Annotated in this window: 49 protein-coding genes (2 of these 49 only partly in view); 19 read left to right on the forward strand and 30 right to left on the reverse strand. The window is 68.0% G+C overall.

The window, feature by feature from the left end:
- Nucleotides 1-418 carry the 5' portion of a CBS domain-containing protein gene (locus DIE13_RS03755; protein WP_124825878.1) on the reverse strand. The gene continues 44 nt to the left of window position 1, outside the view, so 418 of the gene's 462 nt are visible here — the first part of the coding sequence; the start codon lies at nt 416-418; its stop codon lies off the left edge, out of view.
- Between the two features lie 157 nt (nt 419-575).
- On the opposite strand from DIE13_RS03755, the gene DIE13_RS03760 reads away from it, so the two are divergent.
- Nucleotides 576-893 (forward strand): Mpo1-like protein, encoded by a 318-nt coding sequence (locus DIE13_RS03760; protein ID WP_124825879.1) that lies wholly within the window; start codon nt 576-578, stop codon nt 891-893.
- Between the two features lie 20 nt (nt 894-913).
- On the opposite strand, the gene DIE13_RS03765 is transcribed toward DIE13_RS03760, so the two are convergent.
- Nucleotides 914-2245, reverse strand: coding sequence for a YihY family inner membrane protein (locus DIE13_RS03765; protein ID WP_124825880.1), 1332 nt, complete (start codon nt 2243-2245; stop codon nt 914-916).
- Between the two features lie 144 nt (nt 2246-2389).
- Between DIE13_RS03765 and wrbA the strand changes: the two genes are divergently transcribed.
- From wrbA to DIE13_RS03785, 4 genes are read left to right on the forward strand one after another with little or no spacing between them, the layout of a single operon-like run.
- Nucleotides 2390-3010 carry an NAD(P)H:quinone oxidoreductase gene (gene wrbA / locus DIE13_RS03770; protein ID WP_124825881.1) on the forward strand — a complete coding sequence of 207 codons (621 nt, stop codon included), beginning with the start codon at nt 2390-2392 and terminating at the stop codon, nt 3008-3010.
- Nucleotides 3007-3396, forward strand: a complete 390-nt coding sequence (locus DIE13_RS03775) for a DUF2069 domain-containing protein (protein ID WP_124825882.1) — start codon at nt 3007-3009, stop codon at nt 3394-3396. Before wrbA ends, DIE13_RS03775 begins: the two co-directional genes overlap by 4 nt.
- A 20-nt stretch (nt 3397-3416) precedes the next feature.
- Nucleotides 3417-4838, forward strand: a complete 1422-nt coding sequence (locus DIE13_RS03780) for an FAD-binding oxidoreductase (protein WP_124825987.1) — start codon at nt 3417-3419, stop codon at nt 4836-4838.
- 25 nt (nt 4839-4863) lie between these two features.
- Nucleotides 4864-5691: a metallophosphoesterase gene (locus DIE13_RS03785; RefSeq protein WP_124825883.1), complete on the forward strand. Its 828-nt coding sequence runs from the start codon at nt 4864-4866 to the stop codon at nt 5689-5691.
- Nucleotides 5692-5741: 50 nt separating this feature from the next.
- Here DIE13_RS03785 and DIE13_RS32780 read toward each other — a convergent pair whose 3' ends face one another.
- Together DIE13_RS32780 and DIE13_RS03790 are read right to left on the reverse strand one after the other, a co-directional pair.
- The gene (locus tag DIE13_RS32780) at nt 5742-5894 is read right to left on the reverse strand and encodes a hypothetical protein (RefSeq protein WP_175751165.1); all 153 of its coding nucleotides are present in this window, start codon (nt 5892-5894) and stop codon (nt 5742-5744) included.
- 120 nt (nt 5895-6014) lie between these two features.
- Nucleotides 6015-6956, reverse strand: coding sequence for a LysR family transcriptional regulator (locus tag DIE13_RS03790; protein ID WP_124825884.1), 942 nt, complete (start codon nt 6954-6956; stop codon nt 6015-6017).
- A 157-nt stretch (nt 6957-7113) separates the two neighbouring features.
- Here DIE13_RS03790 and DIE13_RS03800 point away from each other — a divergent pair, with 157 nt between their 5' ends.
- The 4 genes from DIE13_RS03800 to DIE13_RS03815 are packed head-to-tail and all read left to right on the forward strand — an operon-like array spanning nt 7114 to nt 11986.
- Complete coding sequence (locus tag DIE13_RS03800) at nt 7114-8682, forward strand: efflux transporter outer membrane subunit (RefSeq protein WP_124825885.1); 1569 nt, start codon at nt 7114-7116, stop codon at nt 8680-8682.
- Nucleotides 8683-8699: 17 nt separating this feature from the next.
- Nucleotides 8700-10898: an FUSC family protein gene (locus tag DIE13_RS03805; protein ID WP_124825886.1), complete on the forward strand. Its 2199-nt coding sequence runs from the start codon at nt 8700-8702 to the stop codon at nt 10896-10898.
- Nucleotides 10895-11098: a DUF1656 domain-containing protein gene (locus DIE13_RS03810; RefSeq protein WP_011351756.1), complete on the forward strand. Its 204-nt coding sequence runs from the start codon at nt 10895-10897 to the stop codon at nt 11096-11098. The genes DIE13_RS03805 and DIE13_RS03810 overlap by 4 nt, the downstream gene beginning before the upstream one ends.
- 12 nt (nt 11099-11110) lie before the next feature.
- Nucleotides 11111-11986 carry an HlyD family secretion protein gene (locus tag DIE13_RS03815; RefSeq protein WP_124825887.1) on the forward strand — a complete coding sequence of 292 codons (876 nt, stop codon included), beginning with the start codon at nt 11111-11113 and terminating at the stop codon, nt 11984-11986.
- A 37-nt stretch (nt 11987-12023) separates the two neighbouring features.
- On the opposite strand, the gene DIE13_RS03820 is transcribed toward DIE13_RS03815, so the two are convergent.
- Together DIE13_RS03820 and DIE13_RS03825 are read right to left on the reverse strand one after the other, a co-directional pair.
- On the reverse strand, nt 12024-13052 hold the full coding sequence (locus DIE13_RS03820; RefSeq protein WP_124825888.1) for an EpsG family protein: 1029 nt from the start codon (nt 13050-13052) through the stop codon (nt 12024-12026).
- Between the two features lie 175 nt (nt 13053-13227).
- On the reverse strand, nt 13228-14901 hold the full coding sequence (locus tag DIE13_RS03825) for a methyl-accepting chemotaxis protein (RefSeq protein ID WP_124825889.1): 1674 nt from the start codon (nt 14899-14901) through the stop codon (nt 13228-13230).
- A 385-nt stretch (nt 14902-15286) separates the two neighbouring features.
- On the opposite strand from DIE13_RS03825, the gene DIE13_RS03830 reads away from it, so the two are divergent.
- The gene (locus DIE13_RS03830) at nt 15287-16528 is read left to right on the forward strand and encodes an MFS transporter (RefSeq protein WP_124825890.1); all 1242 of its coding nucleotides are present in this window, start codon (nt 15287-15289) and stop codon (nt 16526-16528) included.
- 66 nt (nt 16529-16594) lie between these two features.
- Here the strand turns inward: DIE13_RS03830 and DIE13_RS03835 are convergent, their stop codons facing one another.
- Nucleotides 16595-17392, reverse strand: coding sequence for a 5'-methylthioadenosine/adenosylhomocysteine nucleosidase (locus DIE13_RS03835; protein ID WP_124825891.1), 798 nt, complete (start codon nt 17390-17392; stop codon nt 16595-16597).
- Entirely contained in the window at nt 17389-19752 is a 2364-nt protein-coding gene (locus DIE13_RS03840; RefSeq protein WP_124825892.1) for a UvrD-helicase domain-containing protein, read from the reverse strand. The genes DIE13_RS03835 and DIE13_RS03840 overlap by 4 nt, the downstream gene beginning before the upstream one ends.
- A 225-nt stretch (nt 19753-19977) precedes the next feature.
- On the opposite strand from DIE13_RS03840, the gene DIE13_RS03850 reads away from it, so the two are divergent.
- Complete coding sequence (locus DIE13_RS03850; protein WP_124825988.1) at nt 19978-22845, forward strand: valine--tRNA ligase; 2868 nt, start codon at nt 19978-19980, stop codon at nt 22843-22845.
- Between the two features lie 87 nt (nt 22846-22932).
- The gene (gene galU, locus DIE13_RS03855) at nt 22933-23817 is read left to right on the forward strand and encodes a UTP--glucose-1-phosphate uridylyltransferase GalU (RefSeq protein WP_124825893.1); all 885 of its coding nucleotides are present in this window, start codon (nt 22933-22935) and stop codon (nt 23815-23817) included.
- Nucleotides 23818-23882: 65 nt separating this feature from the next.
- Here the strand turns inward: galU and DIE13_RS03860 are convergent, their stop codons facing one another.
- From DIE13_RS03860 to DIE13_RS03925, 14 genes are all read right to left on the reverse strand, one after another.
- The gene (locus DIE13_RS03860) at nt 23883-24497 is read right to left on the reverse strand and encodes a DUF4136 domain-containing protein (RefSeq protein WP_124825894.1); all 615 of its coding nucleotides are present in this window, start codon (nt 24495-24497) and stop codon (nt 23883-23885) included.
- A 36-nt stretch (nt 24498-24533) separates the two neighbouring features.
- Complete coding sequence (locus DIE13_RS03865) at nt 24534-26921, reverse strand: CHASE2 domain-containing protein (RefSeq protein ID WP_124825895.1); 2388 nt, start codon at nt 26919-26921, stop codon at nt 24534-24536.
- 10 nt (nt 26922-26931) lie between these two features.
- Nucleotides 26932-28290: a FecR domain-containing protein gene (locus tag DIE13_RS03870; RefSeq protein WP_124825896.1), complete on the reverse strand. Its 1359-nt coding sequence runs from the start codon at nt 28288-28290 to the stop codon at nt 26932-26934.
- A complete protein-coding gene (locus DIE13_RS03875) occupies nt 28287-28991 on the reverse strand; it encodes a response regulator transcription factor (RefSeq protein ID WP_006402120.1) in 705 nt (234 codons plus the stop codon). Before DIE13_RS03875 ends, DIE13_RS03870 begins: the two co-directional genes overlap by 4 nt.
- A 265-nt stretch (nt 28992-29256) precedes the next feature.
- Nucleotides 29257-29694 (reverse strand): peptidase, encoded by a 438-nt coding sequence (locus tag DIE13_RS03880; RefSeq protein ID WP_124825897.1) that lies wholly within the window; start codon nt 29692-29694, stop codon nt 29257-29259.
- Nucleotides 29695-29920: 226 nt separating this feature from the next.
- Entirely contained in the window at nt 29921-30148 is a 228-nt protein-coding gene (locus DIE13_RS03885) for a sulfurtransferase TusA family protein (RefSeq protein ID WP_006753156.1), read from the reverse strand.
- Between the two features lie 331 nt (nt 30149-30479).
- Nucleotides 30480-31364, reverse strand: coding sequence for a MurR/RpiR family transcriptional regulator (locus tag DIE13_RS03890; RefSeq protein WP_124825898.1), 885 nt, complete (start codon nt 31362-31364; stop codon nt 30480-30482).
- Nucleotides 31365-31634: 270 nt separating this feature from the next.
- Nucleotides 31635-32807, reverse strand: a complete 1173-nt coding sequence (locus DIE13_RS03895; protein WP_124825899.1) for a Gfo/Idh/MocA family protein — start codon at nt 32805-32807, stop codon at nt 31635-31637.
- 97 nt (nt 32808-32904) lie between these two features.
- Nucleotides 32905-33831, reverse strand: a complete 927-nt coding sequence (locus DIE13_RS03900) for a TIM barrel protein (protein WP_124825900.1) — start codon at nt 33829-33831, stop codon at nt 32905-32907.
- Between the two features lie 59 nt (nt 33832-33890).
- Nucleotides 33891-34904, reverse strand: coding sequence for a Gfo/Idh/MocA family protein (locus DIE13_RS03905; protein WP_124825901.1), 1014 nt, complete (start codon nt 34902-34904; stop codon nt 33891-33893).
- Between the two features lie 74 nt (nt 34905-34978).
- The gene (locus tag DIE13_RS03910; RefSeq protein ID WP_124825902.1) at nt 34979-35890 is read right to left on the reverse strand and encodes a sugar phosphate isomerase/epimerase family protein; all 912 of its coding nucleotides are present in this window, start codon (nt 35888-35890) and stop codon (nt 34979-34981) included.
- Nucleotides 35891-35935: 45 nt separating this feature from the next.
- Nucleotides 35936-36961: an ABC transporter permease gene (locus tag DIE13_RS03915; RefSeq protein WP_124825903.1), complete on the reverse strand. Its 1026-nt coding sequence runs from the start codon at nt 36959-36961 to the stop codon at nt 35936-35938.
- A 27-nt stretch (nt 36962-36988) separates the two neighbouring features.
- Nucleotides 36989-38563 (reverse strand): sugar ABC transporter ATP-binding protein, encoded by a 1575-nt coding sequence (locus DIE13_RS03920; protein WP_124825904.1) that lies wholly within the window; start codon nt 38561-38563, stop codon nt 36989-36991.
- Nucleotides 38564-38630: 67 nt separating this feature from the next.
- Complete coding sequence (locus tag DIE13_RS03925; protein WP_124825905.1) at nt 38631-39557, reverse strand: sugar ABC transporter substrate-binding protein; 927 nt, start codon at nt 39555-39557, stop codon at nt 38631-38633.
- Between the two features lie 308 nt (nt 39558-39865).
- On the opposite strand from DIE13_RS03925, the gene iolC reads away from it, so the two are divergent.
- The 5 genes from iolC to DIE13_RS03950 all read left to right on the forward strand — a co-directional run bounded on the left by iolC (nt 39866) and on the right by DIE13_RS03950 (nt 46189).
- Nucleotides 39866-41824, forward strand: a complete 1959-nt coding sequence (iolC, locus tag DIE13_RS03930) for a bifunctional 5-dehydro-2-deoxygluconokinase/5-dehydro-2-deoxyphosphogluconate aldolase (RefSeq protein WP_124825906.1) — start codon at nt 39866-39868, stop codon at nt 41822-41824.
- A 46-nt stretch (nt 41825-41870) separates the two neighbouring features.
- Nucleotides 41871-43754 carry a 3D-(3,5/4)-trihydroxycyclohexane-1,2-dione acylhydrolase (decyclizing) gene (gene iolD / locus DIE13_RS03935; RefSeq protein ID WP_124825907.1) on the forward strand — a complete coding sequence of 628 codons (1884 nt, stop codon included), beginning with the start codon at nt 41871-41873 and terminating at the stop codon, nt 43752-43754.
- A gap of 60 nt (nt 43755-43814) precedes the next feature.
- Nucleotides 43815-44744, forward strand: coding sequence for a myo-inosose-2 dehydratase (iolE, locus tag DIE13_RS03940; protein WP_124825908.1), 930 nt, complete (start codon nt 43815-43817; stop codon nt 44742-44744).
- A 39-nt stretch (nt 44745-44783) separates the two neighbouring features.
- A complete protein-coding gene (gene iolB, locus DIE13_RS03945; RefSeq protein WP_124825909.1) occupies nt 44784-45602 on the forward strand; it encodes a 5-deoxy-glucuronate isomerase in 819 nt (272 codons plus the stop codon).
- Nucleotides 45603-45694: 92 nt separating this feature from the next.
- On the forward strand, nt 45695-46189 hold the full coding sequence (locus DIE13_RS03950; RefSeq protein ID WP_124825910.1) for a heme-degrading domain-containing protein: 495 nt from the start codon (nt 45695-45697) through the stop codon (nt 46187-46189).
- A 269-nt stretch (nt 46190-46458) separates the two neighbouring features.
- On the opposite strand, the gene DIE13_RS03955 is transcribed toward DIE13_RS03950, so the two are convergent.
- The 7 genes from DIE13_RS03955 to DIE13_RS03985 form a co-directional block, all read right to left on the reverse strand.
- Nucleotides 46459-47163 carry an ABC transporter ATP-binding protein gene (locus tag DIE13_RS03955; protein WP_124825911.1) on the reverse strand — a complete coding sequence of 235 codons (705 nt, stop codon included), beginning with the start codon at nt 47161-47163 and terminating at the stop codon, nt 46459-46461.
- Nucleotides 47160-47909: an ABC transporter ATP-binding protein gene (locus DIE13_RS03960; protein ID WP_124825912.1), complete on the reverse strand. Its 750-nt coding sequence runs from the start codon at nt 47907-47909 to the stop codon at nt 47160-47162. Before DIE13_RS03960 ends, DIE13_RS03955 begins: the two co-directional genes overlap by 4 nt.
- Complete coding sequence (locus DIE13_RS03965; RefSeq protein ID WP_124825913.1) at nt 47906-49147, reverse strand: branched-chain amino acid ABC transporter permease; 1242 nt, start codon at nt 49145-49147, stop codon at nt 47906-47908. Before DIE13_RS03965 ends, DIE13_RS03960 begins: the two co-directional genes overlap by 4 nt.
- Nucleotides 49140-50075, reverse strand: coding sequence for a branched-chain amino acid ABC transporter permease (locus DIE13_RS03970; protein ID WP_124825914.1), 936 nt, complete (start codon nt 50073-50075; stop codon nt 49140-49142). Before DIE13_RS03970 ends, DIE13_RS03965 begins: the two co-directional genes overlap by 8 nt.
- Before the next feature lie 13 nt (nt 50076-50088).
- Nucleotides 50089-50526, reverse strand: coding sequence for a thioesterase family protein (locus DIE13_RS03975; protein ID WP_124825915.1), 438 nt, complete (start codon nt 50524-50526; stop codon nt 50089-50091).
- Nucleotides 50527-50620: 94 nt separating this feature from the next.
- A complete protein-coding gene (locus DIE13_RS03980) occupies nt 50621-51157 on the reverse strand; it encodes an NUDIX domain-containing protein (RefSeq protein ID WP_124825916.1) in 537 nt (178 codons plus the stop codon).
- 121 nt (nt 51158-51278) lie between these two features.
- On the reverse strand, nt 51279-52517 hold the full coding sequence (locus DIE13_RS03985) for a YbfB/YjiJ family MFS transporter (protein ID WP_124825917.1): 1239 nt from the start codon (nt 52515-52517) through the stop codon (nt 51279-51281).
- A gap of 124 nt (nt 52518-52641) precedes the next feature.
- On the opposite strand from DIE13_RS03985, the gene DIE13_RS03990 reads away from it, so the two are divergent.
- Nucleotides 52642-53565 carry a LysR family transcriptional regulator gene (locus DIE13_RS03990; protein WP_124825918.1) on the forward strand — a complete coding sequence of 308 codons (924 nt, stop codon included), beginning with the start codon at nt 52642-52644 and terminating at the stop codon, nt 53563-53565.
- A 156-nt stretch (nt 53566-53721) separates the two neighbouring features.
- Here the strand turns inward: DIE13_RS03990 and alaS are convergent, their stop codons facing one another.
- A complete protein-coding gene (gene alaS / locus DIE13_RS03995) occupies nt 53722-56346 on the reverse strand; it encodes an alanine--tRNA ligase (protein ID WP_124825919.1) in 2625 nt (874 codons plus the stop codon).
- A gap of 238 nt (nt 56347-56584) precedes the next feature.
- Between alaS and DIE13_RS04005 the strand changes: the two genes are divergently transcribed.
- A protein-coding gene (locus DIE13_RS04005; protein WP_124825920.1) for a CaiB/BaiF CoA-transferase family protein crosses the window boundary here: on the forward strand, nt 56585-57671 show its 5' portion. Its footprint extends 134 nt past the window's final position; the window shows 1087 of its 1221 coding nt (coding positions 1-1087); it begins with the start codon at nt 56585-56587; its stop codon lies beyond the right edge, outside the window.

The following is a 57671-nucleotide window of genomic DNA, read 5'->3' on the forward strand; positions in this document are numbered from 1 at the left end:
CGCGGATGTACGCCTTCAGCATCCGGTTCTCGAAGCTTTGCGCTTCGACGACCGTCTTCGCAACGTCGTAGAACGAAATGACGCCCATCAGCACCTTCTTGTCGAGCACCGGCATGTAGCGGGCGTGGCGCTCGAGCATCATCCGGCGTACTTCGTTGACGTCGGTTTCCGGCGTGCAGGTGAGCGGCTCGTCCATCACCTTGCGCACCTGGACGTCGCCGATCGCGCCGCCGTTCACGTGCAGGCGCAGGATGATCTCGCGGAATGTCAGCATCCCGACTAGATCGCCGTACTCCATCACGACGAGCGAACCGATGTCGTGCTCGGCCATCGTGTCGACCGCTTCGCGCAGCGGCTTATCGGGCGTCACTGTAAACAGCGTGTTGCCCTTCACTTTCAGAATATCGCTGACGCGCATCGTAGTCCCCTCATGCTTGAATGCAAATCCGCTTTCGATCCTATCGGAAAGCCTGTCAAAAGGAAAGCGCAGGCCGGCGGCCCACGGCCGCCGCGCTTGCGGACGCGGGCCGCCGGCCGCACAATGAACGCATGGACGGCGGCCCGAGGAGACGGCCATGGCGCATACGCATTCGGAACATTTCGCCAGCTTCGCTGATTTCTACCCGTACTACCTGAACGAACATCAGAACCTGACGTCGCGGCGGCTGCACTTCATCGGCTCGCTCGGCGTGATCGGCTGCATCGCGATGGCGATCGCCACAGGCTATTGGCTGTGGCTGCCGGCGGCCGTCGTATGCGGTTACGGCTTCGCGTGGGTCGGACACTTCTTCTTCGAGAAGAACCGCCCCGCCACGTTCCGGCATCCGGTCTACAGCCTGATGGGTGACTGGGTGATGTTCAAGGACATCTGCACCGGCAAGATTCCGCTGTAATACCCACCCCGGGCACCGCGTCACGCCGTTTTCGGCGGCCGCGCGTGCGGGTCGGGCGCGCCGTCGGCCGCCTGCCCCGGCGCGAACGCCTCCGGCGGCACCCCTGCCAGCCGGTGCGCGGCGATCAGCGACGCAAGCGACACGTCGAACCGGTCGTTCGACAGCACCTCGAGCAACGCCGCGCCGTCGACGTGGCTGCGGCGCCGCTGCAGTTGATAGGTCAGCTCGCCACGGTCGATCACAAGCACGTCGAACAACTGCGCCAGGGTCAGGTGCTCCGGGTCCGCCAGCAGGATATAGCGCGGCGCGAGCTCGCCGCCATCCAGCCGCGCGATCCATTCCCGCTCCTCCATCGTCAGCAACAGCCGCTGCGCGGTTTCCATGTCGCAGCGCAGCATGGTCGCGAGCCGCATCGCCGTATAGCCGGCCTTGCCGACCGCGCGCGCCTCGGCCAGCCGCGCGAGCAATTCGAGCGCATCGAGCAGGTCGCTGCCCGGATAGTGGATGCGATGAAACTGGCCGACCCGGATCGCGGGCAGCGCGGATGCGACCATCGCGCCGAGCAGCGCGATGAACCAGCTCAGGTACACCCACAGCAGAAACACCGGCAGCGCCGCAAACGCGCCATAGACGGCCGTATAGGTCGGAATGCGCCGCACGTAATAACCGAAACCGCGCTTCGCGAGTTCGAACGCGATGGCCGCGAACAGCCCGCCGATCACTGCGTCGCGCCATGCGACCGTGCAGTTCGGCAGGTACACGTAGAGCAGCGTGAACGCGAGCACGGTCAGCGGCAGCGATGCGAGCGTGAGCAGCCATTCGATGAGCGTCGTCGACGGTGCTGCGCCCGTGAACGCCAGCGACTGCGTAAACAGGTACGACGAGATCGACAGGCTCACGCCGAACAACAGCGGGCCGAGCGTGATCAACGCCCAGTACGCGAGCACGCGCTGCGCGAACGGCCGCGGCTTGCGCACGCGCCAGATCAGGTTGAACGCGGATTCGATCGTCATCATCGTCATTACCGACGTGACGACGAGCACGATCAGGCCGGCCGTCGTCAGCCCCTTGGCCTTCGACGCGAACTGGTTCAGGTACTTGAAGATCTGGACGTTGAACTGCGCGGGCATCAGGTGGTCCGCGAGGAACCCCTGCAGCGAGATCTGGAACGACGCGAACATCGGGAACGCGGTGAACAACGCAAACGCAACCGTCACGAGCGGCACGAGGGCCAGCATCGTCGTGAACGTGAGGCTGCCCGCTACCTGCGGGATTCGATCCTCGGCGCTGCGCCGGGCCGCGAACTGCGCGAGGCGCTTGATGGTGTCGAGATCGACGCTCAACTTCGGCAAACGGCTTCTCCTTCTTGATGCAGCGCGCCCGACGGCGCGCGGCCGCCGCGCTGCGCGACGACTTCAGCCCCTATAATAGCCGCTCGATCCAGCAGGGGCCGACTGCACCGGGCATGCGCGCGGCCGCACGCGGCCCCGTCGCCCATGAAAGACATCCTCGTCCTCTATTACAGCCGTCACGGCGCCACGCGCGACCTCGCGCTCGCGATCGCGAACGGCATCGACAGCGTGCCGGACATGCAGGCGCGCATCCGCACCGTGCCACCCGTGTCGGCGGTCTGCGAAGCCACCGCCCCCGACATCCCGGCCGACGGTCCGCCGTATGCGGAGTTGCGCGATCTGGAAGAATGCGCGGGCCTCGCGCTCGGCTCGCCGACCCGCTTCGGCAACATGGCCGCATCGCTCAAGTATTTCCTCGACGGCACGACGCCGCAATGGCTGTCCGGCGCGCTGACCGGCAAGCCGGCCTGCGTGTTCACGTCGACCGGCAGCCTGCACGGCGGCCAGGAATCGACGCTGCTGTCGATGATGCTGCCGCTGCTGCATCACGGGATGATGATCGTCGGAATCCCGTACACGGAATCGGCGCTCAGCACGACGCGCACCGGCGGCACGCCTTACGGCGCGTCGCACGTGTCGCAGCACGCTCGCAGCGCGCCCGAAGGGCTGTCGGCGGACGAAAAGGCGCTCGCGGTCGCGCTCGGCGTGCGGCTCGCGCGCGCAGCGGCCGCCCTCGCCGCCGCCCAGGCCGCCGAAGCCGCATGAACGCGCCCGCCCGCCCCGTCGCCGCCCGGCCGCACTACGCGCTGGCCGCCGCCGCGTGCCTGCTCGCGCTGATCGCGCTGTCGCTCGCGTGGGAGCTGTGGCTCGCGCCGCTGCGCCCGGGCGGCTCGGCGCTGATGCTCAAGGCCGTGCCGCTCGCGCTCGCGCTGCCCGGCGTCTGGCGGCGTAACATCTATACGATGCAGTGGGCGAGCATGCTGATCCTCGCCTATTTCGCCGAAGGCGTCGTGCGCGGCATGTCCGACCGCGGGCTGTCCGCGACGCTCGGCTGGTGCGAGACCGCGCTCGCCGTCGGCTTCTTCGTGGCGGCGCTTGCCTACGTCGCGCCGTTCAAGCGCGCGGCGAAGAAGCAGCGCGCTGCGTCCTGACCCTTACGCGACCGACCGTGATGAATTCTCCTGAAGCCTTCGTTTCCGCCTGCCGCGACGCGATCGGCGCCGCATACGTGCTGACCGATCCGCACGACACCGAACCGTTCCTGACCGACTGGCGCCGCCGCTACAAGGGCGCCGCGTGCGCCGTGCTGAAACCGGCCGATACGGCCGAAGTGGCCGCGCTCGTGACACTCGCGAACACGCATGGCGTCGCGCTCGTGCCGCAGGGCGGCAACACGGGCCTCGCCGGCGGCGCGACGCCCGACGCGAGCGGCAGCCAGGCCGTGCTGAACCTGTCCCGGCTGAACCGCGTGCGCGCGCTCGATCCGCACAACAACACGATCACCGTCGAGGCCGGCGTGATCCTCGCCGACGCACAGGTGCGCGCCCGCGAAAGCGGCCGGCTGTTCGCACTGAGCCTCGCAGCCGAAGGCAGTTGCACGATCGGCGGCAACCTGTCGACCAACGCGGGCGGCACCGCGGTGCTGCGCTACGGCAATGCACGCGAGCTGTGCCTCGGGCTCGAGGTCGTGACGCCGCAGGGCGAAATCTGGGACGGGCTGCGCGGTCTGCGCAAGGACAACACGGGCTACGACCTGCGCGACCTGTTCATTGGCGCGGAAGGCACGCTCGGGATCATCACGGCCGCCGTGATGAAGCTGCATCCGCTGCCGGCCGCGCAGGTCACGGCGCTGGCCGCGCTCGAGTCGCCGCACGCGGCGCTCGATTTCCTCTCGCTCGCGCAGCGCGCGGCCGGGCCGCTGCTGACGGGCTTCGAGCTGATGTCGGATTTCTGCATGCAGCTCGTCGGCAAGCACTATCCGCAACTGCGCTACCCGTTCGACCGCACGCATGCGCAGACGGTGCTGCTCGAACTGTCGGACAACGAAAGCGAAACGCATGCGCGCGCGCTGTTCGAGAAACTGATGGAAGAAGCGTTCGAGGCGGGGCTCGTGGTCGACGCGGTGGTCGCGGAAAACCTCGCGCAGTCGCGCGCGTTCTGGGACCTGCGCGAGCACATCCCGCTCGCGCAGGCCGACGAAGGGCTCAACATCAAGCACGACATCGCGGTGCCGATCTCGTCGATTGCGCGCTTCATCGACGAAACCGACGCAGCGATCCAGCAGGCCGCGCCGGGCGCGCGAATGGTCACGTTCGGCCACCTCGGCGACGGCAACCTGCACTACAACGTGCAGACGCCCGAGGGCGGCGACCCGAAGGCGTTCCTCGCCGAGTTCCAGGTGCCGATCAACCGTGTCGTGTACGACAACGTGCACCGTCACCACGGCACGATCAGCGCGGAGCACGGGATCGGCCAGTTGAAGATCGACGATGCGCAGCGCTACAAGTCGCCGGTCGAAACGACACTCATGCGCACGCTGAAGACCGCGCTCGATCCGCGCGGCCTGATGAATCCCGGCAAGGTCCTGCGCTGAAGCCACTCACCCCGGAGCGATGCCCGTGAAAGTCCGCGTCCTGTCCGACCTGCATCTCGAAAACAACCAGCCCGACACGATCGCGCATGCCGACGCGGATCTCGTCGTGCTGGCCGGCGACATCCACAATCACGCGGAAGGCCTGCGCTGGGCCGCCGAGACGTTCGACCCCGGCGTGCCGGTGGTGTACGTGCCGGGCAACCACGAGTACTACGACGGGGAATTCGGCGCGCTCGAAACGGCGATGCGCGACGCCGCGCACACGATCGACCACGTGCATTACCTGAACAACGGCGTGTACGTCGATCCGCAGGAGCGTTTTCGCGTGCTCGGCACGACGCTGTGGACCGATTTTTCGCTGTTCGGCGCCGATGCCGCGAGCGTCGCGCGATCGATCGAGGCCGGCGAGCGCGTCATGCTCGATTTCAAGGGATTGATTCAGGTGACCTGGCCGCACGACGCGGCGCTGCATGCGGAGGACGAACCCGAGCGGGATTTCACACCGGCCGACGCGATCGCGCTGCACCGGCAAAGCCGCGCGTGGCTGGAAGCGCGGCTCGCGACGCCGTTCGCGGGCAGGACGATCGTCGTCACCCATCACGCGCCGCATCTGCGCTCGCTGGCGGAACGCTATGCGGAAGACCTGGCGTCGGCGGGATTCGTCACGGACATGGCAGAACTCGTGCGGCCGCCCGTGGACCTGTGGATCCACGGCCACACGCATACTTCATTCGATTACGTGACCGACAGCGGCACGCACGTGGTGTGCAACCCGCGCGGCTACATCCACCGGCGCACCGGCGAACTGGAAAACCCCGCGTTCGCGTGGGACAAAGTAGTCGAACTCGGCTGAGGGCCGGCCCGCGCGGCTGCGCGATACGGCCCCTCTCCACCCGAGCCGGATCAGCGATCGGCGCGACGCGATGCGTCCGACGACGCGCGCACCGGGACCGGCTTCATCCGTGCCTTCATCGCGCGCAGCAAATCGCGCGTCGCCGCGGCGGCAGCAGCCGCACCAAGCAAAACGCCAAGGCCGATCATCAGTTGCGTATCCATTACGACTCCGGGGGTAGGACAGATCTCGATAATTGAAACAGTATCAAACTGTCAGCGAACCGTTGGTAAAAAAGTGTTGCGTGAACGACAAATCCCGTCAGATTGCGCGCGAGCGCGCTGTCATGTCGCAGCCGTGAACTGTGTGAGCGCGGCTTCGTCGGCTTCCAGCGTCGCCGGCAGTTCGTCGCGCAGGAAATCGACCCAGGTGCGAATTTTCGCGTCGAGGTACTGGCGCGACGGATACAGCGCATAGATGTTCATCACGTGCGACCGGTATTCCGGCATCACGCGCACGATCTGCCCGCTGCGCAGCCCGCCGATCGCGGAATAAAGCGGCAGCCCGCCGATCCCCATCCCTTCGCGCACGGCCACCGCGAGCGCCTCGGCAACGTTGACGCGGAACGGCGGCGCCGTGATCGGAATCACCTCGTCGCCGCGCGGTCCGGACAGCGACCACTCGTCGAAGTGAAAGCCCGGCGCGACCATCCCGAGACACACGTGCTGTTCGAGATCGGCCGGCGTGTGCGGCGCGCCGTGGGCGTCGACATAGCCGGGCGACGCGCACACGACGCTGTAGCTCTCGCCGAGCCGCTGCGACACGAGCCCGGAATCGGGCAGGTCGCGGCCGACGACGATCGCGACGTCGTAACCCTCGTCGAGGAGATCCGGCATCCGCTGCGCGAGCGTCAGTTCGACGTGCACCTCGGGATAGCGCTGCCGGTAGCGCGCGATGGCCGGCACCAGATAGTGCTGCCCCAGGCTCGTGAAGCAATGGACCTTCAGCTTGCCCGACGGGCGCGCGTGCGCGTCGCCCGCTTCGGCTTCGGCCTGGTCGACATAAGCAAGGATCTGCTCGCAGCGCTGCAGATAGCGCTCTCCCGCTTCGGTCAGCGCGATCCGGCGTGTCGTCCGGTTGAGCAGGCGCGTGCGCAGGTGCGCTTCGAGGTCCGACACGGCGCGCGACGCGTAGGCGGTGGTCGAATTCATCTGCTGGGCCGCCGCGGTAAAGCTTCCCGCGTCGACCACGCGGACGAATACCCGCATGTTTTGTAACGTATCCATCCGATTACCCATTTGAATCCGGAGGGATTGTTGCACACGGGCCAAGCAATATTATCTCAGGATTCGTAAAAATGACTTGCACCGTTGTCCATTTATTCAGGAATCGCTGAAAAATATAATCGCATCCGACTCATCTATATCCGAAAGGGAGAAAATCGTGCAGTTTCCGGCAACAAAAGGGACGCTGGCACTGGCGGTTCTTGCAGTCTCATTAATAATGGCCGGATGCGCGAGCATGGGCGACAACAAACCGCAATCCACGCGTATCGAAGCGAACACGCTCGACGCCGGCGCTGCGATCCGTGCCGCCAACCGCGATGCAGGCTGGCCCGCGTCGGACTGGTGGCGCGCGTACAACGATCCGCAGCTCGACACGTGGATCGCCGCCGCGCAGGCCGGCAACCCGACGCTCGCGGCCGCCGAGGCCCGCGTGCGCGAGGCGCAGGCGATGGCACGCGTGGCACGTTCGGCCGAACTGCCGCAAATCAACGGCAACCTGTCGCTGATGCGCCAGCATTGGCCCGACAACATCTACTACGGTCCCGGCTCGCTCGCCGACACCGATACCTGGAACAACACCGGCTCGCTCGGCCTGTCGTACCACCTCGACCTGTGGGGCAAGGACAAGAACGCGACCGAGCGCGCGCTCGACACCGCGCACGCGAGCGCCGCCGACGCACGGGCCGCGAAGCTCGAGCTCGAGGTCAACGTCGTGCGCGCGTATGTCGGCATGTCGATGAACTACGCGCTGCTCGACCTCGCCCACGAAACGTACGAACGCCAGCACGCGCTGGCCGATCTGGCGCGCAAGCGCCTGCAGGCCGGACTCGGCACGCAGCTCGAAGTCAGCCAGGCGGAATCGACGCTGCCCGACTACGAGCGCCAGATCGACAGTTATGAAGAAGCGATCCAGCTCGCGCGCCACCAGCTCGCCGCTCTCGCGGGCAAGGGCCCGGGCGCCGGCGACGCGATCAAGCGGCCGAGCCTGTCGCTCGACGCGCCGGCCGGCCTGCCGTCCTCGATGCCGGCCGACCTGCTCGGCCGCCGCCCCGACGTGGTCGCGGCCCGCTGGACGGTCGACGCGCAGGCACGCGGCATCGACGTTGCGAAAGCCGCGTTCTACCCGAACATCGACCTGCTCGCGACGGTCGGCGGCTTCGGCGTGACCGCGCCGTTCACCGACTTCCTGCGCGCGATGAACGGCGGCTGGACGGCCGGCCCGGCGCTGTCGCTGCCGATCTTCGACGGCGGCCGCCTGCGCGCGCAACTCGGCGCGGCCGACGCCGGCTACGACCAGGCGGTCGAGCGCTACAACCAGACGGTCGTCGGCGCGCTCAAGGACATCGCCGACCAGGTCGTGCGGATCCGCTCGCTCGATACGCAGAAGAAGGACGCCGCGCGCTCGGTGGCCGCCAACGACCGCAGCTACCAGTTGTCGCGCGAAGGCTTCCGCCGTGGCCTGACCGATTACGTGAACGTGCTGATCGCGCAACAGCAACTGCTGCGCGCGCAGGAGACGGCCGCCCGCATCGATGCGGAACGCCTCGCCGCGCACGCTCAGTTGATGGCTGCGCTCGGCGGCGGTGTCGAAACGGGCACCGACATGCCGCACGACGCATCCGCAGCGGCGCCGGCTGCCGCGTCGGGAGCCAAACCCGTCGCGGCCATCGCCCGGCCCGCACAGGTCGCGACGGCCGGTGCGGCCGGCACGCCGGCCGCACGGTAACGCGGAGCGACCGCCATATGTCTGCCTCCTCCCCCGCTTCCACGCACGCCGGCGGCCTCGCAGCCTGGTACGCCGCGTTCGACGACTGGGCCCGCACCGACGGCGCCGCATGGCTCTATCTGTTCAAGGCGCTGCTCGCCGCGTTCATCTCGATCGGCGTGTCGATGCGGCTCGACCTGCCGGCGCCCAAGACGGCGATGACCACGGTATTCATCGTGATGCAGCCGCAAAGCGGCGCCGTGCTCGCGAAGAGCTTCTACCGGGTCGCCGGCACGATCTTCGGGCTCATCGCGACCCTGACGTTCGTCGGCCTGTTTCCGCAACAGCCGCAGCTGTTCCTGCTCGCGGTCGCGCTGTGGGTCGCACTCTGCACGGCCGGCGCCGCGCGCAACCGCAACTTCCGCAGCTACGGCTTCCTGCTCGCGGGCTACACGACCGCGCTGATCGGCCTGCCGGCGTCTCAGCATCCGGATGGCGCATTCATGAGCGCGATGACGCGGGTCGCCGAAATCATGGTCGGGATCGTGTCAGCGGGCGTGGTCAGCGCGCTGGTGTTTCCGCAGTACACCGGCGAGCAGATGCGCACGACGGTGCGCAAGCGCTTCGTCAGCTTCGTCGACTACGTCGCGGCGGCACTGTCGGGCAAGCTCGACCGCGCGCACATCGAAACCATCCACACGCGCTTCGTCGCGGACGTGGTCGGCTTCGAAGCGGCGCGCAGCATGGCCGTGTTCGAGGATCCGGACACGCGCATGCGCGGTGGCCGTCTCGCGCGGCTGAACAGCGAGTTCATGAGCGTATCGAGCCGCTTCCATGCGCTGCACCAGTTGATGAACCGGTTGCGCGCGGCCGGCGCCCAGGCCGCGATCGACGCGATCGAACCGTATTTCCGCGAGATTGCGCCACTGCTCACGCGCCACGGCGAACCCGTGCGTACGTCGGCCGACGCGGCGCTCGCGGCCGAGCAACTGCTCGCCTGGCGCGACGAACTGCCGCGCCGCATCCGTGCGACGCGCGCAACGCTCGAAACGCAGCCGGATTTCCCGCTGCTCGATTTCGACACGGCGTCGGAGCTGCTGTACCGCTTCATCACCGACCTGCACGAATACGCGGCGACCTACGCATCGCTGTCGACCGCGACGCATGAGCGCGAACGCTGGATCGAGCGCTACGAGCCGCGCACCAACGTGACGGCGATGGTGATCGCGGCGATTCGCACCGCGACCGTGATCCTCGTGCTCGGCTGGTTCTGGATCGAGACCGCGTGGCCGAGCGGCGTGACGCTGACGCTGACAGCGGCGGCCACCTGCGCGCTCGCGTCGTCGACGCCGCGCCCGACCGCGATGTCCGCGCAGATGGGCATGGGTACGGCACTGGCGGTCTGCACGGGCTTCTTGCTGACGTTCGGCATCTACCCGCACATCGACGGCTTCCCGCTGCTGTGCGTGGCCCTGGCACCGCTGCTCGCGATCGGCATCTTCATGACGCTGAAGCCGAAGCTCGCGGGCTACGGAATGGGCTACCTGATCTTCTTCTGTTTCCTCGCAGGCCCGGACAGCATCACGCACTACGATCCAACGAGCTTCATGAACGATGCGCTCGCGCTGGTGCTGTCGATGCTGGTGTCGGCGATCGCGTTCGCGGTGCTGTTCCCGCCGACCGCGCCGTGGCTGAAGAAGCGCCTGTTCGCCGACCTGCGTCACCAGGTGGTCGCGGCCTGCCACGTGCGGCTGGCCGGTTTGCGTACGCGCTTCGAGAGCGGCGCGCGCGACCTGATGTATCAGGCGCACACGCTGTCAGCCGACCAGCCCGACGTACAGCGCGACGCGCTGCGCTGGATGTTCGCGGTGCTCGAAACGGGCAACGCGGCACTCGACCTGCGTCACGAACTGGCGACGCTGCCGTCCGACCCGCGCTATGCGCCGGCGACGCCGTGGCGACGCGCGATCGAGACGCTGCGCACCGCGCTGTCCGCGCTGTTCAGCAAGCCGAACGCCGAGCGTTTCGACGCAACGCTCGCCGCGGTCAATGCCGCGATCGATGCAACCCGGCAGACGCTCGACGCGTTCAAGCCGGCGCGCGAGGAGCGCCACCGGCTGCAGCGCATCCTGAGCAATCTGCATTTCGTGCGCACGGCGCTGCTCGATCCGGAATCGCCGCTCGAGCCGCTCAACCGCAACCGCCCCGTGCGTCCCCAACAAGGAGCCTCGTCATGATGCCGCGTGAAATCGCCATTCTCGATGCCTACATGCCCACGGTGGTACTGATGTTCGTCCTGGGCGCGCTCGCGACCTGGGCCGTCGACCGCCTGCTCGCCTATACGGGCCTCTATCGTCTCGTCTGGCACCCGTCGCTGTTTCGCGCGTGCCTTCTCGTCTGCATTTGCGGCGGACTGAGTCTTGCCGTTTACCGTTGATTCCGAACCACCATGATTCTCAGAAAACTCTTCGGCTTCGTCGCGACCGCCGTCATCCTTCTCGTCGCGATCCTGATCGGGCGCTCGCTGTGGGTGCACTACATGGACGATCCGTGGACGCGCGACGGGCGCGTCCGTGCCGAGATCGTCAACGTCGCGCCGGACGTGTCAGGCGCGATAGTCGATCTGCCCGTGCATGACAACCAGCTTGTTAAAAAGGGCGACCTGATCATGCAGATCGACCCGTCGCACTATCAGATCGCGGTCGAGCAGGCGCAGGCGGCGGTTGCCGCCCGCCGTGCGGAACTGCAGATGCGCCGCGACGACGCCGCCCGTCGCGCGGACCTCGATGCGCTCGTCGTGTCGAAGGAAAACCGCGAGAACGCGGCGCACAGCGCATCGAGCGCGGATGCGCAGTACCAGCAGGCCATCGCCGCGCTCGACGCCGCGAAGCTCAATCTCGAACGCACGCGCGTGGTCGCGCCGGTCGACGGCTACATCACGAACCTGCAGACGTTCAAGGGCAACTACGCGGTGGCCGGCCAGGCGAAACTCGCGATCGTCGACAGCCATTCGTTCTGGGTCTACGGCTACTTCGAGGAAACCAAGCTGCCGCGCGTGAAGGTCGGCGCACCGGCCGAAATGCGGCTGATGAGCGGCGGCGTGATGAAGGGCCACGTCGAAAGCATCTCGCGCGGCATCTACGATCGCGACAACCCGCAAAGCCGCGATCTCGTCGCCGACGTGAACCCGACCTTCAACTGGGTGCGCCTCGCGCAGCGGGTGCCGGTGCGCATCAAGATCGACGAAGTGCCGGCCGACGTGGTGCTGTCGGCGGGCACGACCTGCACGGTCATCATCGATCCGGACAAGCAGAAGAAATTGTAATGACGTTTCGCGCCGGGCGGCGCCCCGCCCGGCTGCATCATTCCCAGAAGAACCGGTAAGGCAGGAACGGCGACGGGCCGAGCCCGTATTCGCCGAGCATGTTGCGCAGTCGCATCGCGAAGCCGATTGCGCCGATCACGACCAGCGAGACGATCACGTGGCCGCGCCGCACGCCCGGCGCGCGCTGCAGCGGCACGAACTGGCAGCCCATCGCGAACAGCACGAGCCACTGGAAACGCAGCCCCGCGTAGCTCATGCGCGCGAGCGCGAAGCTCGCGATCTCGCAGACGAACAGGAACACCAGGGTGCGCGGCATGCGCGCGAGCAGCATCCAGCCGGTCGCGAGCGTCAGCAACGCCAGCACGAACGGTGCACTGCCCGACATCTGCGCGGGCGGCGTGAACGCCGCGTAGAGACCGACCTTCGCGAGCAGCGCGTCGTGATGCATCGCGAACAACACACCGCCGATCGCAACGGCCAGCCCCGCATAGCGCAGCAGGCGCAGTCGTCCGATCTGCAGCAGCACGACCAGCAGCGCCGCCGACACATGCATGCCGGCCGCCGCCACCGCGAACGCGATCGATTGGCCGCGCCACCGGCGCGACCACGCGTCCGACGCGAGCTTCGCCGCGCAGAACGCGAACCCGTAGCGCAGGCCGCTCATCGCCATGTCGTAGAAGAACAGCGGAAAGATCAGCGTGGCGAATACGCACGCGTCCTCGGTGCTGCGGCCGAACGCGGCGACGCACGCGATTACGATCAGCAGCGACAGGATCGCCGTCGCGACGCGCGGATCGTGACCGAGCCATTCGAGTGCGCGTACGAGCCAGACGAAGCCCGGTTCGAGCGTGCGCGGCACGACCTTCAGGTTGCCGCTCCAGATGCCGGCGATGATGTCCTGGTAGATCGCGGTGTCGGTCCCGGTGCGGCCGCGCAGCACGGCAAACGTGGCAGCCGGTGCAATGCCGGCCGCGAGCCATCGCCAGGCGGCGACGCGCGCGCGCATGCCGATCGCGGCGCACGCGAGCATGCCGAGATACCCGATGAAGTAAATCGTCGTTGTCATTGTTATGACCCGCTCGACGTGCCGGTGCGCGCGCACGGCGGGTTCTGGCCCCCTACTCGTATGGAGGCGAATTGTAAGGGATAGCGCGTGGAGCGGCAGCCGGGTTTGTCACCAATCGACAACAACCCGACAGCCTGCGCGGGTCGCAGCCGGCCCGGCCGCGACGGGGTGAAACTCAGGCCGCGACGTGAAAACGCCCGACCAGCGACTTGAGCGCCTGCGCCTGCTCGTCGAGCGCGTTCGCGGCGGCAGCAGCCTGTTCGACGAGTGCCGCGTTCTGCTGCGTGCCGGCGTCCATCTGCGTGACCGCGCGGCCGATCTCTTCGATCCCGGCGCTCTGCTCGTCCGACGCCGCGGAAATCTCGCCGATGATGTCGGTCACGCGCTTCACGGCGCGCACCACGTCGCCCATCGTGCGGCCCGCATCGTGCGCGAGCGTCGCACCGTTTGCGACGCGCTCGACCGACGCGCCGATCAGCGAGCGAATCTCCTTCGCCGCGGTCGCCGCTCGCTGCGCGAGCAGCCGCACCTCGCCCGCGACCACCGAGAACCCGCGCCCCTGTTCGCCCGCCCGCGCCGCCTCGACCGCCGCGTTCAACGCGAGAATGTTGGTCTGGAACGCAATGCCTTCGATCGTGCCGATGATGTCGCGAATGTTCTTCGCGCTGTCGTCGATCTCGCTCATCGTCGCGACCACGCGCCCGACGACCGCGCCGCCCGCCTCCGCGACGGCCGACGCATTGGCCGCGAGCGCACTCGCCTGCCGCGCGTTCTCGGCATTCTGACGCACGGTGGACGTGAGTTCCTCCATGCTGGCCGCGGTGCGCTCAAGCGCGACGGCCTGCTGCTCGGTGCGTCGCGACAGGTCGAGGTTGCCGGTCGAAATCTCGCCGGACGCAGCCGCGATCGCCTCGGCGCTGACGGCGATCTCGCGCACGGTCGCGGCCAGCCCGGTCTGCATGTCGGCCAGCGCGCGCACCATGCTGTCGCGGTCGTGCCGGTCGAGCGCGATCGACCGCGTGAGGTCGCCGCGCGCGATGTCGGCGGCAATCGCCTTCGCGTACGCGGGCTCGCCGCCGAGCTGCGACGCGAGGCGGCGCACGACCCGTTCGGCGATCGCGATCGCGAGCACGATCAGCGCGGCCGTCATTGCCGCGATCATCGCGAACGACGACGAGAAGATCGTCGCGGACGCATCGAGCGTCGCCTTCGACTTGGCGCCGCGCGTCTTCACGAGCTCGGCGACGAGCTTTTCGAGCTTGCCGGTCTCGACCAGCAGCGACACGTCCTGCGTGCCGACCTGCCAGTTCATCTGCGACAGGTCGAGCGGCTGCGCCTGCACGAGCGCGACGAAGTCGCGCAGATGACCGCTCCACGTGCCGACCGCCGTCGAGAATGCGCGCAAGCGCGTGGAATCGCCCGCGTCGGCCGGATCGGCATAACGCTGCAGCGTGCCGAGCGCCTTGCCGATCGACGTCAGTCCCGCGCCGACCTCGGCGCCCAGTTCGTCGCGCTCCCGCGCGGTCGTCGCGGTCAGCAGCATCTTCTGCGCACGACTCGCGCGCAGCACCTCGGCACGCACCTCCTCCGCCGCGCGGCTCGCGACATGCCCCTGCTCGTAGACCGACGCGATCGATGCGTTCAGCCGGCTGATCTGCCACAGCGAAAACACGCCGATCGCGAGCGTGCCGGCCAGCAGGATCGCGAACGCGGCGCGCAACGTCGCCTTGACGGTCCACGGCCGGCGTTCGCGCCGCGCCGCGCGCGCACGCCGTGCGGCGGGCTTCGCGGTTGCGTCGGCGGCAACGCCGGCCGCACCTGGCTGTGGATGCAATGATGCTGCTTTCATCGATATGTCCCCGTATTGATCACGCCGCCGGAAAGGTCGGTTCCGGCGGCCGGCGGTCCGGCTCGTGGCCGATCCCGGCGCGGCGCGCCCGTGTTGCCGTTGTCCCGTTCTACGGCCGCCGTCGGTGTTCCTTGAGTCCGGGCAAACACCCATCCGCCCGTGGTGGCGCCCTGCTGCCGGCAGGACGCGCCCCAGCGTTATATCCGGACAAAAAAGGGAACGATGGCCGATCGGCATGCTTCTGCCCGCAGGCGATGTCCGAATTGCGATAAAAGTTGGCCTGACATTCTCGATGCGCCACATTACACTTCTTTGACGCAACAACGATTCAAACGCGCCGATCCCCATCAGAGCGCGTCCCGCCACCTCAACTCGCTCAGCTCACATGGAAACCAGCCTCGATACGGGCACCGTCGGCGCTCCCGCCGCGGCCCAGCCGTCTGCTCCACCCGCCCCGCGCACCGTTTATCCGGTGCTCGGCGCGATCAGCTTCTCGCACATGCTCAACGACATGATCCAGTCGTTGATCCTCGCGATCTATCCGATGCTCAAGAGCCAGTTCGCGCTGTCGTTCGCGCAGATCGGCCTGATCACGCTGACCTACCAGATCACCGCGTCGCTGCTGCAGCCGCTCATCGGCCTCTATACCGACAAGCGCCCGAAGCCGTATTCGCTGCCGGTCGGGATGGGCTTCACGCTCGCGGGGCTGCTGCTGATGTCGGCCGCGCAGAACTTCCCGACGCTGCTGGTGGCGGCGGCGCTCGTCGGCTGCGGCTCGTCGGTGTTCCACCCGGAATCGTCACGGGTCGCGCGGATGGCGTCGGGCGGCCAGCACGGGCTCGCGCAGTCGCTGTTCCAGGTCGGCGGCAACGCCGGCTCCGCGCTCGGGCCGCTGCTCGCCGCGCTGGTGATCATTCCGCACGGCCAGCACAGCATCGCGTGGTTCTCGGCGGCCGCGCTGGTCGCGATGGTCGTGCTCACGCAGATCGGCCACTGGTACAAGAAGCATCCGTCGATGAAGAAGAAGGCCGCGCCGGCCGGCCACCCGACGCTGTCGCAGGGCCGCGTGCTCGCCGCGATCGGCGTGCTGGTGCTGCTGGTGTTCTCGAAGTACTTCTACCTCGCGAGCATCAACAGCTATTTCACGTTCTATCTGATCGACAAGTTCCACCTGTCGGTGCAGGCTGCGCAAATCCACCTGTTCGTGTTCCTCGCGGCCGTGGCGGCAGGCACGCTGATCGGCGGCCCGGTCGGCGACCGGATCGGCCGCAAGTACGTGATCTGGGTGTCGATCCTCGGTGTCGCGCCGTTCACGATGCTGCTGCCGTACGCGAACCTGTTCTGGACGAGCGTGCTCTCCGTGATCATCGGCGTCGTGCTGGCGTCGGCGTTCGCCGCGATCCTCGTCTATGCGACGGAGCTGATGCCCGGCAAGGTCGGGATGGTCGCGGGCCTGTTCTTCGGCTTCGCGTTCGGGCTGGGCGGCGTTGGTGCGGCCGTGCTCGGCCAGCTCGCGGACGCGACGAGCATCACGTTCGTCTACAAGGTGTGCTCGTTCCTGCCGCTGATCGGCGTGCTGACGGTGTTCCTGCCGAACCTCGAAAGCAGCCGGCGCAAGAAGGCATGACGAAGCGGCCGCGGCGTGCGCGCCGCGGCCGGTCGATCGGCTCGAAGAGAAAGTACGACGGCGGCTTCAGGCCGCCGTCGTCGCATGCAGCGTCAGGAACCGCTTGAGGATGCCGGACGAATAGCTGCTCGCGATCGCCGACAGGAAGTGCGAGAACGACTGCGTCGCATGATCGTCGGCCGTATCGGAAATCGTGCGCACCAGCGCGAACGGCACGTCGTGCTCGGCGCACACCTGTGCGATTGCCGCGCCTTCCATCTCGACCGCGAGCGCATCCGGCAGCGCCTCGCGCAGCGTGACGACTTCGTGCTCGCTCGACACGAAGCGGTCGCCGCTGATGATCAGCCCGCCATGCAGCGTCGCGCCGGCCAGACCGAAACGCTCGGCGAACTGCTCGCCCTCTTCCGCGACGAACAGCGTGCACGCGGCCTTCAGGCGAGCCGTGAGTGCCGCGTCGGTCGCGAACCGCGTGATGCCGAGCAGCGGCACTTCGTAGCGCGGAAACAGCGGCGACGCGTCGAGATCGTGCTGCAGCAGCATATCGGCCACGACGACGTCGCCGACCCGCACCGTGCGCGACACGCCGCCGGCAACGCCGGTGAACACGACGCCCGACACGCCGAATACGTGGATCAGCGCGCTGACCGTCGCGGCGGCCGCGACCTTGCCGACCCGTGCGAGCGTGACGACGCAGGCCGCGCCGTGCACGGTGCCGACGTGGTAATCGCGGCGACCGAGCGTGACGGTCTGCATCGCGCCCTCGGCGCGCATCGCGGCGATCAGGTCGCCGAGTTCCTCGGGCAGCGCGGCCAGGATACCGAGCGGGTGCGTCGAAACCGTTTCAACCATGTCGAGGCCCGTCATTCCACCGCCTGCAGTTTCGCGACTGCGAGCGCGAGCCACTTCTCGCCGTGCCGCTTGAACTTCACCTGCGCCTTCGCATCGGCGCCGTTGCCTTCGAGCGCGGTGACGGTGCCTTCGCCGAACTTGGTATGGAACACCTGCTGGCCGACCCGGAAACCGGTGTCGGCCGCACGCTGCTTGTTCGCGAACGCCGGCAGCGGCGCGGACACCGCCGCGTCGACGATCTGCTCGCGATTGCCGCCGCCCGGCCGCGAGAACCAGTCGCGCCCCCAGCCGGCGTTGTCCGAGCGGCCGCCCCAGCGCGAGCCGGCCTCGACCTTCGGCGTCAGCCACTTCAGCACGTGCTCCGGCAACTCGTCGAAAAAGCGCGAGCGCACGTTGTAGCGCGTCTGGCCGTGCAGCATCCGGCTCTGTGCGAACGACAGGTAGAGCCGCTCCTTCGCGCGCGTGATCGCGACGTACATCAGCCGGCGCTCTTCCTCCAGGCCGTCCGATTCGAGCACGCTGTTCTCGTGCGGGAACAATCCCTCTTCGAGGCCGGTGATGAACACGGCGGAGAATTCGAGACCCTTCGCCGCGTGCACCGTCATCAGCTGCACGGCGTCCTGGCCGGCCTGCGCCTGGTTGTCGCCGGCTTCCAGCGACGCGTGCGACAGGAAGCCCGCGAGCGGCGTCATCGTGTCGGGGTTCTGGGCGGGATCGCCGAGCGGTGCCGGGTCGAGCACGTCGACCGACGGATCGCTCGCGTCCGTGCCGAGCTCCGGCGCCGCGATCGCGCCCGCGCGCAGCGGAATCGAGCGGGCCGGCACGTCGAGCCCGTAACCTTGCTCGCTGACGAACGCGGTGGCCGCATTCACGAGTTCCTGCAAGTTCTCGAGGCGGTCCTGGCCTTCGCGCTCGCCCTGGTAGAAATCGGCGAGGCCGCTTGCGCGCACCACGTATTCGACGGTCTCCGGCAGGCTCATCTGCTGCGTCTCGGCGCGCATCTTCGCGATCAGCGTCGCGAACGCGCCGAGGCTCGAGCCGGCCTTGCCCGTCACGTACGGAATCGCGGCGGCCATCGCGCAGTCGTACAGGCGCGCGGCGTCCGCGAGCTGCTCGATCGAGCGCGCACCGATCCCGCGCGTCGGGAAGTTCACGACGCGCACGAACGCGGTGTCGTCGTTCGGGTTGTCGATCAGGCGCAGGTACGCGAGCGCATGCTTGACTTCCTGGCGCTCGAAGAAGCGCAGGCCGCCGTACACGCGGTACGGAATGCCCGACGTCATCAGCGTGTGCTCGATCGCGCGCGACTGCGCGTTGCTGCGATACAGAACGGCGACTTCGCTGCGCGACATTCCGGTGTTGATCAGCGAGCGGATCTCCTCGACGATCCAGCCCGCTTCCTGCGAATCGGTGCTCGCCTCGTACACGCGCACGGGCTCGCCGTGGCCCGCGTCGGTGCGCAGGTTCTTGCCGAGGCGGTGCGAGTTGTTCGAGATCAACTGGTTCGCCGCGTCGAGGATGTTGCCGTGCGACCGGTAATTCTGCTCGAGCTTGATCAGGTTGCGCACGCGGAATTCGTCTTCGAAGTCGCGCATGTTGCCGACGTTCGCACCACGGAACGCGTAGATCGACTGGTCGTCGTCGCCGACCGCGAAGATCGCGTTCTGGCCGCCCGCGAGCATCTTGAGCCACGCGTACTGCAGCTTGTTGGTGTCCTGAAACTCGTCGACGAGGATGTGCTTGAAGCGCGCCTGGTAGTGCGCGCGCAGCGGCGCGTTGTACGCGAGCAGCTCGTAGCAGCGCAGCAGCAGCTCGGGAAAGTCGACGACGCCCTCGCGCTGGCACTGCTGATCGTACGCCTGGTACAGCTCGACGAACTTGCGGTTGAAGTTGTCGGAAGCGTCGACCTTGTCGGGACGCAGCCCCTGCTCCTTCGCGTTGTTGATGAAGTACTGGACGTTCTTCGGCGGATACTTCTCGTCGTCGACGTTCGCCGCCTTCATCAGCCGCTTGATCGCGGACAACTGATCGGCCGTGTCGAGGATCTGGAAGGTTTGCGGCAGGCCGGCGTCGCGGTAGTGCGCGCGCAGCATCCGGTTGCACAGCCCGTGGAACGTGCCGATCCACATCCCGCGCGTGTCGATCGGCATCATCGCCGACAGGCGCGCCATCATCTCGCGCGCGGCCTTGTTCGTGAAGGTGACGGCGAGCACGGTGGGCGGCGACGCATAGCCCTGCTGGATCAGCCACGCGATGCGCGTGATCAGCACGCGGGTCTTGCCGCTGCCCGCCCCCGCAAGGATCAGCGCCGGTTCGTTCGGCAACGTGACGGCAGCGTATTGTTCAGGGTTCAGATTGGCGAGCAGATCGGGCATGGAGCGGCAGCGGACGTGCGAGAAAAAATGCGGACCCGCCATTATAAGTCGGCCGCGCGCCGCCGTTTCCGATCCGTTCGGCCGGCGCCGCAGCCGTGCGGCCGTCGCGGTCGAACCGCATCGCGACGGGCCCGCTCGGGCCGGGCGATGGCTGGCCGATGTGCATCCATTTATAATCGTCGGATTCGGCATCCAATTCACGCATTTTTCGGCAGATTTCCAACCATGAGCGACAGCACGCTTGCGAAGAGTTTCGAACCCCACACCATCGAGTCCCAATGGGGGCCGGAGTGGGAAAAACGCGGCTACACCGCCCCGGCATTCGACCCGGCGCGCCCCGATTTCGCGATCCAGCTGCCGCCGCCGAACGTCACCGGCACGCTGCACATGGGCCACGCGTTCAACCAGACGATCATGGACGGCCTCGCCCGCTACCACCGGATGCTCGGCGAGAACACGCTGTGGGTGCCCGGCACCGACCACGCGGGGATCGCGACGCAGATCGTCGTCGAGCGCCAGCTCGATGCGCAGGGCGTGTCGCGCCACGACCTCGGCCGCGAGAAGTTCGTCGAGCGCGTCTGGGAGTGGAAGCAGAAGTCCGGCTCGACGATCACCGGCCAGGTGCGCCGTCTCGGCGCGTCGACCGACTGGTCGCGCGAATATTTCACGATGGACGACAAGATGTCGGCCGCCGTGCGCGACGTGTTCGTCACGCTCCATGAACAGGGCCTGATCTACCGCGGCAAGCGCCTCGTGAACTGGGATCCGGTGCTGCTCACCGCGGTGTCGGACCTCGAAGTGGTGAGCGAAGAGGAAAACGGCCACCTGTGGCACATCCGCTATCCGCTCGTCGACGGTTCGGGCTCGCTGACGGTTGCGACGACGCGTCCGGAGACGATGCTCGGCGACGTCGCGCTGATGGTCCACCCGGAGGACGAACGCTACGCGCACCTGATCGGCAAGCTGGTCACACTGCCGCTGACGGGCCGCGAGATCCCGGTGATCGCCGACGACTACGTCGACCGCGAATTCGGCACGGGCGTCGTGAAGGTCACGCCCGCGCACGACTTCAACGACTACCAGGTCGGCCTGCGCCACAAGCTCGTGCCGATCGAGATCCTGACGCTCGACGCGAAGATCAACGACAACGGCCCCGAGCAGTACCGCGGCCTCGACCGCTTCGACGCGCGCAAGGCGATCGTCGCCGACCTCGATGCGCAGGGCTTCCTCGACTCCGTGAAGCCGCACAAGCTGATGGTGCCGCGCGGCGACCGCACGGGCGTCGTGATCGAGCCGCTGCTGACCGACCAGTGGTTCGTCGCGATGACGAAGCCGGCACCGGAAGGCACGTTCCATCCGGGCAAGTCGATCACCGAGGTATCGCTCGACGTCGTGCGCGACGGCCAGATCAGGTTCGTGCCGGAAAACTGGACGACCACCTACTACCAGTGGCTCGAGAACATCCAGGACTGGTGCATCTCGCGCCAGCTGTGGTGGGGCCACCAGATTCCCGCGTGGTACGGCGAGAACGGCGAGGTGTTCGTCGCGCGCAGCGAAGAAGACGCCCGTGCGAAGGCCGACGCGCAAGGCTACGCGGGCGCGCTCAAGCGTGACGAAGACGTGCTCGACACGTGGTTCTCGTCGGCGCTCGTGCCGTTTTCGTCGCTCGGCTGGCCGAACGAGACGCCCGAACTGAAGCACTTCCTGCCGTCGTCGGTGCTCGTCACCGGCTTCGACATCATCTTCTTCTGGGTCGCCCGGATGGTGATGATGACGACGCACTTCACGGGCAAGGTGCCGTTCCACACCGTGTACATGCACGGCCTCGTGCGCGACGCCGAAGGCCAGAAGATGTCGAAGAGCAAGGGCAACACGCTCGATCCGATCGACATCGTTGACGGTGTCGACCTCGAGACGCTGGTCGCGAAGCGCACCACCGGCCTGATGAACCCGAAGCAGGCGGCGACGATCGAGAAGAAGACGCGCAAGGAATTCCCGGACGGCATTCCCGCGTTCGGCGCCGATGCGCTGCGCTTCACGATGGCGTCGATGGCGACGCTCGGCCGCAACGTGAACTTCGACCTCGCGCGCTGCGAAGGCTATCGCAACTTCTGCAACAAGCTGTGGAACGCGACGCGCTTCGTGCTGATGAACTGCGAAGGCCACGACTGCGGCAGCGACAAGCCGGAGGTGTGCGGCGCGGGCGACTGCGGCCCGGGCGGCTACCTCGACTTCTCGGCGGCCGATCGCTGGATCGTGTCGCTGCTGCAGCGCACGGAAGCCGACATCGCGAAGGGCTTCGCCGATTACCGCTTCGACAACATCGCGACCAGCATCTACAAGTTCGTGTGGGACGAGTACTGCGACTGGTACCTCGAACTCGCGAAGGTGCAGATCCAGAACGGCACGCCGGAACAGCAGCGCGCCACGCGCCGCACGCTGCTGCGCGTGCTGGAAACGGTGCTGCGCCTCGCGCACCCGATCATCCCGTTCATCACCGAAGCGCTCTGGCAGAAGGTCGCGCCGCTCGCCGGCCGTTATCCGCAAGGCAAGGCGGAAGGCGAAGCGTCGCTGATGACGCAGGCGTACCCGGTCGCGAACCTGCAGAAGATCGACGAGGCGTCCGAGCAGTGGGCGGCCGACCTGAAGGCGATCGTCGACGCATGCCGCAACCTGCGCGGCGAGATGAACCTGTCGCCGGCAACCAAGGTGCCGCTGCTCGCGGCCGGCGATGCCGAGCGCCTGCGCTCGTTCGCGCCGTACGTTCAGGCCCTCGCCCGCCTGTCGGAAGTGCAGATCCTCGCGGACGAAGCGACGCTCGACAAGGAAGCGCACGGCGCACCGATCGCGATCGTCGGCCCGAACAAGCTGGTGCTGAAGGTCGAGATCGACGTCGCGGCCGAACGCGAGCGCCTGTCGAAGGAAATCGCGCGCCTCACCGGCGAGATCGCGAAGTGCAATGCGAAGCTCGGCAACGAGGCTTTCGTCGCGAAAGCGCCGCCGGCCGTGGTCGAACAGGAGCAAAAGCGCGTCGCCGACTTCCAGAGCACGCTCGACAAGCTGCGCGCGCAACTCGATCGGTTGCCTGCGTAACAAACGGTAAGGTCGTTTGCGTTCACTATAATGCGGACGTGAACATGGACTGTCTGACAAGCCGATTACAGGAATAAAGGTTCGATCATGTTGAAAGTCACCAAGGCGGTATTCCCCGTTGCCGGCCTCGGCACGCGGTTCCTGCCGGCAACGAAGGCGAGCCCGAAGGAAATGCTGCCGGTCGTCGATAAACCGCTGATCCAGTATGCGGTCGAGGAAGCGATCGCCGCGGGCATCACCGAGATGATCTTCGTGACCGGGCGCAGCAAGCGCGCGATCGAGGATCACTTCGACAAGTCGTACGAGGTCGAGGCCGAACTCGAGGCGCGCGGCAAGGAGAAGCTGCTCGAGCTCGTGCGCAGCATCAAGCCGAGCCACGTCGACTGCTTCTACGTGCGTCAGCCCGAAGCGCTGGGCCTCGGCCATGCGGTGCTGTGCGCGGAAAAGCTCGTGGCCGACAACCCGTTCGCGGTGATCCTCGCCGACGACCTGCTCGACGGCAATCCGCCCGTGATGAAGCAGATGGTCGACGTGTTCGACCACTATCACAGCTCGGTGATCGGCGTGGAAGAGATTCCGCCGTCGGAAACGAAGTCGTACGGGATCGTCGACGGCAAGGAGTGGGAAGAGTCGATCGTCAAGATGTCGGCGATCGTCGAGAAACCCGCGCCGGAAGTCGCGCCGTCGAACCTCGGCGTGGTCGGCCGTTACGTGCTCAAGCCGCGGATCTTCGAACACCTGCGCGCGCTGAAGCCGGGTGCGGGCGGCGAGCTGCAGCTCACCGACGCGATCCAGGCGCTGCTCGCCGACGAACAGGTGCTGGCCTACAAGTATCAAGGCACGCGCTACGACTGCGGCAGCAAGCTCGGCTATCTGAAGGCGACGGTCGAATTCGCGCTGCGCCATCCGGAAGTCGGCACCGAGTTCGACACGTACCTGCGCACGCGCGGCAACGGGCATCCGGCCGCCTGAACGCGGTACGGGCCGGCCTCGCCCGCGCGGCGAGCGTGCCCTTCCTTCCTGCTACGGTCGCCGCGTCAGTGCGCGACGGCAGGCTTCACCGAGACGACGCCCGGCATTGCGCCCGCGTCGTCTTTTTTCGTCTTGACCAGCCAGCCGTTGCCCGGCTCGAACGGCACCTTCGCGAGCGCGCTCTTCACGAGCGTTGGCGCGGCCTCCTGCGTGCCCGGGTCGCGGTCGCGCAGCGACGCCGACACGCGGTAGACGTCAGCGCCCGACTTCGCATCGACGAAGCGCAGCGTCAGCACGTGGCGATACACCTTGCCCGCGAACGGCAATGCGAACGGCGCCGGCCCGTCGACGGTCACGCACGCACTGCTCGCGGCACCGCAGCGCTCGGCGGTGGCCGCGACCGACGCCGGTTGCGTGGCATAGGCGATCGACAGCCGGTAGCGCGCGTCCTTCGTCGACTGCGCGTCGAAGCCGCGGCGCGCGAGTTCATCGCGCACGAGCGTCTCGATCCGCCCGTATTCGGGATCGCCGGCCTGAGCAGCCGTGCGGACGAAATCGTAACCGTGCGCACCGGATGCGAACGCATTCGGCTGCCCGAGCGCGCTCACGCCGGTCGTGACGCCAGCGCAACCCGTCAACAGCGACGCCGCCAGCGCGGTCGCTGCCCATTCCTTTCTCATGACTTTCCCCAAATGCTGCCGTCGTGCCCGGCCCTGTCAGGCGGACGGCTCGTCGATCGCGGGCAGCGACACCGTCACCGCGGTGCCCACCCCCACTTCGCTGTCGACCGTCACGCTGCCGCCGTGGCGCGTAACGACCGTCTTCACGAACGCCATGCCGAGGCCGGAACCCGAAATCTCGGGCCGCTCGCCGGCATGGAATCGCTTGAAACGCTCGAACAGATGCCGCTGATCTTCCGGCGCGATGCCGTACCCCTGATCGCGAATCGTACAGAACATCCGCTTCGATGCGTGCTCAACCGTCAGCGTACACGTGATCACGGTGTCGGACGGGCTGTATTTGACCGCATTGTTCAACACGTTGACGAACGCGCGCGTGATCAGCGAGCGGTCGGCGCGCATCCAGCACATGTCGGCGCCGACATCGGTATCGATACGGATGCGCTTGGCCTGCGCCTGCGGCCAGACCTCGTCGCTCGCATCGATCAGCACGTCCACGAGGCTCGTCGCTTCGAGCTGGTACGCCTGCGACTCCGCACGCGCCAGCTGCACGAACTCGTCGGCGAGCGACAGCGCGCGATGCGCATAACGCTCGATCCGCGCGAGCAGCCCGCGCATCTCGTCCGATTCGACGCGATCGCGCTCGATCTCGACCAGCGCAAGGATCGACGACTGCGGCGAGCGCATGTCGTGCGACAGCAGGTTCAGCGCCTCCTCGCGCTGGCGCTCGGCCGCGTGCAGCTCCGTCACGTCGACGAGGCCGGCAATCCAGCCCGTCACGCGGCCCTGCGCGTTCGTACATGCGGCGTAGCGTAACAGATGGTCGAGCCCGTCGCGATCGCGCACCTCGATGCCGCGCGCCATCGCATCGTGTTCCGCCTCGAGAGTCGGGTCGAGCGCGGCCGGCCAGTGCTCGCGGATCGCGGCGTCGTGCTCGGGATTGCCGTCGACGGTCTTCATGAAGGTCAGCTCGCCGAGCGCCGCACGCAGCGGCCGGCCTTCCGGCAACGGCAGCGCGAGCCGCGACCCGTAGCGCTTGGCCGCATGGTTCGCGATCAGGACCGTACCGGCCAGATCGGTGACGAAGATCGGCTCGGGCATGCTGTCGAGGCTGTCCCATACGAAGCGCTTCATGTCCTGCACGCGCTGCGCGGCCTGCGCCATCAGCGCCATCTGGCGTTCCAGCACGTCGCCGCCGACGCTGCGCGTGCGCGGCGCCTCGGGCAGCAGATGCGGCTCGTCGGCGAGTCGCTGCAGTTCGCGGCGCAGGTACGACATCGTCATCTCGAGGCGACGCCAGTTCCAGATCGGATACACGGCGATCAGCCCGAAGATCGCGGGCGCGGGCGACAGCCACACACGCGCCTCGAACAGCAACGCCATGCTCGCGACCACGGCCAGCACGGCCAGGCTGAGCGTGAGCAGCAGCGCGCGCCATGGCGACAGCATCAGGAAACCGCCGAGCAGCACGGCGAGCGGCAGCAGCGACGCGGCAAAGATCCCCGCGCGCGACGCGGGCGAGATCGCGCTGCCGGTCGTCAGCATGTCGAGCACGTTTGCATGGATGTACACGCCGGCGAGCGGGCCGAAATCGCCGGACACAGGCGTCGCGAAGCGATCGTAAAGCCCGGACGCCGTCACGCCGACGACGACGATCTTGCCGCGCAGCGCATCGGGCTTCACGCGCCCTTCCAGCACGTCGTCGAACGACAGCGTCGGATACGCCGGCGTATTGCGGCTGAACGGAATCAGGTAACGGCCTTCGCCCGTCGCATCGCGCGACAGGTCGTGCGCGTTCGGACCCGGTGCACCGCCGACGGGATGCAGCCTGCCGGCCCCGATCGCACGGTATACCGGCACCATCAGCTGCGGCCAGCGCACGCGGCCGTCGCTTTCGAACAGCGCGACGCTGCGCACGATGCCGTCGGGATCGACCTCGAGATTGATGTGACCGAGCCCCGTCGCGCGCGCCGCGAGCTCCGCCACCGGCGGATCGACGGTGCGCGTGCCGTCCGCCTGTTCGGGACTCAGCAGCACGGGCAGGAAGGTCGGCACGCGGGACATCGCCTCCGCGAACGTGCGATCTTCGGCAGACGGCTCGGTAAACAGCACGTCATAGACGACGGCCGCAGGCTGCGCGCGCGCCAGCGTGTCGAGCAGCCGCGCGTGAATGCTGCGCGGCCACGGCCAGCGGCCGAGCGCCGACACGCTCTGGTTGTCGATATCGACCACGACGACGTCGGGCGACAGCGGCAGGCTGCGCAGCATCAGCAGCCGATCGTAGATCAGCCCGTCGACGCTCGACGACATCCGGCCAAGCGCGCAGCCGAGAATCACCGCGACTCCCAGACAGCCGATCGCGATCCATTCGATCAGAAAGCGGCGGCCGAGGCGCCGCCGCGGAGAAACGGAGTCGGGTTTCATGCGTCGCCGATCAGCGCGACAACGTGAACGCGCCGACCGGACTCGTCTTCTGATAGAACTTGCCGCCTTCGAACTCCTCCACCGTCACCGCCCAGTAGTAGTCGCCGGGCGGCAGGTGCGCGATCGTGATCTTGCGCGCCTGCAGGCCGACCTGGTCGACGACCGGCGCGCTCAGATCTTTCGAGCGCGACAGCACGAACCGGTAGCGCGCATCCTTGCCCGAACCGTTCGGCGACCAGCGGAATTCGTAGCCGGCGGCGCCGGGCGATGCACTCGCGTCGAGCCCCATCTGGCGCCGCTCGAACGCGTAGGTGCGCGGCATGCCTTCGAGGCCGTTGGCGTCGATCGCGGCGACCCGCACGAAATACGTGCCGTTCGGCACGTCGCGGAACACCGCGCGCGGCGAATCGGTGCGGGTTTCGCGGAACAGGTCGAGCATCCCCGCGTCGTGCGCGAGTTGCAGCCGATACGCGTGCGCATCGGCCAGCGGCGCGACCTCGAACGATACGTCGGGCTCGTCCTGCACCTTGTCGGGATGCGCGAGCGCCGGCGCCGGCAGCAGCTGGACCGGCGCGCCGACCGCACCGGACGACGTCGCGACGCTGCCGAAGTTCGCATGCACGAGCGTCAGGTCCGGCTGCCGCTTGCCCGCGACGCCGACGGTGCCGTCGAGCACTTCGACGCGCGTCGACTCGTTGCCGGACGCGTCGTAGTTCACGCGGAACCGCGTGCCGCGCACGCCGGCCACGACCGACGGCGACCGAATCTGGAAGCGGTCGTCGCGTTTCTTCAAATGCGTGACTTCGCTGTCGACCGAGCCGCGCGTGAGCTCGAACTCGCGGTCGAGCGTGCCGGTCAGCACGGTGCGGCGCAATGTCTTCAGGTCGAGCTGGCTGTCGGGCGGCAGGCTCATGTGCGTGCCGTCGGCCAGTTCGAGCGTCAGGAACCCGTTCGGGCCCGTGCGCACGCGGTCGCCTTCGGCGAGCGTCGCATCGTCGGCGAGCGGCGCGTAGGTGTCGCCGGACGCGCGTTCGGCCGTGCCCTGCACCGCGACGACGCGCGCGGTCAGCTTTTCCTTGCGCAGCCGGGCGGCGGGCAGCTTCAGCTCGACGCCCGGCTGCAGGTGCTTCGGCGCGGGCACGCCATTGATCTGCTGCAGCAGTTGCCAGTCGCCCGGACCTTGCAGGTAGCGCGCGGCGACGTCGTACAGCGTGTCGCCGGCATGCGTGCGGTAGACGACCATCTTGCCCGCGGCAGCGGGCGGCTGCGCGCCGGCATGCGGTGCCGCGAACGCAAACGCAACCGTGCAAGCCGCGCGCAGCGCCGCCGTGCGCACGGCGGCCGTGCGCTGCGTGATTCGCGTGGTCACTCCGGTTCCCCCTGGCCGACCCGTTCGAGCCGGTAGCCGTAGCCGTAGATCGGCGCGAGGCGATAGCCGTTCTCCGGGCGCAGGCCGAGCTTCGTGCGCAGCATCGAAATGTGGGTATCCATCGTGCGCGACGGAATGTCGGTCGCCTGCTTCCATACGAGGTCGAGGATGTGTGCGCGCGACAGCGGCCGGTCGAGGTGCTGGAACAGCAGCAGCGCGAGCTCGAATTCCTTTTGCGTGAGACTCACAGCCTTGTCGCCGACGTAGGCCTGCTTCAGGTTCACGTCGAATCGGAACTGGTCGAATTCGCGCACAGTCGCCTCGGCGTTGACCGGATATGCACGGCGCAGCAGCGAGCCGATGCGGGCGCGCAGGATCGGGCCCGATACGGGCTTGACCACGTAATCGTCGGCGCCGGCGTTCAGGATCTGCGTGATCCCCGCCTCGTCGTCACGGCTCGTCATGAAGATGATCGGCAGGCTGTGCTCGGTCTGGTTGGCGCGCACCCACTTGAGCACTTCCTCGCCGGACATGTCCGGCACGTTCCAGTCGAGCACCAGCAGATCGAACGTCTCGCGTTGCAGACGCTTCTTCAGGGCCTTGCCTTCCTTGAACGCATAGCATGTGTGGCCGGCGGCCGTCAGCGTTTGACTGACGAAATCCGTCTGGGCCGGATCGTCATCCAGTACAGCAATTCTCATAGCACCCCGCAAATCGAAATCGATTCGTCCTGTAACAGCCCCGCACACTCCACGCGCCGCGCGACATGCGCGCAGCTTCCGACATCGGCCGGGAGCCGTCGTTTGCCGCCGCGCAACGGGCGCGATACGGCGTCCCCGGCAAAATATCTCAAAAACGGGGCACGGACGAACCGGCGATTTCATCATAGTAGTATGAAATTCGCCAAGAAATTGCGCGTACTACGGCACTTCCTTCGAATAATCCTTCCGTTGCGCGATCGCTCGCCTAGTCCGCACCGGCCATGCCGGCCACCGGCTCGGCCAGATCGCCGGTCGCTGCGCGCCGCCGCAACGCGGGCTGGCGCGGTGCCGGCTGCGTCAGCATGCGCGCCAACTGGGCACGCACGCGCTCCCATGCCGCCGCCGTATAGTCGGGCTGGCTTGCCGCCCATGCCTGCGCGAGATCGAGCACACGCTCGACTGTCGCATTGCAATAAGTGAAGCCCGAGCCGTCATGCTGCGCGGCGTCGCGCAACCGCTCGTCGAGCGATTCGGCCAGCCACGGCATCTCGGCCGCCGCCGAATCGGCATACGCCTCCAGCGCGGCACGCGCGTGGCGATCCCGTTGCGGGTCGAGCTCGATCCGGCTCAACCCCGCCGCGCCTGCGGGCGCAATACATTCCGCTGCGGACGGACTTCGAATGGTCCCTGGTCTGAAGGACATGTCCTCTCCCCGTTTGTACGACGGCAGCGTCAGGCATGGCCCCCGAGCCCGCCCCATATGACGCACCGTGGCCGGCGCATCCGTCAAGTACGGACGACCGGCCGGGTCAGTATACGCAGCAGGTTGCACAACGAGGTTTAAGAATTGTCAGAGGCGGCCGGGGCTTCCGAAGCACGGCCGGCATCGAGGCCGGCCGGGTGCCGCACGAGACGCGTGATGCGGGCCGTCAGCGGCGGCGCATCAGGAACACGAAGGTTTTGTCCTGGGTCGTCACTTCGACGATCTCGTTGCCCGTCTGCTTCGCGAACGCGGCGAAATCGCGCTGCGAGCCGGGATCGGTCGCGAGCACCTTGAGGATCTGCCCGCTCTCCATATCGGCGAGCGCTTTCTTGGCGCGCAGGATCGGCAACGGGCAATTGAGCCCGCGCGCGTCCACTTCCTTGTGAATCTGCATCGGCTGTCGACCTTCGAATGACGCGCCACACAGGGCGCGGGAGGAAGCGGCAATTTTACCGCAGCACGGGCCCGCCCGCGCGGGCCGGGCCGGGCCGCGAGGAAGGCTTCCTCACCGGCGGCACGCTGTTCGATCCCGTACCGCCCGACATGCGCATCGGCAAGAAAGCGTCCTTCGGACCTGCGCTCGGCCGCGCGCGCGAAGGACGTCGGCGAAGCGCTCGACCCGATCGACGCGCACGAGTTCGGCAACGGCGTCGCCTGCTCGCGAGCAACCGCGGTATCGCGTGTGCATGCACGTGCCGCATCCAGGTCGGCATCAACGTGCAGATTCAGTTGGTCTTGGTGCCGTGCGCGCCGTCGGCCGTCGGCAGGTACGACAGCTCGAGCCGGTACGCGAGCGCGACGAACAGGCTCTGCGCGAGGCCCATCGTCGCGGTCAGCGCGCGGAATCCGAACGTCGCGCTTTCCTGCACCATGAGCGTCACCTCGGCCTCGCGCGCGAGCGGGCTCATCCGGCTGTCCGTGATCGCGATCAGGCGCGCGCCGCGCTGCACGGCCTGCTGCGCGACCTGCACGGTCTCTTCCGCATACGGCATGAACGAAATCACGATCATCACGTCGCCTTCACGCACCGAGCGGATCTGCCCGAGATGCATGCTGCCGAGCGCGCTGAACAGCCCGATGCGCTTGTCGGTGTGCTGCAGCGCGTAGTCGAGATAGACGGCGATCGGAAACGCGCGGCGCGAGCCCGCGATCCAGATCGCCTGCGTGTCGGCGAGCAGGTCGACGGCCTGCGCGAGCGCCTGCGAGTCGAGCGTCTGCCGCAACTGCTGCATCCCGGCAATGCTGCCCTTGATGAATTCGTCGGCGATCTGCTCGGGCTGCAGGCTCGACGAACCCGATTCGATCACGTCGCGCAGCCGCAGGTTGTACGCGCGGCCCGGCGCGATCTGCTGCGCGAGCCCTTCGCGGAACAGCCGCTGCATTTCGGAGAAGCCGGAGAAGCCGAAGTGCTTCGCGAAACGCACAACGGCCGACGGCTGGACGCCGCACGCCTCCGCGAGCGACTGGATGCCTTCCAGCCCAAGCTGGTCCCGATGGGTTTCCACGTGACGCGCAATCACCTTCAGGCGATTGCTGAGGCCGTCGTACTCCTGCGTCAGATGCTGCAGGAATTGCTCGACGGTGGCGGGTGGTTTCTCGGATGAACTCATCGGATGGCGCGAAGTTGACGGCCCCGATGCGCGCGCGGTGCTGACCGACGCGGCCCGGGACTCACCTGGAAACATGCATGAAGGGCGAATTTAATCACGTTTGCGGCACGGCCCGTGCCGCACGCTCGCTCCCACGCGCTCGATCATCACCTGCACACGCTCCACAGCAGTGCTGAAACGATTGTCCAACGGCCTTGCAACGCCGTAAAGATCAGGGCGTTTACCGAGGCCGGCGCCGGGCAATCGACGCGCCGCGCCAGCCTGCGATGCTCAACGATAGTCGATCCATACGCCGCCGGCGTCGGCCGAACGCACGCAGTTCTCGACCCAGCGCACGCCCTCGACGCCCGCATGGACGTCCGGAAAGCGGATGTGCTTCAGCGCTTCGGCGTCGCCGCGATCGGCCGCATCCATCGCGAGCGCGAAGCGTGCATAGAGATTCGACCACGCCTCGAACAGCCCTTCCGGATGCCCGGCGCCGATGCGATCCTCGCGCAACGCATCCGGATGCAGATAACCCATCCCGCGATCGAGCACCTGCGCGGGCTGCCCCTGGATCTCGTAACGCAACTGGTTCGGATGCTCGTCCCACCATTCGACGCTCGCCTTCGAGCCGATCACGCGCACCTTCTGCCCGTGCATCGAGCCCGCGTTCACCGCGCTCGACCATACGTAGCCGATCGCGCCGGTGTCGTATTCCATGATCGTGAACGCGTTGTCCTCGAGCGGTGCGCGGCTCTTCACGAAGCTCTGCCGCGAACACATCAGCCGGCGGATCCTCAGTGCCGGCGCCATCACTTCCGAGATGTACAGCGGATGCGTGCCGATGTCGCCGAGCACGTAGCTCGGCCCCGCGAACTTCGGATCGACGCGCCAGCGCGCGGCCGCGCTCGCGGCCTCGACGCCTTCGCTGTGAAAACCGTGCGCGAACTGCATCTGCACGATGCGGATCTCGCCGAGATCGCCGCGCGCGATCATCTCGCGCGCCTGCTCGATCATCTGGTGGCCGGAATAGCCGTATGCGACGCCGACGATCCGGTTCTTCTCGACCGACAGACGCTGCAACGTTTCGGCCTCCTCGGTCGTGAAGCACAGCGGCTTCTCGCAGACCACGTGCAGCCCGGCGTTCAGCGCGGCGCGGCAGATCTCGAAGTGCGTGTTGTTCGGCGTCGCGATCGATACCGCGCGGATGCCGTCCGCGCGGCTCGCCTCGGCCTCGAACATCGTCCGGTAGTCGGCATAGCAGCGTGCGGCGTCGACGCCGAGCTTCACGCCGAACTGGCGGCCACGTTCGGCATCGATGTCGAACGCGCCGGCAACCAGCCGGAAGCTGCCGTCGCGCAGCGCAGCCGATCGGTGGCTGTAGCCGATCTGGCTGCCGAGGCCGCCGCCGACCATGCCCCAGGGAATCGAATGTCCCAGCAGAATCTGTCCGTCGATCATGATTGTTCGTGTTCCCGGTTCGTATTCAGGTATTCAGGTATTCAGGTGTTCAGGTGTTCAGGTGTTCAGGTGTTCAGAGATCCAAACGGTCGGTCGCTCAAGCGAAACCGGCCGACGCGAGAAACGCGCGGCTCGCCGCGACGTCGCGCAGGCTCGTGCCGGCGTTGCGCGGATCGCGTTCCTGTTCGATCGTGATGTAGCCGGCATAGCCGATGTCGTCGAGCGCGCGGCGGATCGCCGGGTAGTCGAGCACGCCGGTGCCGATCGGGCACATCACGCCCCGCGCGCACGCCGCGAAGAACGCGATGTGCTCGCCCATCACCGCGTCGTACACGGCCGCGTCGATGTCCTTGAAATGCACGTAGTCGAGCCGTGCCGCATGGCGATGCAACCACGTTTCCGGGTCCATGCCCGAGTAGTACAGGTGGCCGGTGTCGAGACACAGGCCTGCCGTGTCGGCCCCGATATCGGCAACGATCCGGTCGATCTCGTCCGCGAACTCGATGTAGCCGCCCGCATGCGGATGGATCACCGCGCGCACACCGAACTCGTCGCGCGCGATGGTGGCGATCTGCCGGATGTGATCGACCATCCGCTCCCAGCGTCCGGCGGACAGCCGCGGCGCGCGCTCGGGATGACCGGCCGCGTAGTCGCGCTCCTCGTGCCCCCAGTCCATCACGACCAGATACGGCGCCGCGTAGCGCTGGCCGTCCTGCGTCGGCAGCTTCGGCAGTCGCGTGATCAGCGCGCAGATATCGCGCGTCTGGCGCAGCAGGTTCGGCAGGTTCTCCGGCGACACGAGATCGTCGAAAATCGTGCCGGCGGTCATGCTCAGCCGTTGCCGTTCGAGTTCGGCGCTCACCACGTCGAGCTCGAGCGGGATATAGCCGTAGGGCCCGAGCTCGATGCCGGAGTAGCCGGCCTGAGCGGCTTCGGCGAGCACGTGCCGCCACGGCGGCAGGTGCGGGTTGTTCACGTCGTCGACGCCCCAGCAGCAGGGCGCGCAGCCAATCTTCATCGTCATGTCGGGCAGTCCGGCAGGAAAGCGGCGCACGGCCGCGGGCGTGGCGACGCGGCCACGGTTCAGCCGCGATAGAACGTGGGGCGTTCGGCCATCGCGACCGGCTCGACCGCCCCGCTCTGCTGTGCGCGCACGCAGGCATCGGCCGCAACCGCCGCCGCGTAGCCGTCCCATGCGGACGGACCGGTGAGTGCGCCCTGCCGCACGCCGTCGATGAACGCCTGCAGCTCGACGTCGTACGATGCGATGAAGCGCTCCTTCCAGTCGGTCATGATCTCGACCGATCGCCGCGCCGCATGCTTGAGACCGACGGCCGGCGGATCGGGCAGCTTCGCGATGCCGTTCTCGCCGACCACCTCGCACTGGATGTCGTAGCCGTACTGGCAGTTGACGAAGATCTCCACGTCGATGCGCACGCCGCTCGCGGTTTCGAGCAGCACGATCTGCGGATCGGCGAGATGCGCGCTCGCGTGACGCGTCTTCTTCGGATAGACGACCTGCGCGCTCGCATAGTCCTCGCCGAGCAGCCAGCGCAGCACGTCGAGTTCGTGGATCAGCGTATCGGTGATCGCCATGTCGGTGGTGTAGCGCTCGCCGACCGACTGGTTGCGGTGCGCGCAATGCAGCATCAACGGCGCGCCGATCTCGCCGCTGTCGATCACGTGCTTGAGCGCGCGATAGCCTTCGTCGTACGGGCGCATGAAGCCGACCTGCACCAGCCGCTTGCCGTGCGCGCGCTCGGCCTCGACGATCCGCATGCAGCCGTCGGCCGTCACCGCGAGCGGTTTCTCGCAGAACACCGGCTTGCCATGCGCGATCGCGTCGAGCACGAACGCTTCGTGCGTCGGCCCCCACGACGTGACGAGCACGGCCTGCACATCGGCGGCCGCGATCACTTCATGGCCGTCGCCATGGATTTCCGCGTCGAGCCCGTATTTCGCTACCGTGTCGCGCGCCTGCCGCGCATCGATGTCGGTGACGGCCACCACGCGTGCGCCGGACAGCGTGCGCGTCAGCCTGCGAATATGGTCCTGGCCGATCGCGCCGCAGCCGATCACGCCGATTTGCAAGGTCATCCGGATATCTCCAGTCTTTCGTTCATCAGCGGCGCGGCCCGTGCCGCGCCGGTCAGCAATGCGGGGGCGACGGGTCAGCGCGCCGCGCGATCGAAATGGCGATCGACGTAGCGCTGGATCGTGTCGCGCATATAGCGCGACGACGCTTCCGCGCGGTCTTCCCACGCGAACACGCACGACGACATCACGCCATCGAAGCCGGCGGCGCCGAGCGCGCGGAAAAACATGTCCCAGTCGATCTCGCCCTGCCCGATGTCGAGATGCTGGTGCACGCGAATCTGGTTCGAGCCGGGCGGGTTCACGATATAGCGCAGCTGGCTGCTCTTGCGATGATCGAAGGTGTCGGCCACGCGCACGTGCGCGAGGACCGGCGCGGCCTGCGCGATCATCGCGGCCATGTCGTCGCCGTAGTAGAACGTGTGCGGCGCGATGTACGACAGTTTCAGCGACGGCGAACCGAGGTTCGTCACGATGTCGATGGCCGGCTGAAGCTGCTCGATCCAGTCCTCCGGATGCGGTTCGACCGACAGCACGATGCGCTCGCGCTCGAGGATCGGCAGCAACTCGTCCATCGAGCGGAACCACGCGGCCTCGCACAGCTCTTTCGGGTTCGTGCCCGGCCGCTCGCCGACCGAGCGTTCCGGCGACGCGCCGCGCCCGAACTCCGACACCATCAGCGTGCACTCCATCTCGAGCGCGACCTCGATCGCCTTCTTCCAGCAGCGCACCGCCCATTGCCGTTCGTCGTCGAACGGGCTGGCCCAGCGGTACATCGGCTGCAGCGATGCGAGGCCCACGCCGCTCGCGCGCAGCGCTTGCCGGAACGCGGCCATGCGCTCGCGCGTCGCGCGCGGCATCACCCACCAGTCGAGAAAGTCGCTGCGCGGCGACAGCTCGATCTGGTCGTAGCCGAGCTCGGCGACCGCATGCGGCAGCCGGTCGAGCGGCAGGTGGCGAATCATGTAGGGATCCAGAGCGATCTTCATCTTCTTCCCAGACGGTTTTGCGGGGTTCGGCATGGCGGCGGCGGCTCAGCGGCGCGACTTCTTGTTGCGGTACTGGTCGGCGATCACGGCCGCGACGATGATCGCGCCCTTGACCATCTCCTGGTAGTACGCGTCGATCCGGATGAAGGTGAAGCCCGACGTCATCACGCCGAGGATCAGCACGCCGATCACGGTGCCCGTCACGCGCCCGAGGCCGCCCGACAGCGACGTGCCGCCGATCACGACCGCCGCGATCGCATCGAGCTCGTACATCACGCCCATGCCCGACTGGCCGGAGATCGCACGTGCGGCCGTCACGGTGCCCGCGATCCCGCTCAGGAGGCCGGCGATCGCATAGACGAACACCAGGTGACGCGTGACATTGATGCCCGACACGACGGCCGCATGGCGGTTCGCGCCGATCGCATACGTGTACTTGCCGAAGCGCGTGTAGCGCAGCACGACGTGGAAGATCGCCGCCACCACCAGGAAGATGATCACCGGATTCGCGCCCGCGCCGATCGCCGCGAACTGGTCGGTCAGCATCGACACCGGCATCCCGTTGGTGAACCACTTCGCGAAGCCGCGCGCGGCGACCATCGTGCCGAGCGTCGCGATGAACGGCGGGATGCCGGTCAGCGCGATCAGCGACCCGTTCAGCAGACCTACCAGCAGCCCGACGCACACGCCGGCCAGCACCGGCCAGATGATCGGCAGGTCGGTCAGGTGCGGGAACACCGCGCGCGGAAAATCCGACACCTGCGCGAGGCTGGCCGACACGACGGCCGCCGCGGCGACGACCGACCCCGACGACAGGTCGATCCCGCTCGTGATGATCACGAGGTTCACGCCGACCGCGATGATGCCGATCACGGCCATCTGCAGCACGATGATCTCGAGCCGCTCCGCGTTGAACAGGAAGCTCTGGCCGACGACGACCCAGCCGATCACCTCGAAGAACAGGCTGATGCCCACCAGCACGAGAAAGATGCTCAGTTCGGGCGGCCATTTGGCGTGCCGTGTCTTGATCGTCATGGACTGCGCGTCCGCGGCCGGATTCAGATTGCTCATTTCATTTGTCTCCATGCTTGTTTCGGCTCAACGCGACGCAAGGTCCATGATGCGGACCTGGTCGGCGTCCTTGCGCTCGACGATGCCGGTCATGCGGCCTTCGTGCATCACCATCACGCGGTCGCTCATGCCGAGCACCTCCGGCATCTCCGACGAGATCATCAGTACTGCGACACCTTTTCCGGCGAGCGCGCTGACGAGCCGATGAATCTCGGCCTTCGCGCCGACGTCGATGCCGCGCGTCGGTTCGTCGAGAATCAGGATGCGCGGCTGCGTCAACAGCCAGCGGCCGATCAGCACTTTCTGCTGGTTGCCGCCCGACAGGTTCTGGATTTCCTCGTGCAGCCCCGGCGTCTTCACGCGCAGCATCCGGCTCATTTCCTCGCAGTCGCGCCTGAGCTGCGCCTGCTGCACGAAGTTGAACTTCACGTAGCGGTTGCTGAGCACCGCCGCTTCCATGTTCGCGAGCAGGTCGAGATTCAGGAAGCAGCCGGTGTCCTTGCGGTCCTCGGTGAGGAACGCCATCCCGTGCTTCATCGCTTGCGCGGGCGTCGCAATCCGAACCGGCTTGCCGTCGATCAGGATCTCGCCGGACGTGGCCGGCACGACGCCGAACAGCGCTTCGGCAACGTTCGAGCGCCCCGAGCCGACGAGGCCCGCGACGCCGAGGATCTCGCCCGCGCGCAGCTCGAAGCTCACGTCGCGGAACACGCCGTCGACGCCGAGGTTCTTCACCGCCAGCACGACCTCGCCGATCGGCACGTCTTCCTTCGGGAACATCTGCGTGATCTCGCGGCCGACCATCATCCGGATGATGTCGTCGCGCGTGACGTCGGTCGACGCGTGCGTGCCGATGTACTTGCCGTCGCGGAACACCGAAAACTCGTCGGCGATCTCGAACAGTTCGTTCATCTTGTGCGTGATGTAGACGATGCCCTTGCCCTGCTCCCGCAACTGGCGAATGATCCGGAACAGGTGCGTGACCTCCTTGTCGGTCAGCGCGGAGGTAGGCTCGTCCATGATCAGCACGTCCGAGTCGAACGACACGGCCTTCGCGATCTCGACCATCTGGCGGCTCGCGACCGTCAGCGTGCGCACGTCGGCTTCCGGATCGATGTCGATCGACAACCGCTCGAACAGCGCGGCGGTGCGGCGGCGCAGTTCGGCGTGATCGATCAGGCCGAAGCGGTTCTTCGGTTCGCGGCGAATCCAGATGTTCTCCGCGACCGTCATGTACGGCATCAGGTTGAGTTCCTGGTGGATCATCGCGATGCCGCGGTCCAGCGCGTCGAGCGGGCCGTTCAGCGTGACGGGCGCGCCCTTGATCAGGATCTCGCCCTGGTCGGGCGTATAGACGCCCGCGATGATCTTCATCAGCGTCGACTTGCCCGCGCCGTTCTCGCCCATCAGCGCATGAACGGTGCCGCGGCGCACGCGAAACTGCACGCCGTCGAGCGCGACGACGCCTGGAAACGACTTGCCGACGCCGCGCACTTCGAGCAGGCAATCGGAAACGGACGCACCGGACGAACCGGGCGCGGCGAACGATGCGGCCGGCGCGTCGTCGCTGGCCATCGAGCGCGCCATCCTGACTGTAAACATGGACGTTCCTCGAAAGTCACACGCGAACCCGGACGCACCGGGCCGCGCAGTTCAGCGGAAAAGCCGGTCAGTGCCTGGCGTACTGGTTCATGTTCTCGGGCGTGACGAGCTCGAACGGCACGTTCACGTAGCGGTCGACGGGCTGCTTCTTCGCGAGCTTGAGCGCGGCCGCGACGGCCTGCTCACCCTGCCCGGCCGCGTTCTGGTACACGGACACCTTCAGGTCGCCGCTCTTCATCGACGCGAGCCCGTCCGGCGTCGCGTCGATGCCGGCGACGACCGTCTTCGGCGTCCACTTGCGCGCCGCCTTCAGCGCGTTGATCGCGCCGATCGCCATCTCGTCGTTGTTCGATACGATCGCGTCGAACTTCATCCCGGAGCTCAGCCAGTTCATCGTGATGTCCTGGCCCTGCGTGCGGCTCCACTTGCCTTCGCGCTTGTCGACGATCTTCATGCCGGAGCAGTCCTTCGTCGCGATCACGTCCTCGATGTCCTTGGTGCGCGCACGCGCCGACTCGTTGGAGAGCTCGCCCATCAGCACGAGGATGTCGCCCTTGCCGCCGAGCAGCTTGCACACCTGGCGCGCCTGCAGCGTGCCCGACTGCTTTTCGTCGGACGCGACCACCGCGACGCCGGCCGGCAGCTTGTTGAAATCGACCGGCTTGCGGTTCACATAGACGAGCGGGATCTTCGCGGCGGTCACCATCTTCGTGATCTTCGGCGTCGCGTCGGTGTCGACCGCGTTCACGATGATCGCGTCGACCTTCTGCGCGATCATGTTCTGGACCTGGCTCAACTGCTTGCCGACGTCGTTGCCGCCATCCTCGATCTGCACGGTCGCGCCGTCCTTCTTCGCGGCATCGCTGATGCTGTTGCGCAGGATCGTCAGGAACGTGTCGTCGAACGATGCCATCGTCACGCCGATCTTCTCGGCATGCGCAAGCGGCATCGCCAGGATCGTCGCGGCCGCGGCGGCCATCAGCTTGGTCTTCATGATCACTCTGTCTCCTCATCTCCGGGGGGCGGAAAGCGGCACGTTGCGCGCCGCCGGGCCGAGTCCGATACGGACTGAAGCATCCGGATGAAACTGTAGATCACTTCCTCGAGAATTTGGAAATTTATTTCTACGTGATTTCACCTAGGGAACTGGATTTCCAAAAAGTCTAGACTTCGTTCCGTAGCCCGACTCCTTGCGGCAGGCGATCCCGCGTCGCGCCGCACAGGTGACGCAGCACCGTCACCGGATCGGTCCCCTAATCTGCCGGCAGGGTCGAAATGCCGGCCGCGAGCGTGATACGTGATATGAGCCCGTTGAACTTTCCGCCTGACCGCCCCATCGATCTCGCCTGCCTCGGCCGAGTCGCAGTGGATCTTTACGCGCAGCAGTACGGCAGCCGCCTGGAGGACGCGCGCAGCTTCCAGATGTATCTCGGCGGCTCGTCGGGCAACGTCGCGTTCGGCGTCGCCCGGCTCGGGTTGAAGACCGCGATGATTTCGCGCGTCGGCGACGAGCAGATGGGCCGCTTCGTGCGCGAGACGCTCGAGCGCGAAGGCTGCGACACGAGCCAGTTGCAGACCGATCCGGAACGCCTCACCGCGCTGGTGCTGCTCGGACTGAAGGACCGCGATACGTTCCCGCTGCTGTTCGTGCGCGAGAACTGCGCGGACATGGCTGTGCGCGCCGACGAGATCCGCGAGGACTTCATCGCCGGCTGCCGCGCGCTCGCGATCACCGGCACCCATCTGTCGACGCCGGCCACGCGCGAAGCGTCGCTGACGACATTGGCGTATGCGCGCCGCCACGGCGTCGTGCGGATTCTCGACATCGACTACCGGCCCGTGCTGTGGGGGCTGACCGCGCGCGGCGCCGGCGAGAACCGCTATGTGCCGGATGCGCAGGTCACGCGGCAGTTGCAGCAGGTTCTCGGCGAATTCGACCTGCTGGTCGGCACCGAAGAGGAATTCCTGATCGCGGGAGGCGTGCCGCACGATCTGATCGCATCGCTGCAGGCCGTGCGCCGCGCGAGCAGCGCGGTGCTGGTGGTCAAGCGCGGCGCGCTCGGCTGCTGCGTGATTGAGGGCGACATCCCGGCGCGCATCGACAATGCACCGACTTTCCACGGCGAACGCGTCGAAGTGCTGAACGTGCTCGGCGCCGGCGATGCGTTCCTGTCGGGCTTGTTGTCCGGGTTGCTGCGCGGGCGCGACTGGGCAGAATCGACACGCATCGCGAATGCATGCGGCGCGATCGTCGTGTCGCGTCACGCGTGCTCGGCCGCGATGCCGACACCGGACGAACTCGCACACTGGTTCGGCGGCAGCCGCAATCCGCAGGTGGACGCCGATCGCACGCTCGCGCACCTGCATCGCGTCACGGTGCCGCGCCGCGAATGGGACGACCTGTGCGTGATGGCGTTCGACCATCGCAGCCAGTTCTACGAGCTCGCGGTACAGGCCGGCGCGGACGAAGCGCGGATCAAGACGCTCAAGCGGCTGCTCGTGCGTGCGGCCGAACAGGTCGAGCGCGATCGCCATATCGAAGGCCACGTCGGCGTGCTGATCGACGGCGGCGCCTACGGCAGCGACGCGCTCGCGTCGGCGACCGGGCGCGGCTGGTGGGTCGGCCGCCCGGTCGAGCTGCCCGGCTCGCGGCCGCTGTGTTTCGACGATACGCGCTCGGTCGGCTCGGCGCTCACGCACTGGCCGACCGAGCAGGTCGTGAAGTGTCTCCTCCACTACCACCCCGACGACGACGTCGACCTGCGCGTCGCGCAGGAGCAGCGGGTGCTGGAGCTGTGGGAAGCGACGCGCGCGAGCGGCAACGAGCTGCTGCTGGAAATCATTCCGCCGCGCGCGGTCACGCCGGCCGGCACCGAGGACGACGCGGTGCTGCGCACGGTCGCGCGCTTCTACAACCTCGGCGTGAAGCCCGAATGGTGGAAGCTCGCGCCGATGAGCGCCGACGGCTGGGCGCGGCTCGCCGCGCTGGTGGCCGAGCGCGACCCGCACTGCCGCGGCGCGGTGATCCTCGGGCTGAACCAGCCGCTGCAGTATCTCGTCGACAGCTTCCGTTCGGCCACCGATCCGATCGTCAAGGGCTTCATGGTCGGGCGCACGCTGTGGGCCGATGCGTCGCTGCAATGGCTCGCCGGCCGGATCGACGACCAGGCGCTGATCGACGAAGTCGCCGGCAATTTCGCGCAACTCGTCGATGCGTGGCTCGGCCGCCGCGCCGCCGCGCGCGCCGCCGCGGCAGCCTGACGCCGGTGCCCGCGATGACCAACCGACTCTTCCTGATCGACAGACGATGACCACCACCGTAAGACTGACCGTCAGCCAGGCCCTCGTGCGCTACCTGGCCGCCCTGCGCGCCGAAGTCGTCCAGCCCGACGGCCGCACCGAGATCCTGCCGTACTGCGGCGGCGTGTTCGCGATCTTCGGCCACGGCAACGTGGCCGGGCTCGGCGAAGCGCTGCAGGCCGAAAAGGACCGGCTGCCGACGTTCCGCGCGCACAACGAGCAAGGAATGGCGAACGCGGCCGTCGCGTTCGCGAAGGCCAACTTCCGCCAGCGGATGATGGCCGCGACGTCGAGCATCGGCCCCGGCGCGACCAACATGCTGACTTCCGCCGCGCTCGCGCACGTCGGCCGACTGCCGCTGTTGCTGCTGCCCGGGGACGTGTTCGTGTCGCGGCTGCCCGACCCGGTGCTGCAGCAGGTCGAGGATTTCGAACAGGGCGACGTCAGCGCAAACGACTGCTTCCGGCCCGTCACGCGCTACTTCGACCGGATCACGTCGCCCGAGCAGTTGCTCGTCGCGCTGCCGCGCGCGATCCAGGTGATGACCGATCCCGCGCAGTGCGGCCCGGTGTGCCTCGCGCTGCCGCAGGACGTGCAGACCTTCGCATACGACTGGCCCGAGGACTTTTTCGCGCCGCCGGTGATCCGGATGCGCCGGCCGCCGGCCGACGCGCTCGAACTCGCCGATGCCGTCGACGTGCTGAAGGCCGCGAGGAAGCCGCTGATCGTCGCCGGCGGCGGCGTGCTGTACAGCCAGGCGTGGGACGCGCTGCGCGCGTTCGCCGACACGCACGGCGTGCCGGTTGCCGAATCGCAGGCCGGCAAGGGCAGCCTCGCGTGGGACCACCCGTTGAACCTCGGGTCGATCGGCGTGACGGGCTCGCCCGCCGCGAACCGCGCGGCCGCGCAGGCCGACGTGGTGTTCGCGGTCGGCACGCGCCTGCAGGACTTCACGACCGGCTCGCATGCGCTGTTCGGCCAAGCGGCGCTGCTGAGCCTGAACGTGCAGCCGTTCGATGCGGGCAAGAAACGCGGCCGGCAAGTGATCGCCGATGCGCGCACGGGCCTCGGCCAGTTGTCGGCCGCCCTCGCCGGCTGGCATGCGGAACCGGCGTGGACGGCCGCGAACCGCGACCAGGCCGCCGCATGGAACGCACGCGTGGCCGACCTGACGACGCGCATTCCGAAGGACACGCTGCCGTACGACGCGGAAGTGATCGGCGCGGTGCGCGACTCGGCCGTCGACGCCGGACGCGACAGCGCGCGCGACGATCTCGTCGTCTGCGCGGCCGGCACGCTGCCGGCCGAACTGCACAAGCTGTGGCGCAGCGGCGTGCCGGGCAACTATCACATGGACTACGCGTATTCGTGCATGGGCTACGAAGTCGCGGGCGGCCTCGGCGCGAAACTCGCGCGGCCCGAGCGCGAGGTGATCGTAATCGTCGGCGACGGCTCGTACATGATGCTCAACGCCGAACTCGCGACCTCCGTGATGCTCGGCCGCAAGATCATCGTCGTGATCCTCGACAACCGCGGCTACGGCTGCATCGAGCGGCTGCAGCTGAATTGCGGCGGCGCGAGCTTCAACAACATGCTCGACGACTGCGTGCCCGAAGGCGGCGAGCGCTCGACGATCGACTTCGCGATGCATGCGCGCGCGATGGGTGCGGAAGCCGTGCACGTGCGCGACGTCGCCGAACTGCGCAGCGAGATGAAGCGCGCACGCGCGGCGAAGACGAGCCAGGTGCTCGTGATCGACACGACGCACGGGCGCACGACCGAGGACGGCGGCGCGTGGTGGGAAGTCGCGGTGCCGCAGGTGTCCGCGCGCGCCGGTGTCGAACGCGCGCACCAGACGTATCTCGACGAGAAAACCCGGCAGCGGCGCTGACCCGTATCGCGCCGCCCTGCCCGCCTCGCAACAACACCATTCGACCCAAGGAAGCGTGTCATGAGCTGGAACGTTCGCATCGGTATCAATCCCCTGTCGTGGATGAACGACGACCTGCCGTCGCTCGGCGGCGAGACGCCGCTCGAGACGGCGCTGAAGGAAGGCGCCGAAATCGGCTATGCGGGCTTCGAGCTCGGCAACAAGTTTCCGAAGACCGGCCCCGAGTTGAAGGCGAAGCTCGCGGAATTCGGGCTCGTGTGCGTGTCGGGCTGGTATTCCGGATTCCTGGCGGAAGTCGAGCCGGGGATGAGCGACGATGATGCGCTCGCCGCCGAGATCGAACGCTGCCGCGCGCACATGACGAAGCTGCAGTACAACGACGTGAAGGTGGTCGTGTACGGCGAATGCGCGGGCACGATCCAGGGCAGCATCGATACGCCGGTCGCGAAGCGGCCGCGCTTCGTCGACGACGACACATGGCGGCGCTACGCGGCACGCCTGAACGGGTTCGGCGCGCATCTGCTCGATACGTACGGCATCAAGCTCGCCTACCATCACCACATGGGCGCGTACGTCGAATCGCCGGACGACGTCGACCGGCTGATGGCGCTGACCGATCCTGCGAAGGTGTTCCTGCTGTTCGACACGGGCCACGCGTATTTCGGCGGCGCGGCCGATCCGGTCGCGCTGCTGAAGAAGCACGTGTCGCGCGTCGCGCACGTGCACTGCAAGGACGTGCGTCCGCAGGTCGTCACGCAGGCGCGCAACGGCGGCTGGAGCTTCCTGAACGGCGTGATCAACGGCACCTTCACGGTGCCGGGCGACGGCGCGCTCGACTACGAAGCGACGCTGCGCACGCTGAAGGACGCCGGCTACGAAGGCTGGCTCGTCGTCGAGGCCGAGCAGGATCCGGCTGTCGCGCCGAGCTATCAATATGCGAAGAAGGGTTACGACACGCTGCGCGCGATCGTCGACCGGTTGAGCGCTTGAGTGCTTGAGCGCCGTCATCTCATCGAGGAGCCTCATTCCATGACGATTTCTCCCCTGCTGGTCAAGGCGTCGCCCGAGCGCGAAATCTGCAACGTCACGCCGGAATCGGCCGGCTGGAAGCATGTCGGCTTTCGCGCGCTGCGCCTGAAGGCCGGCGATACCGAAGCGGTCGATACCGGCACGCGCGAGCTGTGCATCGTCGTGCTCACCGGCACGGTGCGCGCCGAAGTCGACGGTGAGATCTACGATGCGCTCGGCAAGCGCGACAGCGTATTCGAAGAAGTGTCGCCCGACGCGCTGTACGTGCCGGGCGACAAGACCGTCACGCTCGTCGCGACGCGCGATGCGGAGGTCGCGCTGTGCACCGCGCCTTACGTGAGCGGCGACAAGCGCGTGCAACGCCTCGACGGCGAACGCATGCGCCGTGCGGTGCGCGGGCAAGGCACCAACACGCGCTACGTATGCGACATCCTGATGGGCGACAACCCGGCGGCCGACCGGCTGCTCGTCGTCGAAGTGGTGACGCCCGCGAGCCATTCGAGCAGCTATCCGCCGCACAAGCACGATCGCGACGCGGCGCCCGACGAAACGTCGCTCGAGGAAACCTATTACCACCGGATCGATCCGCCGCAGGGCTTCGCGTTCCAGCGCGTGTACACGGACGATCGCAGCCTCGACGAAGCGTGCGCGGTCGAGAACCACGACGTCGTGATGGTGCCGCGCGGCTATCACCCGGTGGTCGCGCCGCACGGCTACAACCTGTACTACCTGAACGTGATGGCAGGGCCGAGCCGCGCGTGGGCATTCAAGAACGATCCCGCGCACGAATGGATGCTCGATGCGGCACCCGGGCGCTGAAGCCGCGACGTGCCGAAACGCCGAACGATCGACGGCCGGCGCGCGATGCAGGACACGCGCGCAAGCCACTGTTGCGACGACCCGGAGCTGACATGGCGACTCCCTTCCCGTACTTCGCGCACCGGACTTCCGGCGACGATCCGGCGGCCCCGATGCTGCCGCGCTTCGATGCCGACGTCGCGCGCCGGCTCGGCGACATCGCGATCAACCTCGCGTCGCGCCGCGGGCTGCCGATCGCGGTCGGCATCGTCGGCGCGGCGTCACCGCTCTTCTACTGCGCGCTCGACGGCAGCCGCGCGGTCGACAGCGACGCGATCCGCCGCCGGCAGAACACGGTGTTCCGTTTCGGTCTCAGTTCGCTCGAAGTCGGCGTGCGGTTTCGCCGCGCCGGCTGGTCGCTGCAGTCGCAGGGATTGTCGGACGACGACTATGCGCTCGACGGCGGCGGCGTGCCGCTGCGGATCACCGGAGGCGGAATCGTCGGCGCGATGACGATCGCGGGGCTCGACGACGCACGCGACCACGCGCTCGTCGTCGAAAGCCTGCGATGGCACGTCGGCGCGAACGCGCTCGCGCTGATCGCGTAGGCGCACACGCCGGCTCGCCGGATCAGCGCAGGCCTTGCTGCTCGCGTAGTTGACGACGACCGATGCGCCTTCGGCGGCCAGCGCCTGGCGATCGCGGCGCCGATGCCCTTCGATACGCTCGTGACGATCGCTACCTTGTTTGCCAGCTTGCTCTTGACGTCCTCCTTCGCCTAAAGGCGGAGGATTCCCACACCTGGCGATGCACGTCCGCACCGGAAATTGACTGGCGTGATCTGCCGAACAGTCGGCGGGATGGGCTCTGCCCCCGCTCAACCGGCGCTCAGCCATGCACCGACGACGTCGCTGCCGAGCCCGTCGAGCGCGCCGTCGTAGACGATCCGGCCGCGCCCCATCACGGCGACGCGCCGCGCAAGCCGCGGCGCAAGCTGCAGCCGCTGCTCGATCAGCAGGATCGCGACACCATCGGCCTGCAGCGCGGCGAGGCACGCGCCGACCTCGTCGACCGCGAGCGGTGCGAGCCCTTCGGCCGGTTCGTCGACGATCAGCACGCGCGGGCTGCCCGCGAGCGCGCGCACCAGCGCGAGCACCTGCTGCTCGCCACCCGACAGGCGGCCGGCCTTCACGTCCGCACGCTCGGCCAGCAGCGGAAACCGCGCGAGCAGCCGTTCGAGCGCGGCGCGCCCGGCCACACCGCGCGCGCCGCGCAGGCCGAGCCGCAGGTTGTCGCGCACACTCAGCAGCGGAAAGACGTCGCGGCTTTCGGCCACATAAGCGACGCCGCGCCGCGCGATCTCGAAGGTGCGCGCGCCCACGCATTCGACTCCCGCGATATGCACCGAGCCCGCCGTCCGCACAAGCCCCATCACGGCCTTCGCGAGCGTCGAGCGCCCGGAGCCGTTGCGGCCGAGCAGCGCGAGCGTTTCGCCGGGCGCGAGCGCGAGATCGACACCGTCGAGCACGGGCTGCATCCCGTACCACGCATGCAAGCCACGAATATCGAGCAGCGCGCTCATGCGTGCTCTCCGAGATACGCGCGACGCACGGCCGGATCGGCGCGGATCGCGTCGGGCGCGCCGGTCACGACCACCGTGCCACGCACGAGCACCGTGATGCGCTCGGCGAAGCCGAACACCGCGTCCATGTCGTGTTCGATCATGAGCACCGTGCGGCCCTGCGTCGTCGCGCGGATCAGCGCGATCATCCGCGCCGCCTGTTCGCGGTTCATGCCGGCCGTCGGTTCGTCGAGCAGCAGCGTGCGCGCGCCGCTCGCGAGCGCGATGCCCAGATCGAGCGCACGTTGCTCCGCATAGCCGAGCTCGCCGGCAAGCGTGTCGCGCCGCGCATCGAGGCCGATGTCATGCAGCACGCGCGCGGCCGCGAGATCGACCGACGCCGATTCGCGCAGCCGGTTCCACCAGCGCCGCCGCTCGGCCGGTGCATGCAGCGCGGCGCAGCGCAGGTTGTCGAACACGCTCAGCCGCGCGAACGCACTCGTCTGCTGGAAACTGCGGCCGATGCCGAGGCGGCTCGCCGCGACCGGCCCGCGCCCGCGCAACTCGACGCCATGCAGCACGACGCGCCCGCGGGTCGGCCGCGTCGCGCCGGCGATCACGCCGAACAGCGTCGACTTGCCCGCGCCGTTCGGTCCGATCAGCGCATGACGCTCGCCGGCGGAGACGCTCAGTTCGACACCGTCGAGCACCGTCTGCATGCCGAAGCGCTGCACGATGCCGTGGAGCACGATCGCGTTGCCGTTCATCGCCGGTCCTCCCGCCTGCCGCCCCGCGCGCCGGCTCCACCGCTCGCGAGCCGAGCGCGCCAGCCCCACAGCACCATGCCGATGCCCGCCGCCGAGCACGCGACGGCCCAGCCGGCCGGTGCGTCGGCATCGATGCCCCACGCGCCGAACGCGACGCCGGCGGCACCATCGTCCTGCGCGAAGCGCCACGCATAACCGAGCTCGGCCGCGCAGACGATCGCGACGCCCCAGAACACGCACGCGCCGACACCGCACAACATGCGCCAGCGCTCGAGCGCCGGCGCGTCGCGGCGCAACGCGTGCGCGACATCCTGCGCGAGGCCCGCGATCCCGCGCGGCGCGGCGACGACGACCGCGACGAACAGCACGCCGAGATACAGCGCCCACGCACGCGATACGCCCGCGACGACGACGCTCAGCGCGGTCAGCATGGCTGCCCCGGCCGCCGGCCCGAAGAACCCGCCGGTGCCGCCGATCACCGCGGCGATCAGCACGGTTGCCGAACGCGCCATCGACACGCTGTCCTGCGTCGCGATTTCGACGTCGATCAGCGTCAGCGTGCCGGCGATGCCCGCGAAGAACGACGCGCAGGCGACCATCGCGAGCCGCACGCGGCGCGGCTCGGTGCCGAGCGCCGCGACGCGCGCGGGGTTGTCGCGTACCGCGTTCGCGAGCCGCGCGAGCGGCGTGCGCGTCAGCGCATGCATCGCGATTGCCGACGCGATGCACCACGCGCCGATCACCGTATAGGCCTGCAGCGGCGCACCGAAATTCCAGCTGCCCCACGGCGTGCCGCTCGCGCGGTCGATCGGTACGCCGCCGAGACCGCCGAACCACGCTGGCACGCTCCACGCGGCAGCCGCGACGCATTCGCCGAGACCGAGCGTGATCATCGCGAACACAGTGCCCGCGCGACGGGTCGCGAGCAGCCCCGCGACGAACCCGAAGCCCGCGCCGGCCACGCCGCCGACGAGCGGCAGCAGCGGCAACGGGCCGCCGAAACGATTGAACCAGTGCGCGGCCGCGAACGCGCCGAGGCCGGCGAACGCCGCATGGCCGAACGACAGCAGCCCGGTCGTGCCGAGCTGCAGGTTGTACGACAGCGCGAGCACGACGAGTGCGGCCGTCTGCGCGAGATAGCCGAGCATCGCGCCATGCGGCCACAGCCACGCGGGCAGCATGACGCACGCGGCGAACGTCACCCAGCGCAGCGCGCCGGCGAGTGCGCGGCTATCCATCGACACGCTCGCCGAACAATCCGCGCGGACGCGCGACCAGCACCGCGACGAGCAGCAGATACGGCACCAGCGGCGCGAGCTGTGCGATCGACACGGCGGCTACGCTGTCGGGCAGCGCGACGCCCGCCCATTGCGCGAGCTCGCGCAGCGACGTGTCGCTGGACGCCGCGAAGGTCTGCGCGAAGCCGACCGCGAGCGACGCGACGAACGCGCCACCGAGCGAACCGAGCCCGCCGATCACGACGACCGCGAACACCACCGAGCCGACCGTCTCGGCGAGCGCCGGCTCGATCACCGCGAGCGGCGCGCCGATCACGCCGGCCAGCGCCGCGAGCGCGGTGCCGGCGCCGAACAGTCCCGTCATCACGCGCGGCACGTCGTAGCCGAGCGCCTCGACGGCGTCGCGATGCGTGAGCGCGGCGCGCACGACGAGCCCGATGCGCGACGCGCGCAGCAACGCACCGAGCGCGATCAGCATCGCCGTGGACATTCCCATCATGAACAACCGGTAGCGCGGCAGCGCGAGACCGAACACGGTCACGGGCGCGCCGTCGAAGCGCGGCGGCACCGGCGCCGGCAGCGGCGCGAGGCCCCACAGCAGCTTCGCGCCTTCGCCGATCAGGTACGCGAGCCCGAAGGTCAGCAGCAACTCGCCCGTGTGCCCGCGGGCCTGGACACGGCGCAGCAGCGTGCGCTCGCAGCCGGCGCCCAGCAGCCCGACCGCGAGCGGCGCGAGCACGAGCGCCGGCCAGAAGCCCGCGCGCGCCGCGACGCTGTAGCCGACGTACGCGCCGAGCATGTAGAAGCTCGCATGCGCGAAGTTGAGCACGCCCTGCACGCTGAAGATCAGCGTGAGGCCGGCCGACAGCATGAACAGCAGCAATCCGTAACTGAGGCCGTTGAAGGCCTGGAGCGCGAACGCGTGCACCGCCGCGCGCCTGTCAGCGGGCGAGCGGTTCGAGCGCCGCGCGCAGCGCGTCCGGCAGCGGCACCGGGCGGCGCGTGCCGCGATCGACGTACACGTGCACGAAATGCCCCTGCGCGGCCGGCGACGTCTGCCCGGCCGCGAACAGCCCGATCTCGTAGCGCACGCTCGACGTGCCGAGCTTCGCGACGCGCAGCCCCGCGTCGACCGACTGCGGAAACACGAGCGGCGCGAAGTAGTTGCACTGGGTCTCGACCACCAGCCCGATCGTCTGCCCGTGCTCGACGTCGAGCACGCCCGCGTGGATCAGGTACGCGTTCACGACGGTGTCGAAGTAGCTGTAGTAGACGACGTTGTTCACGTGCCCGTAGACGTCGTTGTCCATCCAGCGGGTCGTGATCGGCAGGAAGTGGGGATAGGCGTCGCGCGAACGCGGCTGCGGCTTGTCGGACATGGCGATGGCGGTCAGGACGGGGATGGCGACGCGCGCCGGCGAACGGCAGGCTGCAGCGGCGCCGCGGATGGAATGGCGGAAGCCGGGCGAGCGGTCACTGCCCCGCTCGATCGACGAATTCGAAATCGAGGCCGCGCGCGCGCATCCAGTCGGCGAGCGCGTAGCCGGTGCCGGCGCGCCACGGGCGCAGCAGCGGCGGATCGACGAGCCGGTATTCGAGCAGCTCCGGCGACAGCGCGACGGTACCCGATGCGCGCACGTGGTACGCGACGATCAGTTCGTTCTTGCGGATGAATTCATAGACGCCGACCAGCGTGACCTGCTCGGCCTTCAGCGCGGTTTCCTCGAACACTTCGCGCGCGATGCCGTCCTCGGGCGTCTCGCCGTTCTCGAGGAAGCCGGTGATCAGCGCGAACATCCCTTCGGGCCACGCCGCGTTGCGCGCTAGCAGGATCTTGCCGTCGAGCTCGACGATCGCGGCGACCACCGGCAGCGGATTGTTCCAGTGCACGTAGCCGCATACTTCGTCCGGGCACGCCTGGCGGACGCGGCTGCCCTCGTGGTCGGGATCGGCGCGCTCGGTCAGCGGGCGCGCGCAGCGCGGGCAAAAACGGTAGTCGGCAGTGGTCATCGACGGGGATCTGGCGAGCGTCCGGCGGCCGCATGCAGGCCGCCCGGTGCGCCCGCTCGGCGCTGGAAAGGCTTCATTCTAGCGAGTTTGCCGCGCCGCGGATGATCCGGCCCCGACGCCGTCAGGGTCGCGCGCGTCCGCTTGCGGCGGTCGCCGCGAAACCGGCCGCGCCGACCAGCAGCGCAACCGCCGCAACCCACAGTGCGGGCGAGAACGACCCGAAGTGCGCGGCGAGCGGCGCCGCGACGAGCGGGCCGAGAATCTGCCCGACCCCGTACGACGCGGTCGCATAGCCCATCAGCCCGGCCGCGCGCTCGCCATGCAGCCGGCGCGCTTCGCGCATCGCGAACAGCGTGATCGCGGTGAACGGCAGCCCGAGCAGCGCGCTGCCGACCGAGAAACCGGCCGCGTTCGGCCACACGATGCCCGCCGCGATGCCGAGCGCCTGCGTCGCACAGCCGGCCGCGAGCAGCAGCCGGTTGTCCCAGTGGCCGGGCAGCCGCGCGGCGGCGATCGCGCCGACGATCAGCGCCGCGCCGAACATCGGCCAGAACAGGTCCGGCCACGGCGAGCCGGCCGGCAGCGCGGCGCGCGCGATCACCGGCAGGAACCTCGCGGTGATGATGTAGCCGAAGCCTGGCATCCCGTACAGCACGACGAGCCACGCGGCATCGGCCCGATGGCGTCGCGCATCGGCCGGCGCGACTGCGGCAGCCGCATGCCGCGCGGACGCGGCCGGCTGCCCGGCGACGGCCGGCGCATCGCCGAAGATGCGCCAGATCGCGACGGACAGCACCGCCGACAACGCCGCGAAGCCCAGCCAGCCGGGCGCCGCGCGGTGTCCGGCCAGCGCGCTGCCGATCAGCCCCGTGAGCACGATCCCGACGCCCGGCCCCGCGTAGATCACCCCGCTCCACTCGGGCGCGTGCAGCTCCGCCAGCCGCCGCAACCCCCATTGCGACACGAATACGAACGTCCACGCGCTGACGACACCCGCGACGAAGCGCACGACGAGCCAGACGGGCAGCAGATGACCGACGCCCATCGCGGCGGTCAGCAGCACCGTGGCGGCGAGCCCGGCGCGCACCATCCGCGCGGGCGCGATCTTCAGGGCCGCGCAGCTGACCGCGCCGACGAAATAGCCGGCGTAGTTCGCCGACGCGAGCCAGCTGCCGGCCTTCAGGCCGATCGAGCCGTCGGCGAGCATCAGCGGCAGGAGCGGCGTGAACGCGAAGCGGCCGACACCGAGCGCGACCGCCAGCCCGATCATGCAGGCAAGCGCGGCCGTGCGCGCACGGCGGTCGGCATCGTCGGACAGGTGCGCGCCGGGAGCGGCGCTCGGAGCATCGGAACGGGACATGGCGGCATGGGCCGCGCGCAGCGCGCGCCGGCCGGAACGGGAATCGGAATGCCTGTATCGTAGCTTGACCAAATGTTCTTGAAAAATGAATAATCAAGAACCAAATTATCTCCTGGAGAGAATCATGGATCTGGCGGCGCTGGCGATTTTCCGGGCCGTCGTGCGCGAAAACGGCGTGACGCGCGCGGCGGCGAAGCTCAATCGTGTGCAGTCGAACGTGACGACACGCATCAAGCAGCTCGAAGAGGAACTGGGCGCGGCGCTGTTCGTGCGCGACGGCCGCCGGCTCGTGCTCACGCCGGCCGGCCACACGCTGCTGCCGTACGCGGAACGGCTGCTCGCGCTAGCCGACGAGGCGCGCGACGCAGTGCGCGAGGACACGCCGCGCGGGCGGCTGCGGCTCGGCACGATGGAAAGCACGGCCGCGAGCCGCCTGCCGACCGTGCTCGCGCGCTATCACCATGCGTGGCCCGACGTGTCGCTGGAGCTCGTCACCGGCACGACCGGCTGGCTGATCGACAAGGTGCGCGATTTCGAGATCGATGCGGCGCTGTTCGCGCGGCCGCCCGCGCCCGACACGCTGCCCGACACGTTCGAGACCGTGCCGATCTACCGTGAGGACCTGGTGCTGCTGACCCCGCGCGGCCATCCGCCGGTGCGTACGCCGCGCGACGTGATCCTGCCGACACTGATCGCATTCGAGCGCGGCTGCACGTACCGGAAATACGTCGAGCAATGGTATGCGCAATGCGGGATGAAACCCGCGCGGGTGCTCGAACTCGGCTCGTATCACGCGATCGTCGCGTGCGTCGCGGCCGGCGCGGGGATCGCGGTCGCGCCGCGCTCGGTGCTCGACCTGCAGCCCGAGACCGGCAACGTCGCCGCGCACACGATCGCCGAACTCGAGGGGATCGATACGCTGCTCGCGTGGCGGCACGGGTATGCGTCGGCGGCGCTCGCCGCGCTGCGCGATGCGCTTGGCGACGCCGCGCACGCCTCGCAGCAGGCAGCCGATCCGGCCAGCACGCCGTCAGTGGTACCGGTCTGAGCCGGCGGTTCGGGCGAGCGGCGCGCGTTCGCCGCGCATGCCACCCTACCCCGCCCCGCCCCCAAAACGAAACGACCCGACCGGCCAACGCCGATCGGGTCGTTTTTCATCGAACGCGATGCGGTCAGCGAGACCGCACCGCATCGGCCGCGACGATCAAAGACGCGCTTCGACCCAGCCCTTGACGCCCGCGAGCGCGCCCGGCAGGTTCGCCGGTTCCGTGCCGCCTGCCTGCGCCATGTCCGGACGGCCGCCGCCCTTGCCGCCGACCTGCTGCGCGACGAAGTTCACGAGCTCGCCGGCCTTGACCTTCTTGCTCGCGTCGGGCGTGACGCCCGCGATCAGGCTGACCTTGCCGCTTTCGACGGCCGCCAGCACGATCGCCGCGCTCTTCAGCTTGTCCTTCAGCTTATCGACCGTTTCGCGCAGCGTCTTCGCATCCGCGCCGTCGAGCGTCGCGGCCAGCACGTACACACCGCCGACTTCGACGGCCTGCTGGGCGAGCTCGTCGCCCTGGCTCGATGCGAGCTTCGACTTCAGCGCGCCCAGTTCCTTCTCGAGCGACTTCACCTGATCCTGCACCTGCGCGATACGCTGCGCGAGTTCCGACGGCTGAGCCTTCAGCGCGGCGGCCGCTTCGTTCACGCGCGCGTCGAGTTCCTGCACGTAGCGCACCGCGTTGTCGCCGGTGATCGCCTCGATACGGCGGATGCCGGCCGCGACGCCGCCTTCGACGACGATCTTGAAGAAGCCGATGTCGCCGGTGCGATGCACGTGCGTGCCGCCGCACAGTTCGCGCGAGAAGCCGAGATCGAGCACGCGCACTTCGTCGCCGTACTTCTCGCCGAACAGCGCCATCGCGCCGCCCTTCACCGCTTCGTCGTACGGCATCACGCGCACGATGCCCGGCGCGTTCGCGAGGATTTCGTCGTTGACGATCTGCTCGACGCGACGGATTTCGTCGTCGGTCATCGGTGCGTTGTGCGCGAAGTCGAAGCGGGTTTTCTCCGCGTCGACGAGCGAGCCCTTCTGCTGCACGTGCGCGCCCAGCACCTCGCGCAGCGCCTTGTGCATCAGGTGGGTCGCCGAATGGTTGCGCTGCGTGCGGGCGCGGCGGTGCGCGTCGATTTCCGCGCGCAGCACGTCGCCGAGCTTCAGCGTGCCCTGCTCCAGCGTGCCGTGATGGCCGATCACGTCGGCCTGCACCTTCAGCGTGTCGGCCACCGCGAAGCGCGTCGCGGCGTTCGCGAGCACGCCCTGGTCGCCGACCTGGCCGCCCGACTCCGCATAGAACGGCGTGTGGTCGAGCACGACGACCGCATTCTGGCCGGCCTTCACTTCGTTGACCGACGCGCCGTCGACGTACAGCGCGACGACCTTCGCGTCGTCGAACGCGATTTCCTCGTAACCGTGGAAGGTGGTCTTCGCGCCCGTGTATTCGAGGCCCTGCGCGGCCTTGAACTTGCCGGCCGCGCGCGCCTGCTCGCGCTGACGCGCCATCGCGTCGTCGAACGCCGGCTCGTCGACCGTCATCCCGCGCTCACGGCACACGTCGGCCGTCAGATCCAGCGGGAAGCCGTACGTGTCGTGCAGCTTGAACGCGAGCTCGCCGTCGAGCACCTTGCCGCCCTTCGCCTCGACGTCGGCCAGCGCGGCTTCGAGGATCGACATCCCGTGCTCGATCGTCTCGAAGAAGCGCTCTTCTTCCTGGCGCAGCACGTCGGTCACGCGTTGTTCGGCTTCCTTCAGTTCCGGGTACGCCGCGCCCATCTCGGCGACGAGATCGGCCACCAGCTTGTGGAAGAACGAACCCTTGCGGCCGAGCTTGTAGCCGTGGCGGATCGCGCGGCGCACGATGCGGCGCAACACGTAGCCGCGGCCTTCATTGCCGGGGATCACGCCGTCGACGATCAGGAACGAGCATGCGCGGATGTGATCGGCGATCACCTTCAGCGAGTTGTTCGTGAGGTCGCTGATCTCGGTCACGCGCGCGGCGGCCTTGATCAGGTTCTGGAACAGGTCGATCTCGTAGTTGCTGTGCACGTGCTGCAGCACCGCGGCCAGGCGCTCGAGGCCCATGCCGGTGTCGACCGACTGCTTCGGCAGGCGCGTCATGTTGCCCTGCGCGTCGCGGTTGAACTGCATGAACACGAGGTTCCAGATCTCGATGTAGCGATCGCCGTCTTCCTCGGCAGATCCCGGCGGGCCGCCCCACACTTCCGGGCCGTGGTCGTAGAAGATTTCGGTACACGGGCCGCACGGGCCGGTATCGCCCATCGTCCAGAAGTTGTCCGACGCGTAGCGCGCGCCCTTGTTGTCGCCGATCCGGATGATCCGCTCGGTCGGCACGCCGACTTCCTTCGCCCAGATGTCGTACGCTTCGTCGTCTTCCTGGTAGACGGTGACCCACAGCTTTTCCTTCGGCAGCTGGTAGACCGTGGTCAGCAGTTCCCACGCGAAGCGGATCGCGTCGTGCTTGAAGTAGTCGCCGAACGAGAAGTTGCCGAGCATCTCGAAGAACGTGTGGTGGCGCGCCGTATAGCCGACGTTCTCGAGGTCGTTGTGCTTGCCGCCCGCGCGCACGCTGCGCTGCGCCGTGGTGGCGCGCGAGTACGGACGCGGGTCCGTGCCGAGGAACACGTCCTTGAACTGGACCATGCCCGAGTTCGTGAACATCAGCGTGGGGTCGTTACCGGGCACGAGGCTCGACGAGCGGACGATCGTGTGGCCCTTCGATTCGAAGAATTTAAGGAATTTCTCGCGGATTTCGGCAGCTTTCATGGCGTGCGGGGAATGTCTGGCTGAGCGGCTTCAAACGCCGGCCGTCCTCGCGGACGCACGGCGGGCAAATATCGTAAACGATCGATTATACGATAGAGACTGCCGCCCCAGACGGCAGCGGCCCGCCCGGCCGGACGAGCGGCCTGGGCCACCTGCGCGGCCGATTCGCCTTAAGATGCTCGGCATGCCAATCCGCCCCGCTCCGGCCGGGCGAGCCACGAAAGGAGACGATTCGACGATGGGTGCCCTGAGCCATATCCGCGTGCTGGACCTCACCCGCGTGCTCGCGGGCCCGTGGTGCGCGCAGACGCTTGCCGATTTCGGCGCCGACGTGATCAAGGTCGAGCGCCCCGGCGCCGGCGACGACACGCGCCACTGGGGGCCGCCGTACCTGAAGGACGCGGCGGGCGCCGATACGGCCGAGGCCGCGTACTACCTCGCCGCGAACCGCAACAAGCGCTCGGTGACGGTCGACATCGCGACGCCCGAGGGCCAGCAGATCGTGCGCGAACTCGCCGCGCAGAGCGACGTCGTGCTCGAGAACTACAAGGTCGGGCAACTGAAGAAGTACGGGCTCGATTACGAATCGCTGCGCGCGGTGAAGCCCGATCTCGTCTACTGCTCGGTCACGGGCTTCGGCCAGACCGGCCCGTACGCGCACCGCGCGGGCTACGACTTCATCGTGCAGGGGATCGGCGGCTTCATGAGCATCACCGGCGAGCGCGACAGCGAGCCGGGCGGCGGCCCGCAAAAGGCCGGCGTTGCGATCGCCGATCTCGCGACGGGCCTCTATTCGACGATCGCCGTGCTCGCCGCGCTCGCGCACCGCGACCGCACGGGCGAAGGCCAGTATATCGACATGGCGCTGCTCGACGTGCAGGTCGCGTTGCTCGCGAACATGAACACCAACTTCCTCGCGAGCGGCAAGGCGCCGGTGCGCTGGGGCAACGCGCATCCGAACATCGTGCCGTACCAGACGTTCCAGACGAGCGACGGGTGGATCATCGTCGCGGTCGGCAACGACGGGCAATTCCGCAAGTTCGTCGAAGCCGGCGGCCGCCCCGAGCTGGCGGACGACGAGCGGTTCGCGACGAACCCGGCGCGCGTGCGTCATCGCGACACGCTGGTGCCGATACTCGCGGCGATGGTGAAGACCCTCGGCAAGGCGCACTGGATCGCCGCCCTCGAAGCGGCCGGCGTGCCGTGCGGGCCGATCAACGCACTCGACGAGGTGTTCGACAACGAACAGGTGATTGCGCGCGGGATGCAGGTGTCGTTGCCGCACCCGTGCGGCGCGGACGTGAAGCTCGTACGCAATCCGATCC

This window comes from Burkholderia sp. Bp9016, from assembly GCF_003857765.1.
GTDB lineage: Bacteria > Pseudomonadota > Gammaproteobacteria > Burkholderiales > Burkholderiaceae > Burkholderia.

Bases quoted from the DNA above. Each gene is read 5' to 3' on its own strand.
- DIE13_RS03760 (WP_124825879.1), top strand. From the start codon at position 576: ATGGCGCATACGCATTCGGAACATTTCGCCAGCTTCGCTGATTTCTAC.
- wrbA (WP_124825881.1), top strand. From the start codon at position 2,390: ATGAAAGACATCCTCGTCCTCTATTACAGCCGTCACGGCGCCACGCGC.
- DIE13_RS03775 (WP_124825882.1), top strand. From the start codon at position 3,007: ATGAACGCGCCCGCCCGCCCCGTCGCCGCCCGGCCGCACTACGCGCTG.
- DIE13_RS03780 (WP_124825987.1), top strand. From the start codon at position 3,417: ATGAATTCTCCTGAAGCCTTCGTTTCCGCCTGCCGCGACGCGATCGGC.
- DIE13_RS32780 (WP_175751165.1), bottom strand. From the start codon at position 5,894: ATGGATACGCAACTGATGATCGGCCTTGGCGTTTTGCTTGGTGCGGCT.
- DIE13_RS03790 (WP_124825884.1), bottom strand. From the start codon at position 6,956: ATGGATACGTTACAAAACATGCGGGTATTCGTCCGCGTGGTCGACGCG.
- DIE13_RS03805 (WP_124825886.1), top strand. From the start codon at position 8,700: ATGTCTGCCTCCTCCCCCGCTTCCACGCACGCCGGCGGCCTCGCAGCC.
- DIE13_RS03810 (WP_011351756.1), top strand. From the start codon at position 10,895: ATGATGCCGCGTGAAATCGCCATTCTCGATGCCTACATGCCCACGGTG.
- DIE13_RS03815 (WP_124825887.1), top strand. From the start codon at position 11,111: ATGATTCTCAGAAAACTCTTCGGCTTCGTCGCGACCGCCGTCATCCTT.
- DIE13_RS03820 (WP_124825888.1), bottom strand. From the start codon at position 13,052: ATGACAACGACGATTTACTTCATCGGGTATCTCGGCATGCTCGCGTGC.
- DIE13_RS03825 (WP_124825889.1), bottom strand. From the start codon at position 14,901: ATGAAAGCAGCATCATTGCATCCACAGCCAGGTGCGGCCGGCGTTGCC.
- DIE13_RS03830 (WP_124825890.1), top strand. From the start codon at position 15,287: ATGGAAACCAGCCTCGATACGGGCACCGTCGGCGCTCCCGCCGCGGCC.
- DIE13_RS03835 (WP_124825891.1), bottom strand. From the start codon at position 17,392: ATGACGGGCCTCGACATGGTTGAAACGGTTTCGACGCACCCGCTCGGT.
- DIE13_RS03840 (WP_124825892.1), bottom strand. From the start codon at position 19,752: ATGCCCGATCTGCTCGCCAATCTGAACCCTGAACAATACGCTGCCGTC.
- DIE13_RS03850 (WP_124825988.1), top strand. From the start codon at position 19,978: ATGAGCGACAGCACGCTTGCGAAGAGTTTCGAACCCCACACCATCGAG.
- galU (WP_124825893.1), top strand. From the start codon at position 22,933: ATGTTGAAAGTCACCAAGGCGGTATTCCCCGTTGCCGGCCTCGGCACG.
- DIE13_RS03860 (WP_124825894.1), bottom strand. From the start codon at position 24,497: ATGAGAAAGGAATGGGCAGCGACCGCGCTGGCGGCGTCGCTGTTGACG.
- DIE13_RS03865 (WP_124825895.1), bottom strand. From the start codon at position 26,921: ATGAAACCCGACTCCGTTTCTCCGCGGCGGCGCCTCGGCCGCCGCTTT.
- DIE13_RS03875 (WP_006402120.1), bottom strand. From the start codon at position 28,991: ATGAGAATTGCTGTACTGGATGACGATCCGGCCCAGACGGATTTCGTC.
- DIE13_RS03880 (WP_124825897.1), bottom strand. From the start codon at position 29,694: ATGTCCTTCAGACCAGGGACCATTCGAAGTCCGTCCGCAGCGGAATGT.
- DIE13_RS03885 (WP_006753156.1), bottom strand. From the start codon at position 30,148: ATGCAGATTCACAAGGAAGTGGACGCGCGCGGGCTCAATTGCCCGTTG.
- DIE13_RS03890 (WP_124825898.1), bottom strand. From the start codon at position 31,364: ATGAGTTCATCCGAGAAACCACCCGCCACCGTCGAGCAATTCCTGCAG.
- DIE13_RS03895 (WP_124825899.1), bottom strand. From the start codon at position 32,807: ATGATCGACGGACAGATTCTGCTGGGACATTCGATTCCCTGGGGCATG.
- DIE13_RS03900 (WP_124825900.1), bottom strand. From the start codon at position 33,831: ATGACGATGAAGATTGGCTGCGCGCCCTGCTGCTGGGGCGTCGACGAC.
- DIE13_RS03905 (WP_124825901.1), bottom strand. From the start codon at position 34,904: ATGACCTTGCAAATCGGCGTGATCGGCTGCGGCGCGATCGGCCAGGAC.
- DIE13_RS03910 (WP_124825902.1), bottom strand. From the start codon at position 35,890: ATGAAGATCGCTCTGGATCCCTACATGATTCGCCACCTGCCGCTCGAC.
- DIE13_RS03915 (WP_124825903.1), bottom strand. From the start codon at position 36,961: ATGAGCAATCTGAATCCGGCCGCGGACGCGCAGTCCATGACGATCAAG.
- DIE13_RS03920 (WP_124825904.1), bottom strand. From the start codon at position 38,563: ATGTTTACAGTCAGGATGGCGCGCTCGATGGCCAGCGACGACGCGCCG.
- DIE13_RS03925 (WP_124825905.1), bottom strand. From the start codon at position 39,557: ATGAAGACCAAGCTGATGGCCGCCGCGGCCGCGACGATCCTGGCGATG.
- iolC (WP_124825906.1), top strand. From the start codon at position 39,866: ATGAGCCCGTTGAACTTTCCGCCTGACCGCCCCATCGATCTCGCCTGC.
- iolD (WP_124825907.1), top strand. From the start codon at position 41,871: ATGACCACCACCGTAAGACTGACCGTCAGCCAGGCCCTCGTGCGCTAC.
- iolE (WP_124825908.1), top strand. From the start codon at position 43,815: ATGAGCTGGAACGTTCGCATCGGTATCAATCCCCTGTCGTGGATGAAC.
- iolB (WP_124825909.1), top strand. From the start codon at position 44,784: ATGACGATTTCTCCCCTGCTGGTCAAGGCGTCGCCCGAGCGCGAAATC.
- DIE13_RS03950 (WP_124825910.1), top strand. From the start codon at position 45,695: ATGGCGACTCCCTTCCCGTACTTCGCGCACCGGACTTCCGGCGACGAT.
- DIE13_RS03955 (WP_124825911.1), bottom strand. From the start codon at position 47,163: ATGAGCGCGCTGCTCGATATTCGTGGCTTGCATGCGTGGTACGGGATG.
- DIE13_RS03960 (WP_124825912.1), bottom strand. From the start codon at position 47,909: ATGAACGGCAACGCGATCGTGCTCCACGGCATCGTGCAGCGCTTCGGC.
- DIE13_RS03965 (WP_124825913.1), bottom strand. From the start codon at position 49,147: ATGGATAGCCGCGCACTCGCCGGCGCGCTGCGCTGGGTGACGTTCGCC.
- DIE13_RS03975 (WP_124825915.1), bottom strand. From the start codon at position 50,526: ATGTCCGACAAGCCGCAGCCGCGTTCGCGCGACGCCTATCCCCACTTC.
- DIE13_RS03980 (WP_124825916.1), bottom strand. From the start codon at position 51,157: ATGACCACTGCCGACTACCGTTTTTGCCCGCGCTGCGCGCGCCCGCTG.
- DIE13_RS03985 (WP_124825917.1), bottom strand. From the start codon at position 52,517: ATGTCCCGTTCCGATGCTCCGAGCGCCGCTCCCGGCGCGCACCTGTCC.
- DIE13_RS03990 (WP_124825918.1), top strand. From the start codon at position 52,642: ATGGATCTGGCGGCGCTGGCGATTTTCCGGGCCGTCGTGCGCGAAAAC.
- alaS (WP_124825919.1), bottom strand. From the start codon at position 56,346: ATGAAAGCTGCCGAAATCCGCGAGAAATTCCTTAAATTCTTCGAATCG.